Genomic DNA, 40460 nt, shown 5'->3' on the forward strand with positions numbered 1-40460 from the left:
TTATTTTTTGAAGATGCCTTAAGCCTCATGACACAATAATTCTACCCTATATTCATCACCTAATTATAACATAAAGCCAATGGTTCTTTTTTAATATCATTGGCTCATTTATAAGTACTTAAACATTACTATATTTACTTATTTTCTCAATTAAACCAATAGTGGTAAAATCATTAGTTATTTCTAATAACTAATATAACTTTAAACACACTATTTAAAATAATAGACTCTACGAATGATCCTAGATATTGCAACTATTTAAATAGTTAAGTAGTTAAAATTTAAAATAGTTATATATACAAAATTTTAAATAGTTCTGTATATAAAATTATATATATTTCCCTACATAAATATTTAGTATTTTACTAGATAAAATTACTATAATTACGTAGTTAGGCATTCTCCTATAGCTCATTACATCTAATTCATATCTCAATTACACTTATACCCTTTATATTACATAGTCATTAATTAAAGCTATTAGACTATCACTAAAAGCATATTCTCTTTTATTTCTATCTAATTCACATAATTTTTGATCAATTAAGTATTTCGTAGAATATTTAACAATATTAAACATAATAATTTTGAATGAATAATTGCACTAGTTTTTTAATTAAAAACTTAATAAATCTTTATACATTGCAAAATATTTAAATTAGCGGTAAACTAATATGGAAGAAAATTTTTTTATTTATGGAGGGTTTAACATATGAATAAACTTATTTCAATTGATGAAGCAGTTGCTAAAATTCAAGATGGAATGACTGTCATGATAGGTGGATTTTTAGCTGTAGGTACTCCAGAAGCTATTATAGATGCTCTAGTGAAAAAAGGCGTTAAAGATTTAACTATCATAGCAAATGATACAGGATTTCCAGACAAAGGTATTGGTAAGTTAATAGTTAACAAACAAGTTAAGAAAACTATTGCATCCCATATTGGTACAAACAAAGAAACTGGAAATCAAATGAATTCAGGAGAAATGGAAGTAGAATTATCACCTCAAGGAACACTTGCTGAAAGAATCAGATGTGGTGGAGCTGGTCTTGGTGGATTCTTAACTCCAACTGGTCTTGGAACAATTGTACAAGATGGAAAAGAAGTAATTACTGTTGATGGACAAGAATATATTCTTGAAAAACCATTAAAAGCAGATGTTGCTCTTTTATTTGGTTCAAAAGTTGATAAAAAAGGTAACGTATACTATAACCAAGCAACAAGAAACTTTAATCCTTTAATAGCTACTGCTGCTGATACTGTAATCGTTCAAGCTGAAGAACTTGTAGAAGTTGGCGATATAGATCCAAACGTAGTTATGACACCATATATATTTGTTGACTACATAGTAAAGGGGGAGAACTAACATGGATAAAAACATGACAAGAGAAGTCATTGCTAAAAGAGTTGCAAAAGAACTTAACGATGGAGACGTAGTTAATCTAGGTATAGGTCTTCCAACAATGGTTGCTAACTATATACCAGAGGGTATAGATGTTACATTACAATCTGAAAATGGATTCATAGGAATAGGCGCTGCTCCTGCACCTGGACAAGAACAAAAAGACTTAGTAAATGCTGGTGGACAACATGTTACTGTTATCCCTGGAGCTGCATTCTTTGATTCTTCTGTATCTTTTGGAATCATAAGAGGTGGCCATGTTGCTGCTACTGTACTTGGAGCTTTAGAAGTTGACCAAGAAGGAAACCTTGCAAACTGGATGATTCCTGGTAAAATGGTTCCTGGAATGGGTGGAGCTATGGACCTAGTTGTTGGCGCTAAAAAAGTTATAGTTGCTATGGAACATACAGCTAAAGGAAATCCAAAAATATTAAAGAAATGTACACTTCCTTTAACTGCTGCTCATCAAGTAAACCTAATCATTACTGAAATGGCAGTTCTTGAAGTTACTCCAGAGGGTCTTGTTCTTAGAGAACTTGGACCAGAAGCTACTATTGAAGATGTTAAAAATGCAACACTTGCAGATATTATAATTCCAGAAAACGTTAAGAAAATGGAACTATAATCCAAGCTGAAAAATAGTAAATAAAGTCTATTGGTAATTATTTTGAATTACCAATAGACTTATGTTAGAAGTGAACTTTTTTACTTACATATTTTTATTACTTTTTAAATTATTATATATTTGCTGTGCATATAAAGTTAATTTTTCTTTTTCATTATTTTTAGGTTCTTTAATAACTATTTCTAGCAATTCATATAGTATCTTTCCTATTAATATTCCTTCCTTTATACCTAAGTTAATCAAGTCTTTGCCTGTAACTTCTAATCCTGACTTATGATATACTTCTCTGCTTTCTAAAATCTCTTCTACTATTTGTTCTATTTCGCTTCTATTTACATTAAATTGTTGCTCTATTTCTAAATTTTCTTTTTCTAAAAACATTCTTGTCACATCTTTTATAATTACTAATTCACATAATGCTTCTATACCTATACTTTGTAATAATCTTTTAATATATAGTTTATCTTTATAAATTGGAGTATCATAATATGCTATAAGAGTGCTTACCTTCTTTATAGTATTATTATCATAATGAAGCTCTTTAAGAATAGCTTCACATGTAATCTTTAACTTTATATCGCAGTGAGTTTTTAAAGTAGATACATCCTCTTTTGAATTCCTCTTTATAATGTCTATACTTTCATTCTTATGCTCATATAATAGATAGTACAAAAATACAGTTAGCCTTACATGAAGCTTTTTAGGAGACTTTTCTATAACTCCAATACACCTTTTTACATTGAGATACTCATATATGTATTCACCTTCATGCTTTTTAAGGAAAGGTACTACTATAAACATAATATTCATATTAAAAATATTTTCAATTCCATCACTGGGATAATCAGATAATATTAACTTATTTAATTCTACACTTATTCTTTCTATTGAAATTCTCTTAAGTAGCTCTTTATTATTATTTAGAGCAATTAGAGTTTCTTCTGCTATATTATAATTTAACTGTGACATAAATCTTAAAGCTCTCATTATTCTTAATGCATCTTCTTTAAATCTTTTTTCTGGGTTTCCTACACATTTTATAATCTTATTTTCTATGTCCTTGGCACCATTAAAGTAGTCTACTATTCCCATCTTATGATTGTAAGCTATAGCGTTAATTGTAAAATCTCTTCTAGATAAATCTTCTATTAATTCATGGGTAAATTCTACCATATCTGGTCTTCTTCCATCGGAATAATCACCATCTATTCTAAAGGTAGTTATTTCTATTGCTTCATTTTCCAGTAATACTACTACTGTTCCATGTTCAATTCCCACATCTATAGTTTTTTCACTCTTAAATATTTCTTTTATTTCTTCTGGAGTAGCTAAAGTGCATATATCCCAATCATTAGGTTTCTCCCCTCTGATACTATCTCTTACGCATCCACCTACTATATAAGCTTGAAAGCCACTTTTTTCTATACGTTCAATACATTTCTCTATACATATTGGCATGTTAATATACATACTTACATATTCTCCTTCAAATACTACTATTAAACTACAATAAAATACCACTTTATATTTAAACTTCAAATCTGGATTAATTTTTATCCTTAATCCAATTAAACTTTAACATATAAAATCTATATTTTTACTATAAACTGCTTATCTTAATGTTATAAACCCAAAAAGTAACAAATAAATATAAATTGTTACTTTTTCGTAATGATTATACATAACATATATATTATAATAAAAGTAACACATATATTATAATAAACATAATATAATAATTAGTATAGAACATAATTAATAATTAAAGGGGGACCTTATGATAAATACTTCACCTAATTATAAAAAACATTATAAAATTTCCAATAAACTCTATATAATAGCTCCTATATTATGCTTTATATTTATAGTGATCTCAGTATTTGCTAATATAAAAGAAAAAGAATATAAAATTAAAAATAATGAGTTATCCACTGAAATAGAAACTCTTAAAACTACAAATGATAATTTAAATAAAATAAATAAGAACTTATTAGAGTCAAAGTCAAATCTAGATGTCTTAATTGACCAAGTATCTGAAACTAACAATTAATATAAGGAGCTAGAATTATGAACTATAATATTAATCTTGAATCATCGAAAAGAAAAACTAGACAAAGTAAAAAACCTCCAATATTAAGTATTATTGCTATAATAGCAATATTTTTATGTTTTTCTATATCAACATTATCAATTACAAAGATGTTCTTAGCTTACAACAAACAAAGCTCTTTACAAAAGGAGTTTAGCTCCATCTCAGCTTCTAATGATTCTATTCTTCTAGAAAATAATAAATTGGAAAAAGAAATAAGTGAAAAGCAATCAACCTATGACAAATCCATGTCTAATAAAAAAGCTGCTCATTTGACCTTTGATGATGGTCCTTCAAATAATACTTTAAAGCTATTAGATGTATTAGATAAGTACAATGCTAAGGCTACTTTTTTTGTAGTATATAAAGAAGGCTTTGATAATGTTTATAAAGAAATTGTTAATCGTGGACATGTACTTGCTAATCACACATATAGTCATAATTATGAGAAAATTTATTCATCTGCTGAAGCTTTTATAGATGATGTAGAAACCCTTGATAATAAACTAAAAGAAATAACCGGTGAAGACCCCTCTAAAATTTTACGATTCCCAGGTGGTTCAAATATGGGATATCTGAATGGACATGATGACATATCCCAAGCTATTTTCGAGGCTTTAGAAGATCGTGGTTATACCTATTTTGACTGGAATGTAGATTCTTCAGATGCTACTAAGATGACACTAGATAAAGAATCTATAGTAAAAAGTGTACTTGATGGCAGTTCTAATGTTAATACAGCTAATATTTTGATGCATGATACAGATGCAAAATATACTACCCTAGAAGCTATGCCAGAGATACTTGATGGCCTAAAAGCTCAAGGATATGTATTTATGCCTCTAAACCACGACTCAGCTGCTATTCGTTTTGTAGACTAATAATATTCATCTATTTAAAGTTAGTATTTCCCTTAATTAATTATAAATCTCACTATAAAAGGTATGAAATTAGAATCTTTATTCTTAATTTCATACCTTTTAAACTTTCTATATACTATTTATCTAAAGCATTTTCCTTCTTCTCACTAATTTTTCTCACTATATATACAGATAAAATTCCACTTATGAGCCCCACTACTGCGCCGCCTAGAACATCTGAAAAATAATGAACATACAAATATATTCTAGAAAAGCCTATTAAAACTGCTAATGATATAAAGTAAAACTTATACCTCTTTATATATGTGGATAACACATATGCCACAGCTATAGAAGAAGCAGTATGTCCTGATGGAAATGAAGAGCTAGTCGGTAGTTTTATTAAAGGGTTATATATTGGATATGCAATTATAGGTCTTACCCTTTCCACTAAATGCTTTATTATTCCTTCTGTTAGAATTGTACTTATAGATATGGCCAATAAGCTTGTTATTCCAACCTTTCTATATTTTTTAGTACATATTAGAATAATACTAATTGCTATCCATATAAATCCTATATCTCCTAATCTTGTTATAAATGGCATTATAGCATCAAAAAACTTATTCTGTAGTCCAAAGTGTATAGCATCAGTTATTCCTTTATCTATTCCGTATAACCATTGATTCATTAGTTTAACCCTTTCCTAAACATTTCTCGTATACTTTGTTTTTATTATATCTTTAGTATTCTGTTTAAGCAAATATATCCTTAATACCAACAATTTCTTCAATATATGGCTTTCCACTGGATGTATAAATTTCTTTTAATTCAGATACAGTTACCCCCTTTATACCTAAGTATATTCGTTCTTTATCTTCTCTACTTTCCTTATTTATTTCGTTCTTATCATATTTATTTTTCTTTTCATCATCTTTCTTATTTATAAATACCCCTATTACATCATGAATTATATAAGGACTATTCTTATAATTTCCTATGAACATAGCTACATGACCATTTAGAAATATGAGTGCCCCAGGTTTCAAGTTATCTAATATTTTCATTCTTTCATGATAAGTCATATCTTCATCAACAAATAATGTTTTTCCAATGGATCGCTTTAATTGGTTACCACTATTTCTTGGAAATTGTATTCCAAAAGTTCTAAGGGTGTCTATAATAAGTGAAGAGCAATCCCTACTGTTAAATTCACCACCCCAGCCATATCTTTCACCTTGAAATTTAAATATCTGCTTTAATACATTGTTTCTATTGCACTTTAAGTAGCCTCTATGAACATCTTCATTATATGGTATTAAAATATGAGTGAACTTTAATTCTCCACTATTCTCTCTTAGTGGATACTTAACTACATAATTACCTTCAATATACATATCATAAACTAATTCATCCCTATTCCAATTATTTTCTATAGGTAATTTTACTCCCATATCAATCTCCAAGTTTCTTAGAGCTTCTATAAAGGGATTATAGCCAAGATGTATCTTTTTACCTGTAACCACAATGAAATCCTTGCAATTACAATACTCTTCTATTTCTTCTTTGTTTCCAAACGCTATATTCTCTTTCTTAATCCATCCTGAATAATTATAAGTTTTACAAAAACACCATTTTCCATCTTTATTAGAAGCATATATAGCACAAGGTTCTGCTGTATATATGGCACTTTCCATAAATCTATCTAAATCATACTCTTTCTCTCCCTTGAATACTTTGTCACTAGTAGGGAAGGTTCTTATACATCCTCTTTTTACCACTAATCCATATTCTACAGAAACCTTGTCTTTTATCTCTTCTAAACTCATGCCATCTATAAGTTTATCATAATATGCTCTATTTACCTTATTACCATTTTTGTATCTATCACCCTCTGGAACTTTACTTACACTATTTATCATGTTAATAACATATTCTTTATCTACTTCATCTTGTTCCTTAAATATATCATAAACATATCCTTCTTTAATGCTTTCTTCATTATATTTTTTTATTTCATCCTTAGTGAGAACAACCTCTTTACTTCTCTTACATAATTTTATCCATAGATCGCTATAATACATTTCTTCCGCTACGTTTAAATTATTATCATGATTCATGGTATACCCTCACCCCTAATTATATATTTTACCTAAATATTCCATAATATTAGTCAATGCTTAATATATTATACTATTTATCTTATCAACATATTATATATTTACATAAATATATTTTAACTGTAATATTCTTGTTAATATTTCCTAAGTCGATAATTTATATTGACATAAAACTTATATGTGTTAAAATAATATTAATAATTTTATATCATAATTTAAAATTTGTGATATAATAAAATAATAATTAATAATGCTATCACAATGAAGAGGACAGTAGATATGTACATTAATTTACAGAGAGAAGGCATAGTAGCTGAAATTGCTTTTAAATAAACCATATTGAAGACCACCTCTGAGTGACTCTAATAAAGTCCGTTAACTACGTTACAGTTTTTAAAGTGGTCCTTTATCTCACTTAATTAAGCTAGCTATATTTTAATTGGCTAACTTTAATAGGATTAAGGACAATTTGGGTGGAACCACGGGTATATCTCGTCCCTTTTCTTTATGAAAAGTGACGGGTTTTTTTATTTATATAAGATGAAACTCCATCTCACATACGTTCGGTGGAGTAAGTTCGAGGGACCAAATCAAAGATTTGGATTCTCACTTAAAGTTTTTGGTTATAATATTAGATATAGAAGGGAGATTTTCAAATGATTAAAATTACTTTAAAAGATGGATCTATTAAAGAACTAGAACATGAAATGAGTATTATTGAAATTGCTAAAAGTATTTCTGAAGGGCTTGCTAGAGTAGCTACAGCTGGAACTGTAAATGGAAAAACTGTAGACCTTCGTTATATAGTTAAAGAGGACTGTGAATTAAATATATTAACCTTTAATGATGATGAAGGTAAAAGAGCCTTTAGGCACACAGCTGCCCATATTTTATCACAAGCTGTTAAAAGGCTATTCCCTGAGGCAAAGCTTGCTATAGGACCTGCTATAGATAATGGTTTCTACTATGACTTCGATCTTGAAGGTGGATTTACTAATGAAGATCTAGAAAAAATAGAAGCTGAGATGAAAAAAATAGTTAAGGAAGATTTAGCAATAGAATGCTTTAAGCTTCCAAGAGATGAAGCTATTAGATTTATGAATGAAAAAGATGAGCCTTATAAAGTAGAACTTATTGAAGATCTACCAGAAGGTGAAATTATAACTTTCTATAAGCAAGGAGAATTCACTGATCTTTGTGCTGGTCCTCACTTAATGACTACAAAACCAGTTAAAGCTATAAAGCTAACTAAACTTGCAGGTGCTTACTGGAGAGGAAATGAAAAAAACAAAATGCTTGCTCGTATTTACGGAACTGCTTTCACAAAAAAAGCTGAGCTAGATGAATATTTAGAAGCTGTAGAAGAGGCTAAAAAACGTGATCATAATAAACTTGGAAGGGAACTTAAATTATTTACTACTTCTGAACCAATAGGTCAAGGCCTTCCTCTTCTAATGCCTAAGGGTGCTAGAATTGTCCAACTTCTTCAAAGATGGGTTGAGGATGAAGAGCAAAAAAGAGGTTACCTTTTAACTAAAACACCTCTGATGGCTAAGAGTGATTTATATAAAATATCTGGCCACTGGGATCACTACAAAGATGGAATGTTTGTACTTGGTAATGAAGAAAAGGATAATGAGGTATTTGCATTAAGACCTATGACTTGTCCATTCCAATTTACAGTTTATAAAGCTGAATCTAAGAGCTACAGAGATTTACCTTTAAGATATGCTGAGACTTCTACACTATTTAGAAATGAATCTTCTGGAGAAATGCATGGATTAATTCGTGTAAGACAATTTACAATTTCTGAAGGTCACCTTGCATGCAGACCTGATCAACTTGAAGATGAATTTAGGGGTGTAGTTGATTTAATCAACTATATGCTTGATACTCTGGGTCTTGGAGAAGATATTAGCTACAGATTATCTCTATGGGATGAAAATAATAAAGAAAAATATATTGGAGAACCTGAAGCTTGGGATGCAGTTCAGAATAAAATGAGAGAAATTTTAAATAACCTTGGAATTGAGTATACTGAAGCTGTTGGTGAAGCTGCTTTCTATGGACCTAAACTTGACCTTCAAATCAAAAATGTTCATGGTAAGGAAGACACTATAATCACAGCTCAAATAGACTTTTCCCTAGCTGAAAGATTTGGAATGACTTATGTAGATAAGGACGGTCAAGAAAAATACCCTTACGTTATTCATAGAACTTCTATTGGCTGCTATGAAAGGACTCTTGCTCTTCTTATTGAAAAATATGCTGGAGCATTCCCAGTATGGCTTGCACCAGTTCAAGTTAAACTACTTCCAATTTCCGAGAAGTATCATGACTATGCTGATGAGGTTTATGCTGAACTTAAGAAAAATAACATTAGAGTTGAAGTTGATTACAGAGCTGAAAAAATCGGTTATAAGATCAGAGAAGCTCGTAACGAAAGAGCTCCTTACATTTTAGTTGTGGGTGAAAAAGAAGCCGAAAATAAAGAAGTCGCTGTAAGAAGCCGTAAAAATGGTGATGAAGGTTCAATTTCTCTAAATAACTTCATCGAAAGAGTTCTTAAAGAGATTGAATCTAAAGAAAGATAATTTTTTACAAATTTAAATTTGTATTTAAGGACTGAGAAAATCTCAGTCCTTTTTATTTTTAAATAAGTAAATTATTTTCTCCTTTATATACAAAAGAGCTATTTTGAAATAGCATTAATCCATTTTAAAATAGCACTTCTATTAAACTATAGGTTATAGTAATACTCTTGAGCTAATACATCCCATAAGTGGTGGATGTTCGTTACTTTTAGGGATATCAATAATGGTTCCCGTTAGTAAAATAAAAACTCCTAATACACATATTCTTTTACAAAATTTCTTCATATATAATATCACCTCCTATATATATATATTACTAAAATAGCAAATTTATTCTAATAAGCTTTGTATCATATATAAGCATTTTTCAGCTTTTTCATATTCTTTATTCTTAAAATAAAACTTTTGTAATTTAATATAATATTTTATCTTTAAATCTACATTATTAATATGTTTTAAAATATCAATTGCAGATTCCATAATCTTTTCTATCTCTTTCTTCATATCTAATTCATAATAAACTTTTTCTAGGAGTTCATATCCTTTAAATATATATTCATAATCATTGTATTCACTTGCTTTTTCTAGCCCTAGCTCTATTATCATTATAGCTTCGTCATAAAGTTTTTTATTAATATATATATTGGATTTTTCAATCAAAGTATGTGATACATTCTTATTATCAACCTTGTTTCTAATATGTTGAGATTTATTATAATAATCTAAGGCCTTAGACAATTCTTCTTTTTTTGTGTATAAAGATCCCAGATTACTATATATAAGACCCAACAACTTAATACTTTCATCATCATTTCCCTTTATTAACTCAATTAAGTTCCTAAGAATTATAATAGCATTATCTATTTCATTTAAACCTTCATAACAGTTAGCTTTTAGTATATTTGCATAAACATAATTTAAGAAATATTTTTCTATTCCAAACTTTTCAGTAAATTCATTTGTAATATCTATAGCTTCTTTAAACTTATTTATACAGCTATATCCTATTGCTAAATTGTATATAGCATACATCAATATCTTTTCTTCCTTAAACACTTCAGCATTATATATAGCTTTATTGAAATATACAATAGATTCTTCATAATCAAGAAGTAAGAATTTACAATAACCCAATCTATTATAAACGTAACATATTTCCGGATTTAAGCCATCTCCCCTTAAAATGTCCATTGAATAAAAATAGCTTTTGTATGCTTCTAGATATTGATTTTCTTCAAAATAAATATCTCCTTTTTTTCTATGTACCTTAGCCTCAATTACATTTAAACTGTATTTTTCTCCTATATTCATAATTTTATTTAATTGATCTATGGACAAATCATTTTCAAGGATTTTTTCACAGTATAATCTAGCATCGTCTTTTATACTTCTTGAAAAATAATCTTCTTCTAATTCTAAATCTAATCCTAATTCTTTAGCTTTCTTCATAAATTTCTCAGCAATAATCCTTGATGCTTGTAATGTAATATTTCTTCTTCCATTTTCTAATAACCCTAAATATCCTCTGGTAAAGTGAAGATCTTGAAATTCTTGTTGTGTCATTTTTAATTGCTTTCTTAATAATTTTATCTTTTCATTTCCACTCATAAATTCCATATTCATATTCTACAGTTGAATCCCCTCTCTACCCTTGATTTAATAAGTAATTTTGTATATTTACCTTTAAGCCATATAATTTAAAATACATTATACTATAAATTCCATACTCCATCTATACATCTTATGTATCACAAATAAACATATTCTATAGATGCCATATTTTTTTAAAATTTTATAAGTTAAATAAAATTGAAACTTTTAATAAATATGATTTTTATGATACATTATGTAACTATTTTTGTTTCACTGTAAAGTGATAAATCAATTTGACAGAAAGTTTTTGTGGTAAATTTGATACAACATTATATAATAAAAGTATAAACTGTTAGGAGAGGATATTAATGAAAAAAAGACTAATTTCAATTCTTGCAACCTTAGCTTTGACTATAACTTTCACTTTAAATCCTATAAGTGTACAAGGTCTAGAAGGCCCTAACAAAAGTAAATCAGATATTTTAAACGAATTTAAGGAGCTAAATAACGGAAACGAAAAAGTGTATATGGATAGTAACGATGGAATGCAACTATTTATAAGTGGTATACTATCTGAAACTGTGGATCCATCATCTAGTAGTGTAATAGATTTTTTAAATGAAAATATAGCACTATTTGACATGCAAAATATAGAAAGCAACTTTTCTCTTATTAGCATAGAAGAAGATGATTTAGGATTCACTCATGTAAAACTTCAACAAACCTTTGATGGTAAAGAAGTTTATGGTAAAACTATAACTGCTCACTTTGACCAGTATGGAGTTATTACCGGATTGACAGGAACTTTAGAAAATAGGATAACCTCCGTAACTAAAGAGACAGATGACCCTATTACTGCTGATGAAGCTATAGAAATAGCTAAAGGTTCTAAGACCTTTACTGAATTAACAGAGGAAGTCAAAGCTGAAAATTATATATACTTTGATAACCAAACTGCTTATGAAGTTTATAGAGTAACACTTGCTTATGATCTTCCTGAAATAGAAAGCTGGGAAATCTTTGTAGATGCATATAGTGGTAATATTATAGCATCTAAGAGTTTAATAAGAGAAGCTGGTCCAGTTACAGGTACAGGTACTGCTGTAAATGGTAGCACAAGAAATTTAAATTTATATCAAAACGCAACTACCTCATACCAATTAAAAGATACTACTAAACCTATGACTGGAACTATAAACACTTATACAGCTAACTATAGAAGCACAACAACTGGAACTTTAATGACAAGCCCTAGTACAACTGTTTCTGACCCTGCTGCTGTAAGCGCTCATAGTTATGCAGAAGTTGTATATGATTTTTATAAAAATATATTTAATAGAAATAGTTTAGATAACAGAGGCATGTCAATAAATTCTATTGTCCATTACGGTCGTAATTATAATAATGCTTTTTGGAATGGATATAAAATGATTTATGGCGATGGTGATGGCTCATATTTTACCTTCCTATCAGGAGATCTTGATGTAGTGGCTCATGAAATGACTCATGGAGTAACTTCAAATTCTGCAAATCTTGCTTATGAAAATCAATCTGGCGCATTAAATGAATCTATGTCAGATGTTTTAGGTGTTCTAGTACAAACCTACGACAAGTACAATGTTGCAAATGGTGGTCAATGGACATTCAATTCTTCTGATTGGGTAGTTGGAGATGAAATATATACTCCTAAAGTAGCTGGTGATGCATTAAGAAGCTTATCAAATCCTACACTTTACGATCAACCAGCTCACATGAATAATTATCAAAACCTACCAAACACAGAAGATGGAGATTGGGGTGGAGTTCACATTAATTCTGGTATTCCTAATAAAGCTGCTTATTTAGTTGCTCAAAATATAGGATGCGAAAAAACTGCTCGTATATATTATAGAGCACTAACTGTTTATTTTAACTCTACTACAAACTTCTCTCAATCAAGACTTGGTTTGATACAAGCTGCTACAGATTTATATGGAACCAATTCAACTGAAGCTCAAGCAGTATCTAATGCTTTCACATCAGTTGGTATACTAGGCAAGTAGTTTTCCTATTATAAATAAAATAAACCTCTATATCTAAATAATAATATAATTAGATATAGAGGTTTTATTTACTTATAATATGATAATGCTTTCTTACCCATTTTAGTCCAAACAGACTTAAATGTTTCCTTATCTATTTTATCATTTTTTACTCCAGTTAATGGATCATTATAATATATGTAATCTTCATCCATACCTGTTAACAATACTGCATGCTGAGGATAATAAGAGTTTATAGCTTCTCCATTACTTGTCCAAGTATGAGATAATTTTGGTTCAATGAACTTAGATGTTATCCATACCACAATAGGCCTTCCACTTGACAATATCTTTTCTAATTCACTATAATCAGAACCTGTTAAGTCTAGTGCTTTACCAGGTAAATATTCATTTATTACCGGTGCCAGAGCTACAGGATCAATGGAGTATCCCGGAGTTTTTCCCGTTATATCTCCAACAAATCCTAATCTAGGATTTCCCCATTCTATTATATTTTCTTCAGAATCATACTTGATTGGTGTTGAGTCTCTTTTTACTTTTTCAATCACTGAATCTTTATTCACATTAACCCCTGCATAGTTTAGCATCATAGTTAATGATGTTGCTTCACATCCATTTTTGTATTCCGGCAACTGATTAATTATTTCTACATCAAGGATTATATTCTTTGATGGATTTAATTCTCTCTCTAATTCCTCTTTCTTTTTTTGAAGTTCCTCTTCTTTTAAACGCTGTTCCTCAGCTTTTCTAGCTTCTGCCTCTTCTTTTGCTTTTCTTTTAGCTTCTTTCTTTTCTTCTTTTTGTCTCTTCTTTTCTTCCTTTTCTAATTTAACTTCCTCCTCGTAGCTCATATAACTAACATTTCCTTTACTAGCTAAAAAGTTCATATGATCTTGGAGTACGCTAACTTTTTTACTTTCATATATAAATATTCTAAATGTAAATGCTAATGCAAAAAAGGAAAGTGCTAGTACAAACAATTTTAAAAACTTTTTCATAGTACTTCCTCCTTCAATGTACAACCTTAGGCATCTGAAAATAAATAATAAGTCAAAGATGTGAAGTATATTTTGAGTTAGACAAGGAAACAGGTTCNNAAATAGACGAGCATTCTGACTTATTTATTTTTTGAAGATGCCTTATATAAATTATTAGGTCTTATAGAGCATAGAATACCTTCAGTAATATATTTAAATGGATACTACTATTAAGAGTTATCTTCTACATCTTTTATGGATTCTATATTATCACATGCTCCATTTTCACTTATCCTCTTAAGATTATCGTCAAGTTCTAATTGTACTTTAGGGGGCTTTGTTGCAATATATACAGCTATAATAATTATTATTGAGCCTACTATTTGACTAAATCTTAAAGTTTCTCCAAGTATAAAGAAACTAAATACGAAAGTTACTACAGGACATAAATTTAAAAATAAAGTAGATATACCTACATCTAATTCTTTGAAAGCAAAATTATATCCAAAATTTCCAAAAGAAGAACATATTAATGCTAAGAATAAAAGATTTAAAATTATATTTCCATTAATCATATCAAAATTTATAGTTTCAAAAGGTAGTAATGGTATAAATGCTAAAGTTCCAAAAATGGATTGGTATGTTGTTATAGTTATATTAGAATATTTCTTAAATAACGGTTTTGTGATTATCAAATATCCACACCATGCTATTACACTTCCCAACATGTAAAGATATCCTGATAAAGATCCACCTATTACATCTTTTCCTATAACTAAATAAATTCCGAATATAGATACTACTATACTGATTATACTTAATCTGGATATTTTAGTTTTATAGAATATTTTATCGGCTATTATGGCTGCTATAGGTAAAGTGGCCACTATTATTGATGCGGAATTAGCGGACACTCTTAATATCCCATTATTCTCAAAAAAGAAATATAGAGTAATAGCAAAAATCCCGCTAATAGCTAACCTTCCATAATCCTCTTTGTTAACCTTTTCTTTATTAGTAAATTGTTTTACTATAATAAGCGCTATAGTAGCAATAAAAAATCTAGTAAAGGCCATTGCTACAGGTGAAAATGCATTTAAAACTACCTTAATACTAACAAAAGATATTCCCCAAGCTACTACTACACTTATTAACGTTATGTATGCTAATGTTTTTTTTGTATTCATGACTTCTCTCCCTATCTGTCGTAATATATCAGCTTAATTATATCATAACTTCCTTTAAGTTTTATGTTATAAACTTAAAACATTTATTTTATCCTTTTATATGAAGCTATATAATAAATCCATTGCACTTATTTAAATCTAATAACTGCAATGGATTATTTTCATTTATAACTTTGTTGCGTATCTTTTTTCAAAATAACGAACTACTTCGTACATTAAATAAGCAATTATTGCAAGTATAACTACACTCATCATTACCATATCTAATTGTGCTACTTGTCCTCCATATACTATTAAGAATCCAAGCCCTTCTTTTGCTACCAAAAATTCCCCCATTATAACTCCTACCCAAGAAAGTCCCACACTTATCTTTAGAGCAGATATAAAGGTTGGTGTTGTAGCTGGAATAATTAGATTAGTTAAAATTTTAAACTTTGATGCTCCAAAGGTCTTCAAAAGTTTTACTTTATCCTCTTCTACTTCTCTAAATCCTGAAAGTATACTTATTATTGTAGAAATTATAGAGATTAATAATGCCATAATAACTATGGCTTTCATCCCATTTCCTGCCCAAAATATTATTATCGGCCCTAAAGCTACCTTTGGAAGAGCATTTAATACTACGATATATGGATCTAGAACCTTTGAAAGAAAATCAGACCACCATAGCATTATAGCAATTACAGTACCTAGCAATGTACCTAAAGTAAAGCCAATTATAGTCTCATAGCAAGTTATTGTTATATGCCTAATTAAAGACCCTTCATTATAAAGTTTCATAAAACTATTAAACATTCGTGATGGCGTACTAGTTAAAAATGGATCGATTATTTTCATGTTACCTAATACTTCCCAAAGAACGAAAAATGCTACTAATATAAGTATTCTAGTTAAAACAATCCTTCTTCTGTTCTTTTTAACCCTTTTTAGATATTCTTCATGTTCCTTACTTATCATCACTATAATCCATCTCCTTCCATATATCATTAAAGTATATTCTAAATTTGTTGTGTTCACGACATTTTAAAGGAGTTAGATTTTCACAATCAAATTCTATATTTATAATCTTCTTTATACCAGCTGGTCTCTTTGATAATACTATTACTCTAGATGACATAGATACGGCCTCTGATATGTCATGAGTGACCATAATAGCTGTTTTACCTTCACTTTTGATTATTTCATATATTTCATCACTTACATTAAGTCTAGTTTGATAATCTAGAGCTGAAAAAGGTTCATCTAAAAGTAAAACTTCTGGATCTAAAGCTAAAGTTCTAATTAAAGCTACCCTTTGTCTCATACCACCTGATAATTGTCTAGGATAATGGTCCTTGAATTCCCATAAATTATAGTTTTTTAATAATTTCTCTAGTTTACTTCTCGAATTTTCATTTATCATCTTTTTAATTTTTAGCCCTATGCTTACATTTTCAAATACGGTTAACCACTCAAAGAGTTGATCCTTCTGAAACATGTATCCAATCTTGCTTGAGTATCCCTCTTGAACCTGGCCATCAACTAATATTTCACCTGATGAAGGCTTAATAAGCCCAGATATTATATTTAGAAGTGTAGATTTTCCACACCCTGAAGGGCCAACTAGACTTACGAACTCTCCACCTTCTACTGTGAAATTAATATCTTTTAATGCAACAGTCTCTGCAGCTAATGTATGATAGTTCATATAGATATCCTTGATCTCTATTCTATTCATATCCCCATCTCCATATTGTTTATTTTTTCATCTCATATCTAGTTACTGTAATCCTCTATGACCCTTGGAGATAGCAGTTACTAGACCACAGACCGAGTACCCTTTAGAGTATAAGTTCAACTAAATTTCAAAGAGAGTTAAAATTTCCTTTGAATCTAAGTTCACTTAATCTTCTTAGCTTTCCAATCTTTCTTCTAAATGTACTTATGACCTTTAATCTTAAGATTTTTCAACATTTTATAGTATTAATATATGAACTTATAATAATATTGATAATAAAAACTTTAGGATAAAGTTTTATATTTAGCTTATTTAATAAATAAAAGGAATATGTCTTTAGAAACTCCAATGACATGTTCCTTTTAAAGGATTAATTATATGGATAATTTATTTTTTAATTAATGTTTAAAGAGAATATTGCTCAATTAGCTATTTATCCATAGCCTTTTCACTAATTGAATTATTAACAATATCTTTAAATGGTGGGCGCTTAGTTAAAAGTTCTGAATCATAGGACTCTATAATATCCATTAATCTATTCATATCCTCTTCTCTTACTACTGGTGTTTTAGCATAAGCTTCTATCTTTTTATAGTTTCCTACAACTGTTGCTATTACCTCTTCATCTGTTCCATGAAAGAAATCTTTTATGGAAGCTGCAACTCTAGCATCATCATTTGTCATTACCCAATCTTGTCCCTTTTGGATAGCTTTAATAAATTTCACTAGTAGCTCTTCATTGTTATCAATATAAGACTTAGCAGCATAAAAACATGTGTATGGTAGATTTCCTGCACTTTCACCAATAGAAGCTACTACTGATCCATTTATCTCCTTAGCAATTATACTAGCAGTTGGTTCAAATATAGCTGCGTAATCTCCAGTACCACCTTTAAATGCTCCTGGTACTGCATCAAATGCTATATTAGTAACTAAATTTAATTCCTTATATTTGTCTATCTTTTCATTCTTTAGTACATATTCAAGGGCCATTTCAGGTACCCCACCTGGTCTACCACCTATAACTGTCTTTCCTTTAATATCTTGCCATGAAAACTCATTATGTTTTGCTCTAGATACTAAGAATGATCCATCCTTTTGAGTTAACTGTGCAAATACTACTGGATAATCATCTCTACCTTGATTATAGATATACATTACTTGTTCTGGTCCTGAGAATCCAATATCAACACTTCTACTGATAAGTTGTTGCATAGTTTTATCTGCACCTTGCCCTGTGGAAAGTTCGATTTCAATTCCTTGCTCTTCAAAGAATCCCTCACTAATAGCTGCATACATTGGCGCATAGAAAATTGATCTTGTTACTTCATTAAGTCTTATTTTAGTTAACTTATCTTTATTTCCCTCTTCTGTGGGCTCTACTTTATTGTCTGCATTTTCTTTATCTGTTGATTTATATTTAGTGCATCCTACAAATAAACCAGCACACATAAATGCACAAACTAAAACACTTAATAATTTTATAGCTTTCTTCCTCATAATCTCCTCCTAAAATAACATTAGTAAATCAATTCATACTTTAACAATATGTTATGGAAATAAACTCCTTTAAAGAATTTAATTTATCCATACTCTATAATATGTAGATAAATTATTTTTGCTAACTAAAGTTTATAACTAGTAATTGGTTATATTTAAAAATTTATTTACATAAATCATGCCACCCTCACATTTGACATGCATTATAGCTCATGTTAATATCCTTATATAACATTACTACACTTAATAAAGTACATATTTTAAGACAATTTAATTTCTACATTTAAAAAAGCCTTTTACATCTAATTTAAATTTATGCATTCTATTTATCTTAAATTACATAAGGGGGATTTCTATGTCTATAGCAATAATGGCATGTCGAAAACTAGTTGGACAATGTGCTGGTACTGGATGTTTTGATGCCTACAACAATTTAACTGATGCCTTTCAAATATATGAAAATTCAAAACCTGTATTATCAAGCTTCTTCTATTGCAGTGGTTGTAATGAAACTATATCAGCTCTAGAAGATTGGAATCATAAAATAAAACAACTTAAAAGAAAAAAAGTTAATACTATTCATATAGCTCTTTGTATGAAGGTTGAATGTGAGAATTATAATAAGCATGAAGAGCTTCTAAAAAATCATGGATTTAATGTAGTTCATGGTACTCATAAGTAATTAAATCCATTATATAATTTAAAGAAATCACTTGAAATTTGATATTAATAATCGTAATAAAAAGTGACCAATAGATAAAATTTCAATTGGTCACTTCTATATTTATAACATTTATTTCATTAAACAATATAAGTTTCTAGTTGCTTAGAAGAATACTCTGCAAATTGAAATGTACCTAATGCAAACCCACTAGCAACTTCGTGAATAATTCCTATTACAAAAGATTAAATTTACCTGTGCTGATTATATTTTTTTATTTATTCACTATAAAATATTCTTATATCTATTACTCACTAGATTACTTTAAAGAATTCAATCAACTTATTAGCAATTTATTTATAAATTTACTTATATTGTATTTTTATGTTATAATACTATTAAAATGCACAAGGAGATGATAATTATGGAACTTAATTGGAGCCTTAAAGAGCTTTATCCATCCTTTGAATCTAAAGAATTTAAAGATGATATAGCTAAGCTAAACGATCTTATAGAAACTTTCATAAATACTATTAATACTACTATTAACAGCACAGATTCCCCTAATAAATCCTTAGAAAACTTTATACTTATAAATACTGAATTATATGATTTATTCGAAAGGCTATCTGGTATGGTTAATTTAACCCTTAGTGTAGACACCAAAAACTCTATTGCTTTAAAATATGATGATATTCTTTTAACTAAATTTAGTGATCTAGCTGAAAGTGAGGCTATGATTACTAAATGGATTGGCTCCCTTAATAACTTAGATTCTATTATAGATAGTTCTAATTTACTAAAAGAACATAGCTTTTTCATTAAAGAAAAAGCTGAGAACGCTAGATATATGTTAAGTGATAAAGAAGAAGCTGTAATAGCTAAAATGAAAAATACTGGTTCTAATGCTTGGTCTAAGCTTAAAGATGTATTAACCTCTAGTCTTATGATTGATATTGAGTTGGATGGTAAAAAACAACAACTACCTCTATCAATGATTAGAAACTTAGCTTATGATTCAAGTAGTGAAGTTAGAAAGAAGGCCTATGAAGCAGAACTCAAAGGCTATAAAAAAATTGATGATGGATTAGCTGCAGCTCTTAATGGAATTAAAGGGGAAGTACTTACAGTATCTTCTTTAAGGGGATTTTCTTCTCCATTGAATCAAACTCTCTTCCATTCAAGAATGGATAAGAAAACTTTAGATGCTATGCTTAGTGCAATGAAAGAATCTATGCCTATATTTAGAAAATATCTTAGAAAGAAAGCTGAAATTTTAGGACACAAAAATGGTCTTCCATTCTATGATCTTTTTGCACCTATAGGAAATGTAGATATGACTTATACCTATGAGGATGGATGTCAATTTGTTATAGATAACTTTAAAACTTTTAGTGATGATTTAGCAGACTTTGCAAAAATAGCTATGGAAAATGCTTGGATAGATGTACTTCCTAAGGAGGGTAAAGTCGGTGGAGCCTTCTGTGCTGGACTTCATTCTTTAGGCCAGTGTAGAGTTTTATTAAACTACGGAAATACCTTTAGTGATGTTATTACTTTAGCTCATGAACTAGGTCATGGATATCATGGTCATTGCCTTAAGAGTGAAAGTACATTAAATGCAGATTATCCTATGCCTATAGCAGAAACTGCTTCTACATTCTGTGAAACTATAGTGAAAAAAGCAGCAATAAAAAATGCTACTAAAGAAGAAGCTTTTTCTATTTTGGAAAGTGAAATAAGTGACTGCACTCAAGTTATAGTAGACATTTATAGTAGATTTTTATTTGAAAGTGAATTATTTAAAAGAAGAAACGAAAGTGCTCTTAGTGTAGAAGAATTAAATGAAATAATGATTAATGCTCAAAAAGAAGCCTATGGAGATGGCCTTGATGAGAATTATCTACATCCATATATGTGGGCTTGCAAAACTCATTATTATTATGCTGATGCTAATTTCTATAACTTCCCATATGCCTTTGGTCAATTGTTTGCAAAGGGTCTTTATGCTGAATACTTAAAGAGAGGCAATACATTCCCTGAAGAATATAAAAACCTACTTTCAGTAACTGGCAAAAACACTTTAAGTGATGTTGCTAAAATAATGAATATTGATATTACCTCTATAGATTTTTGGAGAAATTCTTTAAAGATGATTGAAGAAGATATCAACCTTTTTTTAAATATTTAATTTTTAAACCTTTGATAAGCCTTTAATGATAAATAGGCCACTCTAGAATTTATTCTAAAGTAGCCCATTTATCATTGCATATATTAATCTATTACATTAATGCAAGAACTCTATATTATACATCTAATCCTGCAGATTCTCTTATTTTATCTACATTCTTATCTTCTTTATTCTTTTGAAGCATCATGTAAACATATATTGGTATTCCTATAAGCATTAATATGAACCCATACATTACCACATCAGACCCAGTTCCATATATAGCATATATAGAGTAGGCAAAAGCAAGTAATGAGAAGAATGAATTCTTTAAGAAGTGTATAAAGCTAAACTCTTTTGATTTCTTACATAGTAATACTATTTCAGCTGCTGCTGAGAATGTGTATGCTGGCAAGAATGATAATGTAGCTAGTAATATCATAAAGTCGAATGCACTTCTAAGCGATCCTACATAGTTCATTATTAAAAGTAAGTTCATACATACACTACCTATAACAAGAGATGCTACCGGAGTATTATATTTAGGATTAATACGCTTAAATATTGCTGGGAATAATCCATCTTCAGCTGCTCCAACAGCACTTCTAGCAGTAGTTAATAACCATCCTGAAGTCGCTCCTAATGTAGAAATTAGTGCACCTGCTGCTATAAATGTTCCACCCCATGAAGCGCCTGTAGCTTTATTTATAATATCTGCTAATGGTGCATCTGAGCTTGCAAGAGCAGCTTGATCCATAGCTCCCATAGACACAATACTCATTACAATATATATAGCAGCTACTATTAAAATTCCATATATAGTACTTTTCTTAATATTCTTTTCTGGATCCTTTATTTCTCCACCTGCCACTGTAGCGCTCTCTAAACCTACAAAAGCCCATAATGCTATAGCTATAGCAGCTGGCAATGTGCCCATTCCACTTACTTCTGGACTAGAAACAGTATTCATATAGCTTGGATCAAAGTTTAACGCAGCGATTACAATAAATACTACAAGTACTGCAACTTTTAATACCGTTGATATAACACCTATTTTTCCAACATATTTTACACCATATATATTTATCAATGTAAATATCCATACCACTGCTGAAGATATTAAGAATGCAGCTAGTGGATTATTAGCAGCTGGAACGAAGTATGTAAAATAACTCATAAATGCTGTAATAATAGCAGCATTACCTACCCATGCACCTATCCAAAAGGTCCATGCAATTAAAAACCCTGCAAAATCACCAAAGGCAGCTCTTGTATATACAATTGGGCCTCCTGTCTTGGGCATTTTTGAACCTAGCTTAGCAAAGCTTAAAGCAATAAGTAATGATCCAATTGAAGTTAAAATCCATGCTATTATAGCTACCTTAGGATTTGTTACCCTTGCAAAGCTTGCTGGTGACATGAAAATTCCTGAACCTATTACATTTCCTACCACTATGGCTGTGGCAGCAGCAAGTCCAAGTTCTCTTTTAAGTGATCCATCAGTTTGTATTCCATCTTTTTTAGCCATTTTTTTCCCCCTGTTATTTTCTACTTAAAATAAACTTATTATTTTTAGAAATTATAGACATCAAATTTTTCCACCCAATTATCTAGTTTAATTTAATCGATTACAAAAATCAACCTATTTTTAATATTTTAATGAGTTTTTTATTAGAATTTTATCGATATTTATACATTTATTGCGCACTTAAATTTTCATAAATAATTTTCCAATAAAATTGTATTTATTTATACCATTATTTGTATTTTATTATATAATGATCTAATAAGTATATTTTGACTTTAACTTTAAAATCAACAAAGGGACTTTCGCAAAATATATTACTAATCTTATATAAAATATTGAAGATGTACTTTAATATTATTGTTAACGAATGCCATTCGAACTTAGTTCTTCTAATTTATTAGAAGANNNNTTGAATAAATGCTTTAGTAAATCAATATTCTGAAACAGCTGAGCGTTAATAATATAAGTGCTTATTCAATATTTATTTAGATTAGCTTTTTTGCGAAAGCCCCTTATTTATAAAATTAATATTATAATTATTTTACTACTGTAGTACTTACCTTAACTGTCTCTTTTCTAAATATGAACATTAAAAATCTTATAAGTACATATATTACTATAACAGTTGCAATTATCTCTTGAAATTTAACTATATATTTAAGCCAAGATATACCTTTTTCAGCCTTTATTAAAAATCCATTAGTTCCCTTCATTGCAATTGCACTTATTACCATAGGAAAAGTAAATGAAGCATAACTTGGATAAAACTTAAGTCTTAATCCTTGTACAAGATATACAATTCCACATACATATAATATCATTACTAATACTGCTAAAAATACTACCATACCAAAATTCTTTTGTGTAAAAGAATTTAGATATGCAGCCAATGTAAGTGCAGCTGGCGCTGCAAATATTACTGCAGTTGGAAAAGCTGGCTCTGGAATTCCCTTTACTATAAGAGTCCTATAACCTAGAACTGGTAATAGTATAAGAAGTGAAATAAAAGCAAACCAGAAAAAAGCTTGTCCTAACGTAACTAAATTAAATGCTGGTGCAGTTATCCCTCCTACACCTATTCCTACATATACAATAAATGTACTGGGAAACATCTTCTTAATATCAAATCCAAAAATGAAGTTTTTAGTGTAAAATATTATTAGTCCTATATGGATAAGTACTCCAGCCCACCATAAAATGATCCCAACTGTAAAAGATATCTCCTTTAAATATCCTGCTAAAAGCATAACTCCCATAGAATATGTAGATATAACTCCTGCAATAACAGGATTTTTCAATTCTTCCTTTACACCCTTCCAACAAGTTATAATCTTTATTGTAAGAAATATTAGTACTATCATAGATATTGTTCCTAGAATGTTTTTAAATACTATATTGTATGATGATAATAAATTTCCTAATGCCGCTAATGCAAGCATTACTGCTGCCATTGGTAATGGTATTCTCTTTATATAATTCATACTCATCGCCCTCAACTATTCATCAATATTTTCAATATTTAATTCTCTCACTATTATTTGTGCAGCCTTTTCAGCCATTTCTCCAGTAAATTTTATACATTGAGCTTTATGCTCACCAGATGCCATATCCATACCTTTAGTTTGAACGCTACAGCATAGACATTTATGCTTTTGTCTAAAGCTATCTTGTAATTCATAAGCTAGTTGTAAAGCTTTAACGCTCTTAGGATCTTGTGGATTGCTTCCTTTAGTTCTTCCAAAGAAGTATCCTAGACATAAAACTGCTCCTGTAACAGCTCCACATGTGCATTTTGATTTTCCAATACCTACTGGGAATCCAGATGCCATTGCTATCATCTCATCAGGCATATCCACTTCAAAGTTATTTTTGATAGATGAAACTATAGCTTCTGAGCAATAGAATTCTCCTTTTCTAAAATGTTCCTCTGCATCTTCTCTTACTTTTTTTACACTAATCTTTTCAATCATTATATAAACCCCACTTTCATATTTAGTTCATATACATTATAACTATTTGTTAATAATTAAACTTAAAGAATTACAATATCAAATAATTTTATTTTATCTATTATGATTTATAATATACTATAAATTCCTTATATTATAAATTTATATATTTTTTCTTATATATCTCTGTTATTCAAGAATTTCATTATCTATTTTATGTTATTCAAAAACTTTTTAGATTAATAGTTTTATATATCAACATTTTCTTTTATTTCTTTGTTTATTTATAATTTTCCTTCAATTTGTATAAGATATTTGATATAATATTTAATTGTTAAATTAATGATAATCATGTATTGTAAAAAATATATATAATTTCATTCCTAACTAGTAACCACTGTATATTTATGCATTTATAATAAATAAAGAAATGAGGTATTATAGATATGGCAAATAATAAAAAATTTGTTGAAGCAATAACCTCCATGAATGAGGATTTTGCAAAATGGTATACTGACATAGTAAAAAAGGCAGAACTTGTAGATTATTCAAGTGTAAAGGGATGTATGATAATTAGACCATATGGCTACGCCATTTGGGAAAATATCCAGAAAATCTTAGATGAGAAGCTTAAAGCAACTGGGCACGAAAATGTATATATGCCAATGTTTATACCAGAGAGCTTATTACAAAAGGAAAAGGATCACGTGGAGGGCTTTGCCCCTGAAGTTGCTTGGGTTACCCATGGTGGAAGTGAGCCTCTAGCAGAAAGATTATGTGTTAGACCGACTTCCGAAACTTTATTCTGCGAACATTATGCTAAAATAGTTCAATCTCACAACGATCTTCCTAAGCTTTATAATCAATGGTGTTCAGTAGTAAGGTGGGAAAAAACTACAAGACCCTTCTTAAGAACTACAGAATTTCTATGGCAAGAAGGTCATACTATTCATGCTACAGCAGAAGAGTCTGAAAAAGAGACTATAGATATCTTGAACCTTTATGCTGATTTCTGTGAAAATATTCTTGCAATCCCAGTGGTAAAGGGTAGAAAAACTGATAAAGAAAAGTTTGCTGGAGCTAGAGCTACATACACCATAGAGAGCTTGATGCACGATGGAAAAGCTCTTCAAAATGGTACTTCTCACAACTTTGGAGACGGCTTTGCAAAAGCATTCAATATTAGATATAACGATAAAAATGGTAAGCTTCAATATGTTCATGAGACCTCATGGGGAGTTACAACTCGTCTCATAGGTGCTTTAATCATGGTACATGGAGATGACAGTGGCCTTGTTTTACCTCCAAGAATAGCTCCAACTCAAGTAATGATTATACCTATTGCACAACATAAAGAAGGTGTATTAGATAAGGCTACTGAGCTTAAGGATAGAATTTCTAAAGTTGCTAGAGTTAAATTAGACAGTAGTGATAAAATGCCTGGTTGGAAATTTAGCGAATGTGAAATGAAGGGTATTCCTCTAAGAGTTGAAATCGGTCCTAAGGATATAGAAAATAATCAAGCAGTTATTGTTAGAAGAGATACAAGGGAAAAACTAGTAGTTTCTCTTGATGAATTAGAAACAAAAATAACAGAAACTCTTGAGTTAATGCAGATTGAATTGTTAGAAAAAGCAAGATTAAGTGCAAATGAAAAAACTTATTCTGCTACTAATTTAGATGAATTTATAGATATATCAAATAATAAGCCTGGATTTATAAAAGCTATGTGGTGCGGTGACTTAGCATGTGAAGAGAAGCTTAAGGAAGTAGCTGGTGTATCTTCAAGATGTATGCCTTTCGAACAAGAAGATCTTTCTTCTAAGTGCATATGCTGTGGTAAAGAAGCTAAAACACTTGTTTACTGGGGTAAAGCTTATTAGAAAAAGGACTGCCTACGCAGTCCTTTTTAAATGTGGAATTATCCTAAAAACTTCAAAATATTCTTCTACTTTATATAGTAAGCTCCTTTTCGTAAGTTTGAAATTGAGAAAAGCTCCAATAAAGTTATCTTTTTAATAATATATTACTTTATTGCACCTATATTAGGCTTCCATTCATACTTTTTATTATTAGTTTCTGTCCAATGCCCTTCAATTCTCCATGTAGGAATTAAATATCCCTTCTCTTCCTCAAAGTAATAATCTTCGCTTATCCTTGTTACATGAGCCGTCACATCAACTTCACCTACCCCTACATCCTTAACAACACTCACAGCCTCTTCCTGTGAAATTGCTTCGACCTCCTTATAAGTATTAAAATATTTTCTATTGTCACTTATAGTCATTAACTCCCCATTTTCCCCAATGGTTACTTCTACATTTCCCCATACCTTTAAATTCTTATCATTAGCTATTTCTTCAAAAATAACGTGTATTGCATTATCACTATAGTCTTCATCAAATTTTAAAAAATTTAAACTTTCTTCTTCCAGTTCAAATTGATTTATATATTTTAGAGCATATTCTATACTCTTTTCTTTCGTTGGAAGTTTAGCCTGATCAATTATTCCATCTTGTCCATAATGATAATCCACAGACCAAGTATTATGATCATATATAAACATGGCTTTTCCATTTTCCTCATCACAAACTAAAGTATTATCATAGCTACTTTCCACAAACTCTCCTTTAAATCCAGTAATTCTTCTAAGGTTATTAATAACTTCATCCTTTGTTTTATTTTCAAATATCTTATATACTACTCTTTTAGATTCTTTATTGCTTAAATCCATATCAAATTCTATTTTTTTAGGTTGTAGATGTCCATAATAAACATACCCAAACTCCTGCTTTCCTTCTAGAACTTGTACAACTAGCAAAGGACTTATTGTTATTAGTGTTATCATAAGAGATATTACTATATTAAGTGAGTAATTTTTTATTTTAAATATCTTATTTTGCTTTCTCAATCTAATAGCATAGTAAATACCATATCTGATTAGAAATATTGTATAGCCTATTAGTCCACCTAAAGTATTGGCAATAACATCATCTATATCTGCTGATCTACCTGTTAAAAGTTGAATTGCCTCTGTTAAGAATGTCTGTACAAAAGATATTACTAATATAGATTTAAAACTTTGAAATTTTTCTGGAAATACTATAGGTAGTAATATTCCTAAAGGAACACACATAAGTACATTTAGATAAAACTGTGAAAACATCCCTGCATTATTTGTTCCATACTTTATAGCAATATAAAAAGAATGCATAGGTGATAAATTTATCATCTCACCCATACCATTACCAAAACTTAAAACTTGTGTTACATAAATAAACATAACAAAGTATCCAATTAAAGTAAATTTAGCAATCATTCTCACTCTAGATAAAGCTACAATCTTGCCTTTACTCTTTCTTCTTTTATAAATAGCCCAATAGATAATTATCGTAATTATTAACGCTATTGGAAAAATCTTAAATGCCTCTAATATATAACTCATTTTACCCCCCACAAAGATATTTAATTTTACTAAAACTTTAACTATCTTTACTATTAATTTTTTAATTTTCATTTATATCTCGTTTTCAATAATAATTATATATAGATAAATTAAGAAACTCTATATACTAAACCTTACAAAACATATAGAAATCTTACATTTAAGTCATAAAAATATCTATTCACTTTTTAGAAATATCTATATAAAAATACACCTACTCATATTATGTAATGTAAAAACATCTAATATAAGTAAGTGCATTTCATTCTTAAAGATTTAAAAGTGTATATTTTTTCTATCCTAAAGATTAGGTATTTGCCAATCTATTTCTTTTTCTCCCAAAGACTTTAATATTTCATTGGTCTTAGAAAAATGCTTACATCCCATGAATCCTCTATTAGCTGATAGTGGACTTGGATGTACTGTAGTTAAAATATAATGTCTTGAATTAGTTATAAGTTTTATTTTTTCCTTAGCATTACTTCCCCATAATAAAAATACTATAGGCTTTTCTCTTTCATTTAACAATGATATTACTCTATCAGTAAAGTTTTCCCATCCTTCATTTTTATGAGAATTTGCTTCACCTTCTCTAACTGTAAGTACAGTATTCAGAAGTAATACTCCTTGTTTTGCCCAAGGTACTAAATATCCATTGTTAGGAATATAGCACCCTAAATCATTTTGTAGTTCCTTATACATATTTAAAAGCGACGGTGGAATTCTAACTCCTGGTTGAACTGAAAAAGATAATCCATGTGCCTGACCAGCTCCATGATAAGGATCTTGCCCTAATATTACAACCTTAACATCTTCATAAGGTGTTAATTTTAAAGCATTAAATATGTTGTTCATGTTTGGGAATATATTTCTAGCTTTGTATTCATTAACTAAAAATTGTCTTAAATTTATGTAGTAGGACTTATCAAACTCACCTTCTAATTTTTTATCCCAAGAATTCTCTATATTAACCATGCTTAATCATCCTTTCTATTGATTAATTATGTAAATATATTTATATCATTACTTATAATTATTTTTGTGTCAATAGTTTTATGCTTTAACCTTATATTAAGAAAGCCCTTCTGCTACCCTGCAGAAAGGCTTTCACTATTTATCATAACAATAAAATCATTATACTATCATGATGCTATTTTCGGTAATTATGCCGTTCTTTATCACATGATAGCTCCTCTGAAAATTCTTCTTTAAATTTCCTAAGTTGTTGCTTTGTTTTTGGGCTAGTAGCTATATGTGTAGATTGATAAACATTCTTCATATGCTATTCCTCCTTCAAATTTCCGTTTCTATGAAAAGCACTTAAACATCCATAGGCATGAAAACTTAATTACAAAACAAATAATGATTTTATTGGTATGATATTAGTATGTCATTTTTAAAAAATTATATGTATATGAGTTTTGATAAATAAAATTCATTAATATTCCTTGGTATAATCTATGATTATAAGTAAATTTAATTTAGAAACTTTATTAAACATATATGGTTAATAAATAATTTTTTATTTTTAAAATCACACTCCTATTTTAATTGTATACTATAATAATGTAATACTATTAAGGAGTATGTTATGTTTATTAGAAACCCTTATGATATTAATTCGCAATATTTCTATAGCGATGAATACTTAGATGCTGAAGAAAATTATAAAGAATATTGTTATGAACGAATGATACCTCCATTTTTTCCATCAACTCCTGGAGGACCTTTACCATCTACACCACCAAGACCGCCTAGCCAACCACCAAGACCACCTAGTCAACCACCAAGACCACCTAGCCAGCCGCCAAGACCACCTAGTCAGCCATCAGGACCTGGCCGACCACCAGGACCACCTCCAAGTATGGTACCTGCGAAACCATTCTCTGTAGGAATTCAACCTACAGCTGTATCACCAGGATCTATAAGACCTTGTAGATTCCAATTTGTATACATCTGGCTTGATAATGGACGCTCTTTTTGGGCATGGCTTATTAATGTAGATAGCAGAACTGCTACTGGTTTTAGATGGAATGGTCGAAGATGGGTTTACTTTGGTGTAAGCCTAAAGAGAATAGATTTCTTTGAGTGTTTTGGCAGACGTTATACACCACCAGAAACGAATGTTGTAACTAATTTACAAACTCAAGTATTATCACCCGCACAATTTAAGCTTGAGTATCCATTCATTGAAAATGCTGGAAATATGGCAAATCAAGAAATCATTGATGCATTAAATTCTTTGTGGCTTAATGAAGTTCTACTTCCTGAAAAAATTAATTTCATAATAGTAGAAAGCGCTTATGAGGTTCCATTAAATTCAAATGGTTTACTAAGTATAGTGATGTCTTTATATACCAAAACTCAAGACAATCCATCGGGTAATATTGTATTTAATTCTTTGACTGTAGATGTTAATACTGGGAAAGTTTATGACCTTGGTGATTTATTTAATACTAGAATGAACTACGCTAAAATTCTTAGTGATATAGCTATGAAAAAAGCTAATGAAATGAATATAAATTTCATTGAACCATATAGTGGAATTACCGACACTCAACAATTCTATTTAACTCCAGAAGCCTTAGTATTATATTATCAAGCTGGCGAATTTACACCGGCTTCTATGGGATTATTCAGAATTACAATTCCTTATAATGAAATTTCAAATATTTTATATCCCGAAAGTCCAATAGTAAGAATTATGGGAACTCGATCAGTTTAAGAAACAGCCATAATATTTAACACTTATTATTTCCCCCATTTAATAAGTGAATTAATTATAGAATAGGGTCTATCTAAAAATAATTAAAAAATTATTTTTAGACAGATCCTCTCTTTTAAGCCAATAGCCAGCAACAGATTTCTTCGCATTTTTATGCCTTACTAACAGAAATTCTAATGGTAATCCCCTAAGATTTTTAACCCTTTAAATAACTCATTGTCTCATGGAATATGCTAGAATCAATAAGCAAGAAATAAATTTAAAAGACCATATATAAATATTTTTAGCTGTATAATACTAGTATATAAATGAGTAAATTTCATATTTTATATTTTATATAAGTTGATTTTCCAAGCTTTTTTAAATTCAAAAAGGAAAGTACAACCAAATACAAATCAACGAGATGAACACTTATGTATATCCGATAAGGAAGCTTTTTATCCTTTGATGAAATTATAAAAACTCAGCCAGCTACAAAATTAGAAGTTATTCTCTCAAAATTGAATTTTGATCATTTAGTAAGCTATTTGATCAAATCTCACGTTTCCGTGGCCCGAAGGGCTATAATATTAAGCCAACGCTTTATTCATTAATTGCAATGCAAGTAGAAAAGATTAAGTATAGAAAGCAATTGGTTGATAGATTAGTTCATGATCCTGTATTTAGATATAATTGTGGATTTTCAATCCTCAACCGAACTCCATCTAAAGCTAGTTTTTCTAGGTTTTTCACTAAAATTTCAGAAACTAAAGGGCTCGAAAAGTGTTTTGTAAACATAGTTAGACAAGCTAAAAATCTAGGAATTATAAGTGGTGGGAACTTAGCTGTTGACTCAACTAGAATAAATTCTTATAAAAAAGCTAAACCTAAATCTCAACTATCTAATGATGATGTATCACCTAACTGGGAATGAAATTAAATACTAATGGAAATAAGATTAAGTGGTTCGTGTATAAGTTACATATGGTTGTTGATGCTCATAGTGGGCTTCCATTAAGCATTTTAGTTACTCCAGCAAGTAACTACGATAGTGAAATAGCTACTAAAATTCTCGATAAGTTTATTAATGACTACAAGTCCATTATAAATTCTAAGAATGTTATAGCTGATGCAGGTTATGATTCTAAAAATAGCTTTGAATATATAACCCATAAAATGCTGTCTCAACCTATAATTGCTTTGAACCAAAGATGTACTTATGCACCATACGAAGAACTGAAAATATGAATCCAGTCTGTTCAATAGGTTATCCATTAGTTTACTGGGGAAAATATGGTGACTATTTAAAGTACCGATGCCCTCATGTTTGTTAAGTTGTATTGCATTAATCATAGGAACTATTGCTGTTAACAAGCCTACAGTTTAAGGATTTTAGTATTTTTTAAATTTAGAAAGTTATCCGCAGACAATACTATTCCTAGCTTTGCTATATGCAAAAATGTTTTAGGGCACTGGTTATTTTGAAAAATTATAAATATCTAATTGTGCAATTTACTCAGTTAATAAATGATTTTTTATTTTTAAAATCACATTCCTCTTTTAATTATATACTATAATAATGTAATACTATTAAGGAGTATGTTATGTTTATTAGAAATCCTTATGATATTAATTCGCAATATTTTTATAGCGATGAATACTTAGATGCTGAAGAAGATTATAAAGAATATTGTTATGAACGAATGATACCTCCATTTTTTCCATCAACTCCTGGAGGACCTGTACCATCTATACCACCAATGCCACAACCTAGTCAACCATCAATGCCACAGCCTAGTCAGCCACCAAGACCGCAGCCTGGCCAACCACCAAGACCGCAGCCTAGTCAACCACCAGGACCGTCTAGTCAACCACCAGGACCACCTCCAAGTATGACACCTAAGAAACCAGTCTCTGGAGGAATTCAACCTGCAGCTGTATCACCAGGATCTTTAAGACCTTGTAGATTCCAATTTGTATACCTCTGGCTTACTAATGGACAGTCTTTTTGGGCATGGCTTACTAATGTAGATAGCAGAACTGCTTCTGGTTTTAGATGGGATGGTCGAAGATGGGTTCGCTTTGGTGTAAACTTAAATAGAATAGAATTCTTTCAGTGTTTTGGCAGACGTTATACACCACCAGAAACGAATGTTGTAATTAATTTACAAACTCAAGTATTATCACCCGCACAATTTAAGCTTGAGTATCCATTCATTGAAAATGCTGGAAATATGGCAAATCAAGAAATCATTGATGCATTAAATTCTTTGTGGCTTAATGAAGTTCTACTTCCTGAAAAAATTAATTTCATAATAGTAGAAAGCGCTTATGAGGTTCCATTAAATTCAAATGGTTTACTAAGTATAGTGATGTCTTTATATACCAAAACTCAAGACAATCCATCGGGTAATATTGTATTTAATTCTTTGACTGTAGATGTTAATACTGGGAAAGTTTATGACCTTGGTGATTTATTTAATACTAGAATGAACTACGCTAAAATTCTTAGCGATATAGCTATGAAAAAAGCTAATGAAATGAATGTAAATTTCATTGAACCATATAATGGAATTACCGACACTCAACAATTCTATTTAACTCCAGAAGCTTTAGTATTATATTATCAAGTTGGCGAATATACACCGGCTTCTATGGGATTATTTAGAATTACAATTCCTTATAATGAAATTTCAAATATTTTATCTCCCGAAAGTCCAATAGTAAGACTTATGGGAACTCGATCAGTTTAAGAAATAGCCATAATAGTTAACACTTATTATTTCCCCCATTTAATAGGTGAACTAATTATAGAATAGGATCTATCTAAAAATAATTAAAAAATTATTTTTAGACAGATCCTCTCTTTTAAGCCAATAGCCAGCAACAGGTTTATTTGCGTTTTTATGCCTTACTAACAGAACTTCTAATGGTAATCCCATAAGATTTTTAACTCTTTAAATAACTCATTATCTCATCGAAGATGCTAGGATCAATAGACAAGAAATAAATTTAAAAGACCATATTATATAAATATTTTTAGCTGTATAATATTAGTATATAAATATATTTTAAATTTAGAGGGTAGGTTTTAACTTATGTATAATTATCTTACTGAAGAAGCACTTCAAATTCTAATTGATGAACTTGAGCATAGAAAAAATGTAGTTAGATTCCAGATAAATGAAGAATTAAAAGAAGCTAGAGCCCATGGTGACTTAAGCGAAAACTTTGAGTATAAAGCAGCTAAAAAGAATAGAGCTGACAATAACAGGCGCATGGGCTATCTAGAAAGAATGATTAAGACTACTAAAATAATAAATGATAACATATCAGAAAATCAAGTTGGTATCGGGAAAATTGTGACACTAAGATTTTCAGATGATGAGGAAACTGAAGACTTCACCATGGTAACTACCGTTGAATCAGATCCTCTTAATAATAAAATTAGTATAGAGTGTCCTTTAGGTAAATCATTATATAAAAAAAATTTAGGAGAACAAGTGGAAGTTTCATCACCAGATGGCTCTTACAGCGTAATCATAGAAAAAATTCAACTTGCAAAAAATAAGATGGAATAAAAAATCCCATCTTATTTTATATAATCTGAAAAGCTGATTGAAAACGCTGGTTATTCTTTAGATAAATTATTGTTAAGTCATTTCTATATTTGCGTTTTCTTGTAATAAACTCTTACTCTTGGTCATGTAATATAAAATAGCTACAATGGCTATTCCCTTAAGTACACTACTCATACTGATACTCCACCAAACTCCATCTATACCTAAAATATCTGGGGATGACAATACCATAGATGCTGGAACTCTAAGACCTGTTAAAATAATACTTACAGCTGCAGGTATGTATGTTCTTCCTAATCCATTAAACATTCCTACTGTTGTAATCTCAATACACATAAATAATTGAGAATATCCAAGGATTCTTAAATAATCCTTTCCTAGCATTATAGCATCTTCTTCCTGAATAAATATTGAGAATATTGCTTCCCCACCTATTATTAATAATAGGGTTGCTAAAATTCCTACTATACTAGCTATAAGAATAGTAGCCTTATAGCCTTCCTTAATTCTATCATACTTTTTAGCTCCATAATTTTGTCCCACAAAAGAGCTAAGAGCTGTTGAAAATCCGCCTGCTGTCATCCAAGTTATCGCCTCAATTTGAACTCCAACCTTTTGGACTGCTATAGCTACTTCTCCAGAACCAGCTATTACTCTTGCTATTAAAATTGAAAATGTAGTAAATAATCCATTCTGAACTCCAGAAGGAATTCCTAGCTTACATATAGTTTTTATAGCTCTAAAATCAGGCTTTTTAAATATACTAAATTTAAAATATTTTTCTTTGCTTCTTGCAACTGATATTATGAAGCAAGTTACAACAATACCTTGCGATCCTATAGTTGCTAATGCTGCTCCTAGAACTCCCATTTTAGGAATAGGGCCAAATCCAAAGATTAATAAGGGATCGAATATAATATTGGCTACTAATCCTATAGTATTAATGATAAAAGGTGTTTTACTATTACCTGCTCCATTAAATATTGCTGTAAATACAGGTATAAGATTTGTTATAACCATACCAACTGCTATTACACCTAAATAAGTCTTTGCCATAGATATTACTTCTATATTTTTTAGTTGAAAAAATGCCAAAAACTGAGTTCTAAATAATAGCACAACCATACCCATTATTAAAGATAATACTATATTTATTTGAAGGGCACTTACAATATAATTTCGTGTTGCTTTTTCATCTTTACGTCCTAAACTTTGTGATACCTTAACCTCTGCTCCAACCTTTGCAATCATGGTAAGAGCTGCCGCCAAATTAGAAAAGAATCCTGCCGTTCCTACTGCTGCTAATGCTCCGCTTCCTATTCCTCCTACCCAAAGCATGTCTGTCAGATTATAAGCCATTTGTATAAATGAAGTTGCCATGATTGGAAGCGCTAGTTTAACTAACTTCCCACTTATAGACCCTTCTGTTAAGTCTATTCTTTTCTCCATAATATCAATCCCCATTATTATAATATTTTATGTTATTAAGATTAATATTAATAATCGCAATTAATTTGCCCATTAATATTTCTATAACATATCAATAAATATTTTACTTCGTACTACGAAGAATGTCTATATAATTTCACCATGTACTTTCGCCTTTTAACGATTCATTCTTCTTTTTACTTTTATGTAAATAAAAAAATAAAATACCATGTTCTATATATAGCTAAAACTTAGTTATATATAGAACATGGTTAATTATAGCTTAGGCATCTGAAAATAAATAATAAGTCAAAGATGGGAAGTATATTTTGAGTTAGACAAGGAAACAGGTTCNNGATAGTAGCACTATCTAAGGGTTCTGTTGACGCAGTATAACACAAAATAGACGAGCATTCTGACTTATTTATTTTTTGAAGATGCCTTAATTCATTTTTAATTTTTCAAAATCATTATGTCTTCTAGTGTAGCTTTATCAATTATAATCTTATCTCCTAAAACTTCTCTTACCTTATTAGTCTGTGATGTCAATGCTTCAAAGCCAAATCTATTTTTGCTTATACCTTCAAAGTATTTTTCTACATCCTTTGTAAGTAAGCTGCTATCTCCTTTAATAATTTTATAAGACTCCATTATTTCATCTTTTGGCTTTGAAAATATAATATTTCCTTCCTTTATAAAAGTAATATAATCTGCTATTCTTTCAAGATCTGAAGTTATATGAGTAGATATTAATACTCCCATATTCTCATTCTCCATTAGATTTTGAAGTTCTTCTAAAACTTCTGACCTAACTACTGGGTCTAATCCTACAGTAGGTTCATCCATTATTATAAACTCAGCTCCATGACTAAGAGCTAAACATAAAGAAAATTTCATTCTCATTCCTTTAGAAAGTTCCTTTAGTTTCTTATCCTTATTAAGAGAAAACTTATTTAAATAATGGTGAAATTTATCATTATCCCACTTACTATATAATGTAGAAAACATCTTTCCATTTTCTTCTAGAGACATATGGTCATAATAACAAGCTTCATCATAGACAAAACCTATTCTATCCTTTATCTCCCTCTCGAATTTAATATTATCCTTATCAAATACCTTTATGTCTCCACTATCTTTCTTTACTAGGTTCATTATCATCTTTATTAGCGTAGTTTTACCAGCTCCATTTTCTCCTATTAACCCCATAATAAATCCCTTAGGTAATTCTAGAGATACATTATTCATCTGGAAATCTTTATATTTTTTACATAAATTATTTATATATAATATATTATCCATTGCCTTCCTCCTACTATAGTTTATATTCTTCAGCAAGCACCCTTAAACTTTCTATAATTTCATCTAAAGTAATTCCTGCTTTGATGCCTTCCTCTATAGCTTTACTTAGATACTCCTCCATATTTCTCATTATGGATTCTTTTAGAAGCTCTTTATCTTGAGCGCTAACGAAGGAGCCCTTGCCTGGAACTGTATATATAAACCCTCCTCGCTCAAGCTCATCATAAGCCCTTTTAGTTGTTATAACACTAATTCTCAAATCCTTAGCCAGTCCTCGTATAGATGGCAATGGCTCATTAGGAGATAGCTTATTTGTTAAAATGTCATCCTTTATTTGCTTTTCTATTTGAGAATATATGGGCTCTCCTGAAGAGTTATTTATTATTATATTCATTGAATTTCCTCCAGTTTAAATTTCTTGTATAAACTACAATAATACTATAAATCTCTTTTTCTATATCCAATTATAGATAATCCTATAAATAAAATATATATAATTATCCCTACTAGGATTATAGCTGTACCAAAATAAGCTCCATGAGATGTACTTTCTAACAAATACTCACTACCTTTAATAAAAATATTAGGACTTAACTTATCAATAAATTTCAAAATCATTATAGGTACATTTATAACTGCAATAATGATAATTGCGGAATATTTTGTGGCAACACTATAGTCATATCTATAATATATAAAGTTAGTAACTCCAATTATTAAACAGTAATATATAAAGGATAGGGATTGAATAATATAAATCATAGTTAATTCTTCTTTATGAAAGTTTCCAACTATTGTAATTATTGCTAGAAGTATAAAGCTAGTTAAAATATAAGATACTAGATAATAGATAAACTTACTTAGTACTACATCAATCCTTCTCACCGGGAAACTATTAATTATAACATCATAGTTTCTTCTCATCTCATCAGTAGCAGTGAACTTATTTGCCATTAAAGGTACCATAAGAGTCCCTATAAGATAAATTATAAGTGTACCTCCTTCAAAGCTATACATAGAAGAAACACATATTGCTATTCCTACAATCAAAATAGCTACAGTATAGACATATCTACTAGTTATAAAGTCCTTTTTTAAAAGTGCTCCCATAAATTATACCTCCTAAAAATCTTTCTTTTCATAAATGACTACTGATACAGCAGCTATCAAAGCTAAAATAGCTATAACTAGTATAGCTAATATAATATTACTAGTTATAGTATTGCTTTGAATCAATGTTAAAAACGTCTCTATGCTAGATAACCAATTAGGTAGTGATTCCCCTTTAAGAAACTCACCTATAGCTAATGTTCCTGCCATTATAACAAAGAAAATAATAAAGTAAAATATTCGTGCAAACTTTATTCCTAAAGAAAAATATACACAATAGTAAAGAGCTACAAAAATAAGAATATAACTAATTGATATTTTAACTATGGATATAGGCAATCTTAAATATTCAGCTGGATATATCATATAAATTAAATTGTTTAATAGAAATCCTATTATTGTTATAGATAATATCCATATAATTGTAGATAAAAATTTTCCTAATACATAATCACTTCTTTTACATGGACTACTGAGTATACTAATATGAACTTTATCTCTAGCTTCCATCTCAGTAAAGGCTATACTAATGACTCCAGCAATTAATAAAAAATAATTAAATAACCCTTCACCTTTATTTGCAATACTAAAGAATATCACTATCACTATCATTATTAGACCATTTTTATTGTTATATAAATTAAATATCCCCCTTAAATCTCTTAAAGCCATCTTCCACATTTATTTCCTTACCCCCTTATTCATAGCTACCATAATCTCTTCTAAGGACGGTCTTTCAGTAACAAGTTGCTGCTTTACAGCTCTATCAATGTGTATATCTTTTATTATTCCCTCAAATCCATAGGATGTTTCCCTAAGTCCATAGATAGCTTTCTTATCAAGTTTACTTAATAAAGATTTATCACCTTTAATTATCTTATATTCCTCCATTAAATCATTAGTAGCTTTAGATAAAATTATCTTTCCATTTTGTATATAAGTTATATAGTCTGCTATTTTCTCTAAATCAGAAATTATATGACTAGAGATTAAAATTCCAACATTTTCGTCTTGTATAACCTCTTGAAGTACATCTAAAATACTACGCCTCATAACTGGATCTAATCCTGATGCTGGCTCATCTAATATTAGAAATTCAGCCTTGTGGCTAAGGGCTAATGCAATAGCAAACTTCATCTTCATACCCTTAGATAATTCCTTAACTTTTTGCTTTTTATTTAAGTTAAATTTCTTTAAATAGTTATCAAATACTTTTGTATCCCATTTTTTATAGAATCCTGAAATTATTTTTTCATTATCCTTAATAGATAAATTCTCATAGTAAAAACACTCGTCATATACAAAGCCTATGCGTTCTTTTATCTCTTCTTCATATTCAATATTATCTTTATCAAAAATCTTGATTTCTCCCTTATCTTTTTTAAGTAAGTTCATAATTAATTTTATAGTGGTTGTTTTGCCTGCTCCATTTTCTCCTATGAACCCCATAATATATCCCTTATCCAAAGTGAATGAGATATCATCTAATTTAAACCCATCGTACTCTTTTGTTAAATTTTTTATTTCTAATAATTTATTGGACATAATAGCACCTCCATTAATTATGTACCATCACATATACTCATAGTGAATTTATCACATACTAAATCTGTATTTATTATTCTGTTAATGATCAGTATATACAGTATCCTTAAAAAAATTAAGCTGTTAGGCTTCTTTATATTAACAGTATATATCGTTTATATACACTATGTCAACATTGAATACAATTTTAAATAAAAATATTTTCTATATTTTATTAATCTCTAAATAAAAATATCCTAGGCTATTTTCCTAGGATATTTTTATTGTGAACATTTCTTATTTGTTATTTATTCTATTTATTAAATCTTGTACAGCAGTTTTGCTAACTTCT

At 29.6% G+C, this 40460-nt stretch carries 36 protein-coding genes and 1 other annotated feature; of the genes, 14 read left to right on the forward strand and 22 right to left on the reverse strand.

The window, feature by feature from the left end:
• Positions 1 to 712: 712 nt before the first annotated feature.
• Together atoD and B3W71_RS16290 are read left to right on the forward strand one after the other, a co-directional pair.
• Positions 713 to 1366 carry an acetate CoA-transferase subunit alpha gene (atoD, locus tag B3W71_RS16285; protein WP_346890000.1) on the forward strand — a complete coding sequence of 218 codons (654 nt, stop codon included), beginning with the start codon at positions 713 to 715 and terminating at the stop codon, positions 1364 to 1366.
• 1 nt (position 1367) lies between these two features.
• The gene (locus B3W71_RS16290) at positions 1368 to 2027 is read left to right on the forward strand and encodes a 3-oxoacid CoA-transferase subunit B (RefSeq protein WP_346890001.1); all 660 of its coding nucleotides are present in this window, start codon (positions 1368 to 1370) and stop codon (positions 2025 to 2027) included.
• Between the two features lie 84 nt (positions 2028 to 2111).
• Here the strand turns inward: B3W71_RS16290 and B3W71_RS16295 are convergent, their stop codons facing one another.
• Entirely contained in the window at positions 2112 to 3497 is a 1386-nt protein-coding gene (locus B3W71_RS16295; protein WP_346890002.1) for a CCA tRNA nucleotidyltransferase, read from the reverse strand.
• Positions 3498 to 3804: 307 nt separating this feature from the next.
• Here B3W71_RS16295 and B3W71_RS16300 point away from each other — a divergent pair, with 307 nt between their 5' ends.
• Positions 3805 to 4077 carry a hypothetical protein gene (locus B3W71_RS16300; RefSeq protein ID WP_346890003.1) on the forward strand — a complete coding sequence of 91 codons (273 nt, stop codon included), beginning with the start codon at positions 3805 to 3807 and terminating at the stop codon, positions 4075 to 4077.
• A 17-nt stretch (positions 4078 to 4094) separates the two neighbouring features.
• A complete protein-coding gene (locus B3W71_RS16305) occupies positions 4095 to 4997 on the forward strand; it encodes a polysaccharide deacetylase family protein (protein WP_346890004.1) in 903 nt (300 codons plus the stop codon).
• Between the two features lie 115 nt (positions 4998 to 5112).
• Here B3W71_RS16305 and B3W71_RS16310 read toward each other — a convergent pair whose 3' ends face one another.
• A complete protein-coding gene (locus B3W71_RS16310) occupies positions 5113 to 5667 on the reverse strand; it encodes a phosphatase PAP2 family protein (RefSeq protein ID WP_346890005.1) in 555 nt (184 codons plus the stop codon).
• 64 nt (positions 5668 to 5731) lie between these two features.
• The gene (locus B3W71_RS16315; protein WP_346890006.1) at positions 5732 to 7096 is read right to left on the reverse strand and encodes a C40 family peptidase; all 1365 of its coding nucleotides are present in this window, start codon (positions 7094 to 7096) and stop codon (positions 5732 to 5734) included.
• Positions 7097 to 7348: 252 nt separating this feature from the next.
• Positions 7349 to 7599, forward strand: a binding site (T-box leader).
• 153 nt (positions 7600 to 7752) lie between these two features.
• On the opposite strand from B3W71_RS16315, the gene thrS reads away from it, so the two are divergent.
• On the forward strand, positions 7753 to 9690 hold the full coding sequence (thrS, locus tag B3W71_RS16320; protein WP_346890007.1) for a threonine--tRNA ligase: 1938 nt from the start codon (positions 7753 to 7755) through the stop codon (positions 9688 to 9690).
• A gap of 153 nt (positions 9691 to 9843) precedes the next feature.
• Here thrS and B3W71_RS16325 read toward each other — a convergent pair whose 3' ends face one another.
• Entirely contained in the window at positions 9844 to 9975 is a 132-nt protein-coding gene (locus B3W71_RS16325; RefSeq protein ID WP_346890008.1) for a hypothetical protein, read from the reverse strand.
• 45 nt (positions 9976 to 10020) lie between these two features.
• A complete protein-coding gene (locus B3W71_RS16330; RefSeq protein WP_346890009.1) occupies positions 10021 to 11313 on the reverse strand; it encodes a helix-turn-helix transcriptional regulator in 1293 nt (430 codons plus the stop codon).
• Positions 11314 to 11651: 338 nt separating this feature from the next.
• Between B3W71_RS16330 and B3W71_RS16335 the strand changes: the two genes are divergently transcribed.
• On the forward strand, positions 11652 to 13325 hold the full coding sequence (locus B3W71_RS16335; protein WP_346890010.1) for a M4 family metallopeptidase: 1674 nt from the start codon (positions 11652 to 11654) through the stop codon (positions 13323 to 13325).
• 68 nt (positions 13326 to 13393) lie between these two features.
• Here the strand turns inward: B3W71_RS16335 and B3W71_RS16340 are convergent, their stop codons facing one another.
• The 5 genes from B3W71_RS16340 to B3W71_RS16360 form a co-directional block, all read right to left on the reverse strand.
• A complete protein-coding gene (locus B3W71_RS16340) occupies positions 13394 to 14323 on the reverse strand; it encodes a C39 family peptidase (RefSeq protein WP_346890011.1) in 930 nt (309 codons plus the stop codon).
• Positions 14324 to 14532: 209 nt separating this feature from the next.
• Positions 14533 to 15489, reverse strand: coding sequence for a DMT family transporter (locus B3W71_RS16345; protein WP_346890012.1), 957 nt, complete (start codon positions 15487 to 15489; stop codon positions 14533 to 14535).
• Between the two features lie 165 nt (positions 15490 to 15654).
• The gene (locus tag B3W71_RS16350; RefSeq protein WP_414632044.1) at positions 15655 to 16446 is read right to left on the reverse strand and encodes an ABC transporter permease; all 792 of its coding nucleotides are present in this window, start codon (positions 16444 to 16446) and stop codon (positions 15655 to 15657) included.
• Complete coding sequence (locus tag B3W71_RS16355) at positions 16436 to 17206, reverse strand: ABC transporter ATP-binding protein (RefSeq protein WP_346890013.1); 771 nt, start codon at positions 17204 to 17206, stop codon at positions 16436 to 16438. The genes B3W71_RS16350 and B3W71_RS16355 overlap by 11 nt, the downstream gene beginning before the upstream one ends.
• Positions 17207 to 17635: 429 nt before the next feature.
• Positions 17636 to 18706 (reverse strand): ABC transporter substrate-binding protein, encoded by a 1071-nt coding sequence (locus B3W71_RS16360; protein ID WP_346890014.1) that lies wholly within the window; start codon positions 18704 to 18706, stop codon positions 17636 to 17638.
• A 355-nt stretch (positions 18707 to 19061) separates the two neighbouring features.
• Here B3W71_RS16360 and B3W71_RS16365 point away from each other — a divergent pair, with 355 nt between their 5' ends.
• Both B3W71_RS16365 and B3W71_RS16370 read left to right on the forward strand, forming a co-directional pair.
• Positions 19062 to 19388, forward strand: a complete 327-nt coding sequence (locus B3W71_RS16365) for a CGGC domain-containing protein (RefSeq protein ID WP_346890015.1) — start codon at positions 19062 to 19064, stop codon at positions 19386 to 19388.
• Positions 19389 to 19791: 403 nt separating this feature from the next.
• On the forward strand, positions 19792 to 21558 hold the full coding sequence (locus B3W71_RS16370; RefSeq protein ID WP_346890016.1) for a M3 family oligoendopeptidase: 1767 nt from the start codon (positions 19792 to 19794) through the stop codon (positions 21556 to 21558).
• A gap of 115 nt (positions 21559 to 21673) precedes the next feature.
• Here B3W71_RS16370 and B3W71_RS16375 read toward each other — a convergent pair whose 3' ends face one another.
• The 3 genes from B3W71_RS16375 to B3W71_RS16385 all read right to left on the reverse strand — a co-directional run bounded on the left by B3W71_RS16375 (position 21674) and on the right by B3W71_RS16385 (position 25035).
• Positions 21674 to 23065, reverse strand: a complete 1392-nt coding sequence (locus B3W71_RS16375; protein ID WP_346890017.1) for an amino acid permease — start codon at positions 23063 to 23065, stop codon at positions 21674 to 21676.
• A 536-nt stretch (positions 23066 to 23601) separates the two neighbouring features.
• Entirely contained in the window at positions 23602 to 24546 is a 945-nt protein-coding gene (locus tag B3W71_RS16380) for a TDT family transporter (protein ID WP_346890018.1), read from the reverse strand.
• A gap of 15 nt (positions 24547 to 24561) precedes the next feature.
• Entirely contained in the window at positions 24562 to 25035 is a 474-nt protein-coding gene (locus tag B3W71_RS16385; RefSeq protein WP_346890019.1) for a C-GCAxxG-C-C family (seleno)protein, read from the reverse strand.
• A 425-nt stretch (positions 25036 to 25460) separates the two neighbouring features.
• On the opposite strand from B3W71_RS16385, the gene proS reads away from it, so the two are divergent.
• A complete protein-coding gene (proS, locus tag B3W71_RS16390; RefSeq protein WP_346890020.1) occupies positions 25461 to 26897 on the forward strand; it encodes a proline--tRNA ligase in 1437 nt (478 codons plus the stop codon).
• A gap of 143 nt (positions 26898 to 27040) precedes the next feature.
• Here proS and B3W71_RS16395 read toward each other — a convergent pair whose 3' ends face one another.
• From B3W71_RS16395 to B3W71_RS16405, 3 genes are all read right to left on the reverse strand, one after another.
• Positions 27041 to 28459 carry a VanZ family protein gene (locus B3W71_RS16395; protein WP_346890021.1) on the reverse strand — a complete coding sequence of 473 codons (1419 nt, stop codon included), beginning with the start codon at positions 28457 to 28459 and terminating at the stop codon, positions 27041 to 27043.
• 300 nt (positions 28460 to 28759) lie between these two features.
• On the reverse strand, positions 28760 to 29434 hold the full coding sequence (locus tag B3W71_RS16400) for a uracil-DNA glycosylase (protein WP_346890022.1): 675 nt from the start codon (positions 29432 to 29434) through the stop codon (positions 28760 to 28762).
• A 175-nt stretch (positions 29435 to 29609) separates the two neighbouring features.
• Positions 29610 to 29738 (reverse strand): hypothetical protein, encoded by a 129-nt coding sequence (locus tag B3W71_RS16405; RefSeq protein ID WP_346890023.1) that lies wholly within the window; start codon positions 29736 to 29738, stop codon positions 29610 to 29612.
• A 312-nt stretch (positions 29739 to 30050) separates the two neighbouring features.
• Here B3W71_RS16405 and B3W71_RS16410 point away from each other — a divergent pair, with 312 nt between their 5' ends.
• The 5 genes from B3W71_RS16410 to greA all read left to right on the forward strand — a co-directional run bounded on the left by B3W71_RS16410 (position 30051) and on the right by greA (position 34744).
• Positions 30051 to 31184, forward strand: coding sequence for an RsiV family protein (locus B3W71_RS16410; RefSeq protein ID WP_346890024.1), 1134 nt, complete (start codon positions 30051 to 30053; stop codon positions 31182 to 31184).
• Between the two features lie 535 nt (positions 31185 to 31719).
• Positions 31720 to 32097: a transposase gene (locus B3W71_RS16415; RefSeq protein WP_346890036.1), complete on the forward strand. Its 378-nt coding sequence runs from the start codon at positions 31720 to 31722 to the stop codon at positions 32095 to 32097.
• Positions 32094 to 32411: a transposase gene (locus B3W71_RS16420; RefSeq protein ID WP_346890025.1), complete on the forward strand. Its 318-nt coding sequence runs from the start codon at positions 32094 to 32096 to the stop codon at positions 32409 to 32411. The genes B3W71_RS16415 and B3W71_RS16420 overlap by 4 nt, the downstream gene beginning before the upstream one ends.
• Before the next feature lie 356 nt (positions 32412 to 32767).
• Positions 32768 to 33916 (forward strand): DUF3298 and DUF4163 domain-containing protein, encoded by a 1149-nt coding sequence (locus B3W71_RS16425; protein WP_346890026.1) that lies wholly within the window; start codon positions 32768 to 32770, stop codon positions 33914 to 33916.
• Positions 33917 to 34261: 345 nt separating this feature from the next.
• Positions 34262 to 34744, forward strand: a complete 483-nt coding sequence (greA, locus tag B3W71_RS16430) for a transcription elongation factor GreA (protein WP_346890027.1) — start codon at positions 34262 to 34264, stop codon at positions 34742 to 34744.
• Between the two features lie 72 nt (positions 34745 to 34816).
• Here the strand turns inward: greA and B3W71_RS16435 are convergent, their stop codons facing one another.
• The 6 genes from B3W71_RS16435 to B3W71_RS16460 all read right to left on the reverse strand — a co-directional run bounded on the left by B3W71_RS16435 (position 34817) and on the right by B3W71_RS16460 (position 40129).
• Positions 34817 to 36193: an MATE family efflux transporter gene (locus B3W71_RS16435; protein ID WP_346890028.1), complete on the reverse strand. Its 1377-nt coding sequence runs from the start codon at positions 36191 to 36193 to the stop codon at positions 34817 to 34819.
• 432 nt (positions 36194 to 36625) lie between these two features.
• On the reverse strand, positions 36626 to 37474 hold the full coding sequence (locus B3W71_RS16440; protein WP_346890029.1) for an ABC transporter ATP-binding protein: 849 nt from the start codon (positions 37472 to 37474) through the stop codon (positions 36626 to 36628).
• A 13-nt stretch (positions 37475 to 37487) separates the two neighbouring features.
• Positions 37488 to 37868 carry a GntR family transcriptional regulator gene (locus B3W71_RS16445; RefSeq protein ID WP_346890030.1) on the reverse strand — a complete coding sequence of 127 codons (381 nt, stop codon included), beginning with the start codon at positions 37866 to 37868 and terminating at the stop codon, positions 37488 to 37490.
• 44 nt (positions 37869 to 37912) lie between these two features.
• Positions 37913 to 38584, reverse strand: a complete 672-nt coding sequence (locus B3W71_RS16450; RefSeq protein ID WP_346890031.1) for an ABC-2 transporter permease — start codon at positions 38582 to 38584, stop codon at positions 37913 to 37915.
• Positions 38585 to 38596: 12 nt separating this feature from the next.
• On the reverse strand, positions 38597 to 39265 hold the full coding sequence (locus tag B3W71_RS16455; protein ID WP_346890032.1) for an ABC-2 transporter permease: 669 nt from the start codon (positions 39263 to 39265) through the stop codon (positions 38597 to 38599).
• Entirely contained in the window at positions 39266 to 40129 is an 864-nt protein-coding gene (locus B3W71_RS16460) for an ABC transporter ATP-binding protein (protein WP_346890033.1), read from the reverse strand.
• Positions 40130 to 40460: the final 331 nt, after the last annotated feature.

The sequence above is a fragment of the Clostridium sp. UBA1056 genome (assembly GCA_002316385.1).
Taxonomy (GTDB): Bacteria; Bacillota; Clostridia; order Clostridiales; family Clostridiaceae; genus Clostridium_J.

Coding starts and splice junctions, on each gene's coding strand:
- atoD (WP_346890000.1), top strand. CDS start 713: ATGAATAAACTTATTTCAATTGATGAAGCAGTTGCTAAAATTCAAGAT.
- B3W71_RS16290 (WP_346890001.1), top strand. CDS start 1,368: ATGGATAAAAACATGACAAGAGAAGTCATTGCTAAAAGAGTTGCAAAA.
- B3W71_RS16295 (WP_346890002.1), bottom strand. CDS start 3,497: ATGTATATTAACATGCCAATATGTATAGAGAAATGTATTGAACGTATA.
- B3W71_RS16300 (WP_346890003.1), top strand. CDS start 3,805: ATGATAAATACTTCACCTAATTATAAAAAACATTATAAAATTTCCAAT.
- B3W71_RS16305 (WP_346890004.1), top strand. CDS start 4,095: ATGAACTATAATATTAATCTTGAATCATCGAAAAGAAAAACTAGACAA.
- B3W71_RS16310 (WP_346890005.1), bottom strand. CDS start 5,667: ATGAATCAATGGTTATACGGAATAGATAAAGGAATAACTGATGCTATA.
- B3W71_RS16315 (WP_346890006.1), bottom strand. CDS start 7,096: ATGAATCATGATAATAATTTAAACGTAGCGGAAGAAATGTATTATAGC.
- thrS (WP_346890007.1), top strand. CDS start 7,753: ATGATTAAAATTACTTTAAAAGATGGATCTATTAAAGAACTAGAACAT.
- B3W71_RS16325 (WP_346890008.1), bottom strand. CDS start 9,975: ATGAAGAAATTTTGTAAAAGAATATGTGTATTAGGAGTTTTTATTTTA.
- B3W71_RS16330 (WP_346890009.1), bottom strand. CDS start 11,313: ATGAATATGGAATTTATGAGTGGAAATGAAAAGATAAAATTATTAAGA.
- B3W71_RS16335 (WP_346890010.1), top strand. CDS start 11,652: ATGAAAAAAAGACTAATTTCAATTCTTGCAACCTTAGCTTTGACTATA.
- B3W71_RS16340 (WP_346890011.1), bottom strand. CDS start 14,323: ATGAAAAAGTTTTTAAAATTGTTTGTACTAGCACTTTCCTTTTTTGCA.
- B3W71_RS16345 (WP_346890012.1), bottom strand. CDS start 15,489: ATGAATACAAAAAAAACATTAGCATACATAACGTTAATAAGTGTAGTA.
- B3W71_RS16350 (WP_414632044.1), bottom strand. CDS start 16,446: ATGATAAGTAAGGAACATGAAGAATATCTAAAAAGGGTTAAAAAGAAC.
- B3W71_RS16355 (WP_346890013.1), bottom strand. CDS start 17,206: ATGAATAGAATAGAGATCAAGGATATCTATATGAACTATCATACATTA.
- B3W71_RS16360 (WP_346890014.1), bottom strand. CDS start 18,706: ATGAGGAAGAAAGCTATAAAATTATTAAGTGTTTTAGTTTGTGCATTT.
- B3W71_RS16365 (WP_346890015.1), top strand. CDS start 19,062: ATGTCTATAGCAATAATGGCATGTCGAAAACTAGTTGGACAATGTGCT.
- B3W71_RS16370 (WP_346890016.1), top strand. CDS start 19,792: ATGGAACTTAATTGGAGCCTTAAAGAGCTTTATCCATCCTTTGAATCT.
- B3W71_RS16375 (WP_346890017.1), bottom strand. CDS start 23,065: ATGGCTAAAAAAGATGGAATACAAACTGATGGATCACTTAAAAGAGAA.
- B3W71_RS16380 (WP_346890018.1), bottom strand. CDS start 24,546: ATGAATTATATAAAGAGAATACCATTACCAATGGCAGCAGTAATGCTT.
- B3W71_RS16385 (WP_346890019.1), bottom strand. CDS start 25,035: ATGATTGAAAAGATTAGTGTAAAAAAAGTAAGAGAAGATGCAGAGGAA.
- proS (WP_346890020.1), top strand. CDS start 25,461: ATGGCAAATAATAAAAAATTTGTTGAAGCAATAACCTCCATGAATGAG.
- B3W71_RS16395 (WP_346890021.1), bottom strand. CDS start 28,459: ATGAGTTATATATTAGAGGCATTTAAGATTTTTCCAATAGCGTTAATA.
- B3W71_RS16400 (WP_346890022.1), bottom strand. CDS start 29,434: ATGGTTAATATAGAGAATTCTTGGGATAAAAAATTAGAAGGTGAGTTT.
- B3W71_RS16405 (WP_346890023.1), bottom strand. CDS start 29,738: ATGAAGAATGTTTATCAATCTACACATATAGCTACTAGCCCAAAAACA.
- B3W71_RS16410 (WP_346890024.1), top strand. CDS start 30,051: ATGTTTATTAGAAACCCTTATGATATTAATTCGCAATATTTCTATAGC.
- B3W71_RS16420 (WP_346890025.1), top strand. CDS start 32,094: ATGAAATTAAATACTAATGGAAATAAGATTAAGTGGTTCGTGTATAAG.
- B3W71_RS16425 (WP_346890026.1), top strand. CDS start 32,768: ATGTTTATTAGAAATCCTTATGATATTAATTCGCAATATTTTTATAGC.
- greA (WP_346890027.1), top strand. CDS start 34,262: ATGTATAATTATCTTACTGAAGAAGCACTTCAAATTCTAATTGATGAA.
- B3W71_RS16435 (WP_346890028.1), bottom strand. CDS start 36,193: ATGGAGAAAAGAATAGACTTAACAGAAGGGTCTATAAGTGGGAAGTTA.
- B3W71_RS16440 (WP_346890029.1), bottom strand. CDS start 37,474: ATGGATAATATATTATATATAAATAATTTATGTAAAAAATATAAAGAT.
- B3W71_RS16445 (WP_346890030.1), bottom strand. CDS start 37,868: ATGAATATAATAATAAATAACTCTTCAGGAGAGCCCATATATTCTCAA.
- B3W71_RS16450 (WP_346890031.1), bottom strand. CDS start 38,584: ATGGGAGCACTTTTAAAAAAGGACTTTATAACTAGTAGATATGTCTAT.
- B3W71_RS16455 (WP_346890032.1), bottom strand. CDS start 39,265: ATGTGGAAGATGGCTTTAAGAGATTTAAGGGGGATATTTAATTTATAT.
- B3W71_RS16460 (WP_346890033.1), bottom strand. CDS start 40,129: ATGTCCAATAAATTATTAGAAATAAAAAATTTAACAAAAGAGTACGAT.